We start from the raw sequence: 57,671 nt of genomic DNA, 5'->3' as shown, positions 1-57,671 counted from the left end.
GAGGTAAAAAGCATCAATACATTACAAACTAAACCACGGAAACATGAATACAATTAAGATAAGTGTAGATATCAAACAGACAGAATCAATCCTGTTATTTACGATAACCGTACATAATTTTTCTGAAAAAATTATCTACTCCAATATCTCTGATGATTCGGGAGGCTTCACAAGAAGAACTGTTAATTTGTATGATGAGCATCAAAATAAAGTACATAGAGGAGTCAATTATATATCACCCACTACATACACTGAGAATGTAATTGCCATTGAAACCGGGGCAACTGCTCAATTTGTGATACCAGCTAAGCTGGAAGAAATGTATGATGAATTATTTCTCAATTTTAGAGGAGCTAACTTCAATGTTACCAAAAACAAAACCTATTATTTTCAAATGGAATACTTTGGCTCAACATCCGATATGATTCCTTTCAAAATTAACTAGAAAACATAATCATCATCATTAAAATGAATATAATATATGAGTCTAAAAATCTGATATTAGAAGTAGAATTGTGCCACAATAACTCTTTTAATAACCTATTTGGTACATTAAAATTGATTATTAACGGAAGGGATATCGCCAATAAGGATGAAAATAATCTAAGCTATTTTTATGTTGACTGTGAAAGTCTTAAAGCAATATTAGAGGCAAATACAACCATTAAAAATGATTTATTTTACATATCAGATGCACTCATCTTACAGTATTGGAAAGAATGGGAAGATTTTATGGACCTTATTACAGAAGATCCCGAAATAGAAGGTACCGAAAATGTCATTTTTTTTGATCGGAATTATTTTAAAACAGGTAATATACTGACGAGCTTTTTCTTTGATGAGATCATGATTTTTTATACTCTTGAAAATAATATCATAAAGTTTAAGTATTGGTATAAACAGAATGGTACTGAAATTTATGAAATCCAGATACACAAAGATACACTGATCGCCTGTACTTCTTCTTTCCTAGCGTTTTTTAACGATATTAATCGGGCTTTATTCAATTCTGTTTCTAAAAGCTGATAGAGTTGGTTAATATTAATACATTTATCTTAATGTAAGGAGTAAGACCTTTTACCCAAGAGCCGGACACCATTAAAAGGTCCTATGAAAAATACACCATTGATCCTAATCCTGTGCTAAAAGAAAAAAATGAATAGAGAAAAGTTTATTTCCAAAATTCAATCACACAAATCGTGTTATTACATTTACAATGAAAACGAACAAAACGAAAATACTGGCTTAATAAAGGTTTGGTTATATAATGATCAGATTATTTTAACCTGGGAAGAATGTCCTACGGGATTCGTAGATGATGAATCTACTTATACAAAGGATGAATTACATAATTTTAACAGTTTTGAGGAACTTGAAGTTTTTTTTAATGATAATAATCTCTTTTATTCTAATTTCAAATCCTAAGAAATTGATAATTTTACAATTAAAGAATTAAGTCAGTATCTCTTCGGAGCCGATGAGCATAGCTATAAAATTGCACAAAAAAAAATAGTTGATGTTGATACAGCAGATTTACTGTCATGTTAAAAAATATTGTTTAAATAATGTTCTATCAGAGTTTCCGAACGTGTGCCCCACTATTACAGTTTGAAAATATTTGTAATCCATAAATTCAAGAACTTTATTGTAAATAGAAAATAATTTTATATTTTTCTATATCTGAAAGGTCTTAGTCTCTCAAAAATATAACAAAAGCCACCTAGAAAAGGTGGCTTAATTAATTGTCTTATAATCAGAATATTCTGAAAAAGTTAGTTAGAAATTTCTTGTGACAGGAACACATCCGCAAGCACAGTCCCAAATGTCCTGCTCTGGAATACATTCATAAATAGAAGCACACATATAGATATATCCCACTCTGCAATAAGTTGGACCTGCTCCTTTGATAGACTTCATACTGTCTCTTGTGATTTTCTTAAGATTTTTCATAGTTGTTTATTAGTTTGTTAGTTTTTAGAACATATCGTTCTCATTTCCAAATATAACTAAATAAAACTAATTTCAAAATATTAATATATTTCATTTCCAATAAAGTTGGCTTGTGTATTATTGAGTACCTATTGTTTTTTGTGGTAGCGCATTTCTGTCTTTAAATCTCTAAAAAAACTTTATTCTGGACACGAACAAGCTGCTCGCATGAGGGTTTTAATTTTTCTTTCCAATACTTTCAGCTAATAAAAGAATCTCTTTATTTATTGCATCAGCATTTTCTTTTTTTGTAATGATGGTACCATGACTGGCGTTCATAATCATTTGTTTTCCATTGGAAGAGAGTTCTTTTAGTTCTTTTTGCATGTCAAACCATAATTGAACTTGCTTTTCAGGGTCAATTCCTGATTTTCTGTATTTTTCTTTTTGGGATTCTTTATACTGTTCTGTCGCAGTAAAAACCAACACAGGTAGTGAATCTAAAGCCTTTGCTTTACCAGCACGCTTCAGCACATCATTAGTAAGTTCATTCTCTCTTAAAAACATACGATACACATCACCAGAATAATTAGTAAGCAATTGTTAACGGCCATACAATTCTTTAGGTAAACCATCACCTTGATACGGTGCTTTACCCATTGTTTTGTTATAAATACCCAAAATACCTAAATCGGTAAGGATAGATCCTATTTTCAATAATTTTGCCTGCCCTTCAGGAACCAATTCTTTTTGAGCTAAGCGCTTCCATTGTTCAGGATGACTTGAATCTATGAAAACAATTCCTTCAACTTCGTTTGGATAAAGATCTCTAAATATTCTACTATAAGGACCTCCCATAGAATGACCAACCAAAATATAAGGTGGTTTTTCACCAACTTTCTCTAATAATTTATGAAGCTGGTGTGCATACAACTCAGGAGATATTTGATCACTATTACTCGATTCGCTAAACCATTTTCCATCTCTGTCATACCGGATAACTCTTGTTTTGTCTTTCAAACCTTCTGCTATCCAGTGCAGCATATCTGTATTGCTGTGTGCCCCAGCTTCCATAATAATAGTAGGCAATGATGTTTTTTCACCTTCTACCCGCACATGAATATTAGTACCATTAACATTAACTAATTTACCTGGCGGGACTGGTTTTGAACTCAATAACCGGTAACACATCCCAGAGAGAAATAATAATATTAGAATTCCTACTATAAGCTTACCAGTAAACTTCAGTATTTTCAGCGTTAATTTCATAGTTATTTTTAAATTTCATATTGACTAGTGGCGGAAATGCCGAGAGAGAATCTTTCAACTACAATAAGCCTAAGGAGTCTTTGGAATAGGCATCGTTATTAATTTTCCGCAAATATAACAAAAAAGCCCTCTGAAAAGAAGGCTTGTGTAGATTGTGGAACTGCTATTTTTCCCAGTGAGGTATTTCTCTTTCTATTTCCTCTTGCATTTTATCATTAGGTTTGCTAATGGCATAAGCATCAACTATTGCCGTTTTCCATCCCTTTATAATCTCTGCGGTTGCACGGTCGGCACGGTCAAAGAAGAAATGCTGCTTAATGTCGAAGCCGCAATACGTATAGACACCTGTATCTGAGGTGAGCTTTAAGGCATTATCCATTCCTATTTCCTGATATTCCGCTTTTGCTTTTCCATGCGAATTGATAATATAAGCGGCCTTGCCAGCCAGCAGTCCTTTTTGTACACCACTGTCATAACGATAGGCAAATCCATAGCTAAATACCCTATCGATGTACCCTTTCATTATGCCCGGCATACCTGTCCACCATATCGGATAAATAAACGTTACCACTTCCGCCCAGGCAATGTATTCCTGCTCAGTTCTGATGGCTTCATTAACAATGCCTCTGCGTTGTCCGTCCATATCTTCAAGGGATAGCACCGGATCAAAATTAAGCTGGTACAAATCCCTGACTACAACCTCATGTTTTTGTTGCAGTAATGTTTCTTCAACCGTTTGTTTAAATAGATGATTTAAACTGGCCTTATTAGGATGGGCATAAATAATAAGATGTTTCATTTTGTTTGTTTTTAAGTAATTGAACAAAACAAAAGTAGGATGCTCACAAACGGAAAAATTGTAAGAAAACGAAAAGGCTATTCAGCTGAAGCCTGGCAAATATCTTGCTGGAACCTTACAAAATGTTTAGGAGAAAGATTGATGAAATGCTTAAAATCGTGGATAAGCTGGCTTTGATCATAATATCCGCATTGATCTACAACTTCAAACCAATCCACATTCTTCGATGACAAAAGAACTTGTTCTATTTGTCTGATTGCTTTTACAAAACGTTTGTATCTGCTGACTTCTTTGGCACTATATCCAAAATGCTTTTTGTGCATCAATTGTACATTCCTTTCCGTCTGTCCGGTTTCTTCTGCAATAGATTTGATAGGATTTAGGGTGTCGTCTTTAAAATTAGCCAGCAAAGCAGAAGTAGAGTCCTGCAATTTTAGATAGGGTCTGCAAAAATCAAGAATACAATCTACTTTATCTGAGATGTTTGGGATGTCATTTAATTGATGCCACAAATAGGTAAAACAATTTTCTTCCATTGCTTCATCAGGATGTATTGGCAGATGGTCAGAAAGAAATGCTTGGCCAAAAAAGCGATAAAAGGCATCATCTTTGAAATTAGCAACTAAAATTTGCGCTCCGGGGGTAAGGGTATATTCAAAAGCAGACTTTATGGGCCCAAGTACGATACATTTATCTACTTCAATTTCGCTTTGCGCGCTGGAAACCAACCGGGCTTTAGTACCGAAATTGAACACCATAATAGTCTGAAAGGATGGCAGCAGGGTTTTGGTTATCGGACCTGTTGAATTGTTCTCTGCAAAATAAAAATGAGAAAACACCGTCTCAAATTCTTTTGGAACGGGCAGTCTATAATGATGATAGGTTTGGTTGTCTGATTTCATTATTTATAGTCCAGTAATTTAGGCAATATTAATGAATGTACTTAATAAAAAAGACTGTTTAAATAACATTTAAAGTAATGCTTAAAGTATATTGATATCGGGAGGATTTTCCGGAGTATACAAACAAAAAAAGCTCCTTAAAAAGGAGCTAAAAGTGACTTCGGAGGGGTTCGAACCCCCAACCCTCGGAGCCGAAATCCGATATTCTATCCAGTTGAACTACGAAGCCATTTTTTATGAATAATAAGTAATTAATAATGAAGTATACAAATATAGTTTATTATTAATTACTTACTTATCATTAGAACGTAATCTTCACACCACCCAGAATCTGTGGACCTAAGACTTTATAAGCCTTGTAGGTTTGGTATTTTGAGCTTAGAAGATTATTTCCGAGTGCGAAAATACTGAAATTTTTGTGAATTTTATACTCTGCAGAAAGATTTAAATCGGCATAACCACCAACTTTATCGTTCGTATTTTCTAATGAACGGTAAATCATCCCATTAGGAGCTGAAGCATCTGCAATTCCTTCAATGGAAAAAGAGTTAGTTGTTCTGTCGCTTGCGAAAATTCCTTTGAAACCTAGCAATAATTTCTTGTCAAGCATAGTATATTTAGCACCAATACTTGCGTTCACTAATGGAACGTTGTAGATATTATCGTAATTCTTCAAGTTATATTTTGTAAACCTTACTTCCCCGTCAATCATTAAGTTTTCTAAAGGAAAATACTGTACACTACCTTTAATATCACTTACATTTCCATCATCATAGATCGCTGAGAATGTATTGGCATAGTCGTAAGCAGCACGGTTCAGTGTGTAGTTATTATCAAAAAGGCTGTTTGCTCTGAAGAACATGATGTCTTTCATCTTTCCGAAACCGGCAGAGATGTCATATTTCAGTGTTTCGTCAATATCACCTCTCAATCCTACATAAAAATGATATTTTGTTTCTGTAGGCTTTAAATACTGGTCAGAAAGCACGTAAGGATTCTCCTGAAGAAGATCTCCGTAAGTATTAAGCTTAAGACCACCATCTACCCCACCGTAGAATTTAAATTCTTTGGCAGCAGCCACCTGGAACTCAGCCTGTGGGAACCAATAGGTTTTATTGTTCTTCACCTGATCCATCAGTCTGTTAGAATTTTTAGCATTCAGGAAAGAAAAACCTGATCCTAACATTAAATAAGACTCTCCTTTTCTGAAAGTTACTTTTGGAGTTAAATTAGTATTAAAGAAATTGGAAGAATTCTTGTCTACCATTTCAAAATCTGTTTTCACGGCTTCTAACCCTACCCCTAAATCAGCATTCAGATTGATCCCTGATTTTCCTAACTCAACAGCATGCTTAGAGAAGTTAGCTAAAATAGAAACCTGATTTTCCTGAGCGTCAAAATGATCTTTCAGGAAGGATGATTTCACTCTTACATCATTCAGAATTTCATTGGAATAAAAATCATAGTATCCATTTACTTTGAACTGATTGACTTTTTGCTTTAAATCAACATCTGCTGATGGTGCTAAAGCGTAAATTCCGTAATAGTTATAGTTATTCAATCCATATTCAGCATTGATATTGAATTTCCCTTTATCTCCATAAGAGTTAAGGAAGGCACCTATCGTTGCGGATGTTTGTTTTGATTTCCAGTCGTAATCATTTTTAAGACCACTTGTAGACAGCAAATGTACATCTGCTCCTACTTCGAACTTATTTTGAAGGGTTTTGGATACATTTCCATCCAACAGAATCTTCCCATAATTTCCCATTCCAAACTGGACATAGTTATTCTGAGCTGTTCCGTCAAATTTCGGAGCTACATCCTCTCCCTGAATGGTAGAAGTTTTGAAATCAGAAACTGCAGGAACGTCTGTAATGGTGTACCTTACAGGAGTCTGGGATTTCTCTTCCGGCGGATAGTTTTTAATAGTTTCCACGGAAGTCTTCTTTTTCTCGATCTTCTTCACTTCCGGTTCTCTCTTTTTGTTAAGAACCAGTTTTTCCTCTTTGATCTGGGAAAACGCGAACTGCGAAACCCCTAAAAATATTATGGATAATAATTGAATTTTCTTGTTCATATTTTCTTTATTTGAAAAAAATATATATTGGATTTTATTTATTAGAAGCTATATAACTTCCTAATAAAGCTTTCCCTGACTGTTTTGAAAAGGTCTTACCCAGCCTGAATATATTAAATAACCAAAGGCTTTGATAAACCTGTAATTGATATTGATATTTTTTTGTTGTACTATTTTCAGCTACATCATAACTATAAGAAATATCATAAGGAAATCCCGAAGGCAATAGACCTACAGTAATCATACTTCCAATCATAGGATTCCCGCAGGGAGGAGTATGTGTTTTCATAGGATACAAAGTTATTCTGGCTGCATCTGTACTATCTTCCACAATTTCATAGATATCAGAATGCTTTAAAATATTAAATTCTGTCTTAAGTTCTTTATTCACTACAAAAGCCTTTTTCTTTGTAAAGTTCACCTTTGCCTGATTATATTCTTTAGAAGAGGCACTATACGCAGGAATACAGCTGGATAATGAAACAGAAATTAAAAAAGAATATGTTACTAATTTAAACATCATGTTTTATTTCTTAATCTGCTTCTTAACTTCTTTTGCTTCTGCTACGATATCCGGGAAGCTCTTATAATTGGCAATAATCTGGTCACAAGTATAACTTGCCTGGTAATTATCTTTTAAGCCAATATAGTTTTTAGCCATCATTACCAATGCTTTTGCACCCCAATATTCTTCAGAGGCATAATTATTCGCAAGCTTAAAGATCGTTTCATTAGAAGATTTGAAAGCTTTTCCTTTATTCTGATAATAAGCTTTTGCATACAGAGCTTCAGCAGCTACCGAAGTATTAGATGATTTTTCAAGAGATGTATAAGCTGTTTGGGCATCTTTATCTTTTCCTGAATTCATCAGACTTCTTGCTTTTATTACTTTTGCGGTTTCTATTACTGCTGCTGAGTTTTTGGAGTTTGCAATGACTGCATTGGCCAGTTTTTCTGCTTCAGAGAAATTCTTTTCACCTGCATACAGCTTCATCAGCTCAACATTCGCATAATTTTTAATGCTGATATTGGAAGAATTTTTAATTCCTTCAAGATATTTTTTAGCTTCAGCAGTATTCCCCTGTGTAATAAAGATCTGTGCTAAACGGGTTTGAGCATCATCCTGATAATCATTCTGAACTCCGGCTACTTCCTGTAAAACAAGTAAAGCTTTCGTTGAGTTATTGGTTTGATAATAACTTTCTCCCAATTCATATTTAGCCTGATAAAGACCTTCTCCCGTTGGATTCTGCGTCAGATATTTCTCATAATAAGAAATGGCGTTTTTGTAGTCTTTCTTCGCGAACAACTGTTTTCCGGTAGACAGGTTGATCTCATCAATTTCAGAAGCATCAACATTTACTCCAATAGTTCTTGCAAAATTTTCATAGCCTGCAACATCACCGTTTTTCGTGAAAACTGGTTTTGCAGCCTGAACGATCTTTTGAGCATACGCTGTATTTTTATACTGCTCTCCCAACGATTTCAGTTCAGAAAGAGCTTTATCATTCTGGTTCTGATCAATATAATTTTGTGCTCTGTAGATAGAAGCATTAGCGATCAGGTCTTTGTCTGAAGATGTTTTAATAACTTTTCCAAAATAATCATTGGAATTCGCAAAGTCATCCTGAGCCGCATAAGCCGTTCCTATTTCATACTGTGCATCATCATAATATTCCGAATCCGGATATTTGGATAAAAGATTTTTCAGGTTGGTAATTTTAGCCTGAGTATCTCCTTTAAATCCTAAAGCCATTGCTTTCTGATATACAGTATAATCTGTAGCGTCAGCATTTTTATCATAGATTGCAATTGCTTCATTCAGGTCATTATTCGCATAGTGAATATCTGCCAGACGAAGTTCTGCATCATTTTTAAATTCAGGTTTAGGATTGGCCAGGTATTGCTTGAAATAAGTAGCAGCCTGATCGAATTTTTTGGATTTAAAATAAGCATATCCTAAATCATAAGGCAACTGCTGTTTTTCAGGGAAGTTTTCATTAAGAAGCTTTTCGTAACGAACAATAGCAGATGGATAATTTCCTTTCTGGTAATACACTTGAGCTAACCAATATAAAGCTCTGCTGTTGAATTCTTTATTGATATTAAAACCTAAACTTCTTAAGAAATATTTCTCCGCTTCATCATAATTTCCTTTATTGAACTCTTCTGTTCCCAATAAGTAAGAAACTTCCTGATCTACTTTATTGATATCAGGTGTTGAACCCTGTAATCTATCAATAGCATTCAATGTTTCCTTATAGTTTCCTGAATACAGATATGACTTCACCAATAGAGACCTCATTTCTGAAGCATTGGAAGCATTCTGGTTATCATTGATGTAGCTTTGAAGAACAGTAGAAGGATTCTCAAATGGGTTTCCAATATCGTAACCCAGTTTAGCATATTGCTCATGAGCCAGTTTCTTCACCTTTGCATCATAATCCATCTGGTAAGAAGAACGGAAGGCAGAAAGAGCCTCCTGTTTTTTATCAACCGCTAAATAAGCATTCCCCAATTGGTAATAAGCATTCTGTGCCAATGCTGAGTTACTGTTAACAAGCTGGTTATAATAAGAAACCGCTTCATCATACTTTTTCAGCTGAGCAGCAACAAATCCCATTTCGTAAAGATCATTTTCAGAAGGGCTCTGCTGTACATTCAGATAATCTTTCAAATGCGGATAGGCTGAACTGTAATCCCCTTTCATGAAGTAACTTTCCCCAATGATCTTGTGTACTTCTGCTTTATAAGATTCTGAAATATTTTCGTTCAATAAAGCATTTCCTTCAGATATAGCCTTATCATAGTTTTTATCATTGTAATACATCTGTACATAATACGGACGTACCAGTTTCGAGAACTTATCCTGATCTTTTATGGAATCAAAATACTGGAAAGCCTTATCATTTTGTCTGTTGCTGTAATACAGGTGACCAAGCATATAAGCAATTTCTCCTTTCTGAGACTGATCTGCTGTTGTATAAGCTTCTTCCAGAGCATCAGTGGCCCCTTTAGAATCACCCATCATAAACTTGGCATAGCCCAATTTCAAAATATACTGGGTATTCTCCTCTTTTGATAACTGATATTGGTTTACCTTTTTCAAAGTTTCCAATGCTTTGTCAAAATCTTTTTTAGCCAGATAATAGTCAGCTAAAGGAAGATTAGCCTGTGCAAAATAAGCAGAATTAGGATATTCTTTCATGAAAGCTGTCAATCCTTCTTCAGCATGATTTTTCTGAAGAATTACGCCAATCACATTATCAAAAAACTGAGCCGCCTCCTTCTTTGAACGGGACAAATTCTGATTGTAGAAATATTGTCTTGCGTATTCGTATTGGGAGGCGTTGTATATTTTAGTCTGATAAAGATTTTCAGCTAGATTGAATCTATAATTTTCTTTCTGGGTAAAATATTGGGACTGTTGAGCATCGGAGATTCCGAAGTAAATGACCGCAGCCGCTAAAAGTATTTTTTTTGATTTCATTCTTCTCGATATAAGAAAATTAGTCTAAATAAGTTAACGAAAATATTAAAAACTTATTGTTTAAGCAAGTTTTAACAGATTTAATGCCATAAAGCAAAGAATTCACAACAGTAAAAAACATTTCACTATCGCATGATAAAAATTCTTAATTTCGTCTGATAAAATGTAAACAATTTCAGTAAACAGTTATCAAAAATACATTTTCGACCTGATACTTTTTCAACAGCAGCTAAAAACATACCATAAATGCACTACAATATGAAATTTAAGATACTTTTAGCATTAATTTTTGTCAACCTGATACAGGCTCAAAAATTTTATTTTCCGCAAACCGCTGTAACCGACTCTGTTGTTTTCGAAAAACATATACCCGGTCTTGCTCTGCAAGTAATTTCACAACTTCAGACAACGAAGAACAAACCTAAGAACAATGTAGACCTTTTAGACGACCTTTCCCGCCTGCAGGTTGTTGCTAAAGACTACAAAGGCTCCATTATTACTTTAGCAGAGCACCGAAAGGAATTTGCGGAAAACAATATGGCGGGTTACAAATCTCTGGCCTACGAAGTCTACAGTATGGCCAAGCTGAATGAATTGAAAAACAAAATGCCATTTCCAAAAGCATTCCAAGCTGCTTTCAATAAAAAATACGAAAGTATGGACGAAAAAATAATCCCAAGAGTCAGCATTGTTCTCAAAGGAGATGTAAGGAACTTCAGAAAACTACTGAAAACAATAATGGATAAACAAAAAGGGAAAGACAGTATTGGATATGGCTCTGCCCTTGCCTTATGCAAAACTTATCTGAACTATAAAGTATTTTCAAGTATTCAGCCGTACGTTTCACAGGCGATCGCTGCAAAAGACAAGGAGAACTTCATCATTGAAACCCAGGATCTAAAAACAAAGGCCGGAAGTACTCTGACCATTACTATTGTCAGAAAAAAGGAAAATAAATTACCACTTCCTGTTATCCTCGCCAACAACATCTATGCAGGTCCATTTGACGACTATTTTGGAAAGAGAGCGGCTATCTATAATTATGTAGGCGCCGTAGTCAATACCCGGGGTAAGAGAAACAGCAATGACATCAACAACCCTTTTGAGCATGAATCACAGGATATCTATGAGGTAATAGACTGGATAAGCAAGCAACCATGGAGCAATGGTAAGGTAGGTATGATCGGTGGAAGTTATCTGGGTTTCAGTCAATGGGCTGCCGTAAAGAAACTGCATCCGGCATTGAAAACGATTGTCCCACAGGTTGCTGTAGGAATCGGGATAGATTATCCGGCACAGAATAATGTATTCATGAGCTATATGCTGCAATGGATACAATATGTTACAAACAATAAATATACTGATGAAGCAGACTTCGGTAATGCTGCAAAATGGGATTCCATCAATACTGCATGGTATAAAAGCGGAAGATCATTCAGATCTCTGGACACTATCAGTGGAAAGCCCAACAAGATATTCCAAAGATGGCTGGATCATCCGGGATATGACCAATACTGGCAAAAAATGGTTCCTTATAAAGAGGATTTTGCCAGGGTCAATATTCCTGTATTAACGACTACAGGATATTATGACGATGATCAGATTGGTGCTCTTTATTATTTCAAACAACATTACCAGTACAATAAAGATGCTGATCACTATCTGGTAATAGGCCCTTATGATCATAGAGCAGCACAAAGTTTCGGGACAACCTATGTGAATGGTAATCCTATTGATCCCGTTGCCAGAATAAGCATTGATGAGCTTGCCTTCTCATGGTTTGACTATATTCTTAAAGATGGAAAAAAGCCAGAGCTCTTAAAAGACAGAGTTAATTTCCAGGTGATGAATACTAATACATGGAAACATGTTCCTACTCTTGACAGAATGCATACCTCTACTCTTAAATTCTATCTGAAAGACCATAAGAACAGCGAATCTGTTTTTACAAAACCCGAAAGTCCTGACTTTACCAAACAAATTGTTGATTTCAAAAGCAGAAATGATAAAGATCTTTATTACAAGATAAGTAAAACAGACAGTGCAAAGGTTAATAATCTCATTCATTTTGAGAGTGAACCTCTTGATAAGGATATTATCATCAGCGGAAACCTGTCAGGATTGCTTAATGTATCCATCAATAAAAAGGATATGGATACCGATATCTATCTGTATCAGGTACAGCCAAACGGAAAACTTTCTTTACTGTCTACCCATAAGACAAGAGCCAGTTATTCAAAAAACAATGAGGTCCGTCAGCTTCTTGAACCGAATAAGATGGAGCAAATCCCTATCAGACAATCGATGTTTACCAGTAAAAAGGTTGAAAAAGGAAGTAAACTGCTTTTATTTGTAGGCATTGGCAAAAGTCCGAACTGGCAGATCAACTATGGAACGGGTAAAGATGTAAGTGAAGAAACCATACAGGATTCCGGGGAACCGCTGGAAATAAAATGGTATAATGACAGCTATGTGGAAATACCTGTTTATAAAGACTAAAGGCTTTTCGTTAAGTATTTTTACTTAAATGTTCTTAACGACTGTTAACATCAAAATAAAAAATCATTACATTTGTTTTTTTCAAATCAAATATAGTTTATTGAATGAGTCAACTTTTTAGAAGGAAAGTCTATTCGGATACAGATACTTCAACAGGACTTTTAAGGGTATTAGGTGTATGGGACATCGTATTTTTTGGTATTGCGGCAATTATAGGAGCTGGAAGTTTCAGCAGTTTGGGAGAAGCCGTTTTCAGAGGGGGTCCCGGTGTTATACTTCTATATTTGATATGTGGCTTTGCCTGTGGTTTTACCGCTTTATGCTATGCTGAGTTTGCCAGCAGGATTCCTACAGCAGGATCTGCCTATACGTATGCTTATGCCAGTTTTGGGGAATTGATTGCCTGGATTATCGGCTGGGCACTGATTATGGAGTATTCCTTTGGAAATATTTACGTAGCTTTTTCATGGTCTGATTATTTCACCAGCTTTTTAGGGCGTATCGGAATGCATATTCCTGATTATCTGACCTGCAGTTATACAGAAGCTAAAAAAGCTTTTTTGAATGGCTCTGAGAATAAAGAACTATTAAATGCATGGAAATCCGCACCGCTTATTGGGAATCTGAAATTCATCGTTGACGTTCCTGCATTGGTCATCAATGGCTTAATTACATGGCTCTGTTATGTTGGAGTAAAGGAAAGTAAAAACTTCAACAACTCCCTGGTTATCTTAAAACTGGGAGTAATTATATTAGTTATTTTAGTAGGTTTCGCTTATATCAATACAGACAACTGGACACCAATAAGTCCTACAACAGGTACTCCATCCTTTATGCCTAATGGATTTACAGGAGTTATGAGTGCTGTTTCAGGAGTTTTCTTTGCTTATATTGGTTTTGATGCCTTAAGTGTTCTTTCTGAAGAAACAAAAGACCCTCAAAAGACCTTACCAAAAGGAATGATCATCTCTCTTGTATTATGTACAGTGATCTATATTGCTCTTACTTTGGTATTAACAGGGATGGTAGATTACAAAAAGTTTGACGGTGTGGGAGACCCGCTTTCATTCATTTTTGAAAAAACCAATGCCAATGTAGCCTGGATGGAACTTGTGGTTTCTTTTGTAGCGATTGTTGCCATCACCACGGTATTATTGGTTTTCCAGATGGGACAGCCAAGAATCTGGTATGCGATGAGCCGTGACGGATTGATGCCTCAGAAGTTCCTTAAGATTCACCCAAAATACAAAACGCCATCTTTTGCAACTATTGTTACAGGGATTGTGGTGGGAATTCCTATCTTATTTACAGATAAAACTTTCATCCTTGATTTTACAAGTATTGGAACTATATTCGCATTTGTTTTGGTTTGTGCCGGAGTTTTAACTCTTCCTGCTAAAGAAAAAATAAAAGGCAGATTCCACCTTCCTTATGTCAACGGTAAAATTATTTTCCCGGTTATTTTCATTGGTGGACTGATTGCTTTCTACTATTGGCAACCTGAGTTTTTCCAAACATTGATGAATTGGAGTGATCCTAAAGACGGTGAGTTCAGAGCCTCTATTTTCTTCTTTATTATTATTAACCTAATCTTATGTGTGGTTACTTTTATAAAGAACCTTTCTCTTATTCCATTAATAGGATTAAGCTCTTGTTTATACCTTCTTACCGGAATGAGCCATGAAAACTGGTTCTGGTTTGGAATGTGGTTCCTGATTGGAATGTTTATTTACTTCTTCTACGGTTATAAAAACAGTAAACTTGGAAAGGAGCTAAAGAATAGCTAAGACAATACATACAACATTAAAAAAGGCAAAATAGCACAATGAGCTATTTTGCCTTTTTCTTTTTTATTGCTTATTTAAAAATCGGCAGAATTATTGCTACAAATTCAACAGAAACAATAAACTAATGCCGCTATGTCTGAAAGAATCAAAACATACAGGGAATTTTATCAGTTTTATCTCACGGAACACAGTAAAACAGGAACCCGAATTTTCCATTTTATTGGTACATTGCTCATATTTGTTGTCATAGGATATGTGATCAGTTCAGGAAAAGAAAGATTTCTATGGTACATTCCGATTGTTGGATATGGGTTTGCCTGGTTTAGCCATGCCGTGATTGAAAGAAATAAGCCTGCCACTTTTAAATATCCGTTGTGGTCACTGATCTCGGATTTCAAGCTTTTCTTTGAATTATTAATCGGCAGACAAAAATTTACAGGAACTGATAATCAAGTACAGAATCCGTAACGATACCCCATTCTATTTTTGCTTCCAACATCATGTTTTTTTTAATTATTAAAAGGAATTAAAACGGGAAGAATACTAATATTATAGCTTCCCTTTAAAGATAGTATGCCATTCTGAATGAATAGAGTGAAATAAAGAATCTCAATTATGAATGAGATTCCTTCTTTGTCGGAAATCGAAGATTCGACGTAGTCAATGACAAATACCTTGTCACTCAAAAACACTTAACATTCAGGTTAAATTTCTTCAGATGAAGTTGAATTTTTCGGTGCAATCATTTTCCCTATCCAATAGCCTAAAGACGGTAGAATAAAAGACAATACGAGTGGCAATACAAGGGAAAAACCGGTTCTTTCCAGTTTTACAATCAGCGGAAATAAATAACCGTTATAGGCTATTAAAGCTAAGGTAAAAATAAAATTATCATTCCCCATTGACAAAAGATTAAAATTATTTCCAAACTGATCAAACAACCCGGACATTGCAAAGAAAACAACATTTACAAAAAACATCCACAAGACAGATCTGTACTTCATCTTTTGCTTCGCATTAACATATCCGGCAATCATTAAAAAAAGAGACATTATTGCAGAAATCGAATAATCTACAATGGTAATAACCTCTTCACTACTCCCCTTTCCAAAGAAATAAATGGCATATAACAATAAGTTGACCAGATAGATTACTGTAACAAAATTCATAGGATTTCAATTAAATTTTTAGATTCAATACTGTTTTTCAAGAATATCATAATGAATGGTATTCGTCACTTTTTCCGCTAATGCATCTCCGTCAAGCTTAACAAAAACCGGTTTATAGTCCGAAAATGTCATGGTTTTATCTTTATTGAAAGTCACAACAACTTCTTCAAGAATATTTTTATCATCTACATAAAACTGGACCCTGTTGTCCACAATCTTCCAAAAAGAAAGCCTTGGTTCTGATGGGGTACAATCTCCTACTTTTCCTCCTATATAATTATACACAGCAAAACCATCTTCTCTTATAGCATAGTTACGCATCAGTCTGCAGTTATCAAACTCTTTCACCACCTTCTTCTTCCCTTCATAAAACCCAGCTTCTTTCAGCTTCCAAAAGCCTACAACATCTTCCTTCTTAAGTTTCTGTGCGCTTACCAAAGCGCTAAGAACCAAAGCAGATGAAAACAACAGTTTCTTCTTCATCATTTTTTCTTTTTCCTTTTAACATTAGGGGTCTTGGGAGCTTTATCCATTTCTTCTCCCACTTCAATAAGTCCCATAGATAACATAGAAGCCGGATCACCATGTTTCTCTCCTTCCTTCCAGGTTTCAAAAGCTTTTTCCCGAAGTCCTAAGAGGTGATAATAAGCTCCAAGAACATTATATCCTTCCGGTTCTCCAAGGTCTGTTATTTTTTTGGAAAGCTCTATCAGCTCCGGATGGGGCTTGAGCTTTTTATCTTTGATTTTTTCAAGGTCACCAAAGAATCCGGGAGTATATTCCATCATCTTTAATCCAAAGGCATTGAGGCATGCTTTGGCTAACCCCTGATTACAAAAGTCTTCACTAATCCTGGTATAATCGTTAGCATTGGAGAACAACGCATCCAATCCAGACATATTCTTCGTCTTATCATAATACCCTGCCAATAAAACTGCTCTTTTCTGAGATTTTGCAGGATTCACTCTGTTATTAACCTCAGTACTGTCTTTTTTACGAACCCAGACTCCGTTTTTAACCCAGTCTGAAATACCGATTAGTTTATCTTTTTTGATTTTAAAAACAAATACATCTTTATCCGGAATCACAATTAAGCTATCATTTCTTGTAAAATAATAACTGCTTTTAAACCCATCCACTATTTTACCGTTCCCGTCAAAATTAAAACTTTTATAAAAAGTCTCGTTTCCCTGTTCTTCAAAATATCCCTGCAATGCATTATCTACCTTTTGGGCATATGCATTACCAGTTATAAAAACAGCGGAAATTAATACTAGTAATTTTCTCATCAATTCAAATTCTTTCTTACACTCTAAATACCTCAATTATATCTTTAAGTTTATCATAAAACAAGATTCAATTCAGGAGCTTTTTCCTGTCTATAATTTACTGGCATCCAATATCTCGTACCTGAATTTCATTATATTTAACATAACATTCTTCCTTTCTTCACTTATTAGAGTCCTCAAATTAAATGATTAAAAAATGAAAAAACAATCCCGGAAATCCGCTAATTCAAGGAATTTTCGGCATGGTAATTGTGAGGTAAGGTTTTAAAATCAAGTTTATGAAAAGTATAGCAACAATTCTAAAAGGGGCAGCACCCGCATTAGCATTATTCGCAATGACGCAGTGTACAACAACAGCTGGAGTTTCTGCCGGAGATGAAAAAACGTTCATCGTAGGACCACAGACAGCAGACTGTACAGGAGTAGCTCCAATGAAATGTCTGCAGGTAAAAGAAAAGGCTTCAGAAGACTGGACTAATTTTTACACAAACATCGAAGGATTTACTTATGAACCAGGGTATGAATATGTTTTAAAGGTAAAAACAGAAAAAATTGCAAACCCGCCAGCTGACGCTTCTTCAATAAAATATACATTGATAAAGCAGGTTTCTAAAACTAAGAAAGATGCTGCAGCAGCAGGTGAAAAAACACTTATTGTAGGAGCACAAACCGTAGACTGTTCTGCAGGAGCAGGTCGTATGAAATGCCTGCAGGTAAAAGAAAACGCTTCTGAAAACTGGAGTAATTTCTACAGCAACATTGAAGGATTCACTTATGAACCGGGTTACGAATATGTTTTAAAAGTGAAAACAGAAAAAATAGATAATCCACCGGCAGATGCTTCTTCAATAAAATACACATTGGTAGAGCAGGTTTCTAAAACTAAGAAATAAAATAAAAACGCTTCAGAAATTTCTGAAGCGTTTTTTGTTTTATTGTATGAAAGCCTGAAGCTGGGGCTGGAAGTTACCATCAGCCGGTGAACATATTTTTATCGTATTGTATAGATATTACCCTGAAAGTAGTTTAAAATAACCCTTCATCCCTACTTTCGACAATCACAACTTCCCTCTTCCAGCTTCCATCATCCTTTCCTTATTAATATCCCCCTTCTTTTCGTGGTGGTTCAGGGTATTTTCCCTTGCTCGCTTCTCCCACTGTATTGGCTGTTGTCATGGCTACAACAAGATCATTCAGCATACTGCTTGCTGCTGTTGGTGAATTGGGAAGAAGAACAAGATTACTTCTGTTACTTGCTCCTACAGAATGTAGAGTGTCATAATGCTGTGTCACCACGATAAGAGCTGATGCTTCATGTGAATTGATTTCTACATTATTCAGCATTCTTACAGATTCTTCAAGTCCTTTTGCAATTTCCCTTCTTTGGTCTGCGATTCCCTGTCCTTGTAGTTTTTTCGATTCGGCTTCAGCTTTTGCAACGGCTACGATTCTGATTCTTTGAGCCTCAGATTCATATTCTGCAGCAGTTTTTTCCCTTTCTGCAGCATTGATTCTGTTCATGGCATGTTTTACCTGTTCATCAGGGTCAATATCTGTCACCAATGCTTTGATAATATCATATCCGTAACTGTTCATCGCTTCCTGAAGCTCACTTTTTACGGCAATCGCCACATCATCTTTTCTTACAAAAACATCATCAAGTTTCAGCTTTGGAACTTCTGCTCTCACCACATCGAACACAAATGAAGTAATTTGATTTTCAGGATTTTCCAGTCGATAATAAGCATCTCCTACCTGGCTTCTGATGACCTGGTACTGAACAGAGATTTTCATCTTGATAAATACATTGTCCAGTGTTTTAGTATCAATCATCACGTCCAGCTGCTGAATTCTGAGATTTAATCTTTTTGCAATCTGATCTATGATGGGAAGCTTAAGATGAAGCCCTGAATGTTTTACTCCCTGGAATTTTCCAAAACGTTCAATGATTGCTGCCGTCTCCTGTTTAACCACAAAAAACGATGCAAATAAAATAATTAACCCGAAAATAATAACGGGAGCCAGAAAAATACCCATAGTTTAGTTTTTATATTGATTCTTATAAAGATAGAAATAATATTTAAACCGTGGATATTTAAGGCGGGAAGTTTGAGGCGGGAAGCGGGAGTAATTGAGGTGTGAAATAGTAACATCCAGCATCCTTCCTTCCCGCTTCCAGTCTTTAATCTAATAGGTTTATACCGTCATTCCGATATCAATTCCTTTGATTTTTCTGTAAAGGTCGGTAGCGTAATTATCTGTCATTCCGGAAACGAAATCTATAATTCCCAATACCTTCTGGTAATCGGTTCCGTTTTCATACACAAACTGTCTTGGAAGAAGCTTTAATGCCTTTTGATCGTAAGATTTTCTCTCATCATCCGGTTTCAGGATGGAAGGAATGAAATGATCCAGCAATTCATACATTACATTGTATCCTGCATTTTCAATCTCCACAACGGCTTTATGGTTGTAAATTTTTTCAATAGAGAATGATTCTATATCCTGTAAAGCATTGTTTTCAGATTTATAGACATCCAGAAGCCCTTTGTCAAGATTTCCTTCCAGAATGGTTTCAAAATTCTGCTTATAAATCTCAAGTGATTTGTTAATCAAGGCATTGATCGCTTTTGCTCTTAAATAAGAGATTTTTTCATTTTCATTGGAAATGGAAGACAGCTTATTTTTAACCTTATCAATATCGTTACTTTCTGATTTTACCAGTTCAAAGAAAAGGTTTTCACAGTCAGAAGTGGATACGATTCCCAATCTGTGGGCATCTTCCATATCGATAATATTATAGCAGATATCATCAGCAGCTTCTACCAGCCATACAAAAGGATGCCTTTTGAAAATATGTGGTTCTTCACATTCGGAAATCAGCTGGGTTCCTTTTGCAATTTCAAGGAATATATCTTTTTCATTCTGGAAAAAACCGAATTTCTTACGGTGAATAATTCCTTTTTTCTTGGCTACTGCCTCACACGGATATTTTGCAATACTCGCCAGAGTAGAAAATGTAAGCTGGATTCCGCCGGCATCTTTCCCTTGTTGTTGCTGAGCCAAAACCCTGATAGCATTGGCATTTCCTTCAAAATTAACCAGATCTGCCCATTCTTTTTCATTGAACTTGAATTTCAGGTCTTTTTCATTTCTTTCAAAATAACTTGCAATAGCATCTTCTCCTGAATGTCCGAAAGCCGGGTTTCCAACGTCATGACAAAGGCATGCCGCCGCAATTACATTTCCTAAATTATATAGATAAAAATTCTTTGAATCTTCAGTAAGTTCATTTTTATAGTCCTCAGCAATGAATTCACCAATAATACTTCCTAAACTCCTTCCTACAGATGATACTTCCAGAGAGTGCGTCAGCCTGTTGTGCACAAAAACACTTCCGGGAAGAGGGAAAACCTGGGTTTTATTCTGCAGTCTTCTGAATGCAGAAGAGAAGATAATTCTGTCGAAATCCCTTTGAAAATCAGTTCTTGAAGCTTTAGTATTTGGATTATTTCCTGTACGTTGATTGGTGAAAATCTGGTTTAAATTCATCATTTTTCAAAATTACTCCAAATTTTAATTTTACGGAATAGTATTTAGATATTTATTAAGCAGACATTATCATTCAAAAAATCTATTAGCATCAGAGTTTTTTCCGTTGATTAATACAGATGAAAAGATCTTACATTTGATAGAAATTAAACTATTAAAAATGAAAGACAGCACATGGCTTGACAAATGGAATGAAAGGTATACCCACGAGGAATTTGTATATGGAACAGCTCCCAATATCTATCTGGAAGAACAGCTCAGCAAATTAAATCCCGGCACTATTCTTTTTCCTGCCGATGGTGAAGGAAGAAATTCTGTTTATGCAGCATTAGAGGGCTGGAAAACATCATCTTTTGACATCAGTGAGCAAGGCAGATCTAAAGCTTTGCAACTTGCAGAGCAGAATGATGTAACTATAGATTATCAGATTGGCGAGCTTCAAACCTTAAATTATCATGAACAGCAATTTGATGTAATTGCCCTTATCTATGCTCATTTTCCGGGGGATATTAAATCATCCATCCACCAAATACTTGATCAGTATCTTCGTAAAGGTGGATTTATCATTTTCGAAGCCTTCAGTAAAAAGCATCTTGATTACGTCACAAAAAATGAAAAAGTAGGTGGACCTAGGGATATAAAGGATTTATTTTCCATAGAAGAAATTAAGGCCGATTTCCCAAATTACTCCATTATAGAACTTGAGGAAACAGAAATTGAACTTAAGGAAGGGTTATTTCACAACGGAACGGGTTCTGTGATTCGTTTTGTGGGACAAAAGCAATAAATATAAACGCTTATTTCTTATTCTGTAGGAAATCTGATTTTGGATTTTGAAAATACTTTATTAAGATTCCTACGGAATGACAAGTGGATGATGAATTCATTATTTTAAGTTCCTGATACACCCGGATGGATTAATCTGAGTTCTACATTTTAGTTTAACGGAACAGTATTTGAACTTTTATTGAAAAGTAACATCATGCCTGAAGGTCCATCCATTATTTTAATGAAAGAAAGCCTGCAGCAGTTTGTTGGCCATAAGGTAACAGACGCATCAGGTAATGCAAAATTCGATAAAGAAACATTCATTGGCAAAACACTTCATGAGATCCGTACTTTTGGGAAGCAAACCTATCTGGTCTTTGATAAATCAGCCATCCGTATTCATTTACTGATGTTTGGTTCTTATAGTATTAATGAACAGACAAAGCCGGACAAAAGCTTAAGATTAGCGCTACTATTCTCAAATGAAGGAATGTACTTTTATACCTGCTCTGTAAAATCTGTAGAATTAGAATTCCTTTCTACGATCGACTGGGAAGCAGATGTCATGAGTAATCTCTGGAACCCGGAAAAAGCAGAAAAGAAACTGAAAACCAATCCAAATATGATGGTATGTGACGCTTTAATGGATCAGAATCTATTTTCAGGAGTCGGAAATATCATCAAAAATGAAGTTCTTTTCAAAATTGGTGTACAACCGGAAAGTTTAACAGGAAATCTACCCACTAAAAAGCGTAAGGAACTTATTGCAGAAGCCAGAAATTACAGTTTCCAGTTTCTGGCTTGGAAAAGAGAATTTACCTTGAAAAAGCACTGGCTGGTTCATACAAAATCTACCTGTTCGATCTGTGGCCAAAAACTTATTAAGAAAAAAACAGGAATCGGAAAACGAAGAAGTTTTTATTGTGAAAATGACCAGAAACTTTATTAAGGAATCGAAATCCATTTATCATTTTATGAACGGCACAGATCATTCAGATTATCACTTGCTAATTTCTTACAAAGATCTACGAGCAGTTTAAAAAGCACCATATATTTTTCAACAAATCAATTCCACCAAGTGACCTACGGGATTATTCGGTAGGCAATTATCTGCAGCTCTCTCTTATTTTCTGTGCTGTTTATTTTTCTATATTAATTTCTCTTAACAATTTTCTAATATCATTTTAATCTCCTTAATGGTATTTTAATTCCATTCCAAAGAAATTCTAATTTGGTCACTTTAGTTTTGTACCAGGCAGAAAAAATTTTTAAAAAAACACAACAATAAAAACACAGCTATAACAACTTCAATAATAGCGAATTAATTTTTTAAAGAAAGTAAAGCTTTAAATGCAACATTTAGAACATAAGCTTTAACCATTTTTTACAAAAAATCAAAACACCAACAAAACTATTCCATTAAAACCATCATTCTCTTTAGCGAAAATTTATCAAAACATGAATCCCATTGATAAAAAGCAATTTCATGCTTAATTAATAATGATGATAAAAAAAGAATATGGCTATACCCAAACAAATATTTCAGACTTTTAAAACAAAAAAGCTGCCTTTACTTACAAAATTTCACATTTGGAATATGAGAAGGAAGAATCCTGAATATCAGTATTTTTTCTATGATGATCATGATATCGTAAAATTTTTGTCTGAAGAATTTCCACCACAATATATTGAATGTTATAACAGGCTCACCATTGGTGCAGCAAAAGCAGATTTTTTCAGATATGCCATTTTATACAAAAAAGGAGGAATATATCTGGATATAGACAGTACAATCACCAAACCTTTCAGGCGGCTTATAAAAGATGAAGATGAAGCAGTGATCTGTAAAGAAAGACATGAAAATCTATATGTTCAATGGGCACTTATTTTTAGAAAAGACCATCCTTTTTTAAAGAAAACATTGGAACTAATGCTTTACAATATAGAAAACCACTGCTATCCTAATAATGTACATGCTACAACAGGTCCTACTGTATTCAGCGAAGGGATAAAACAGTCTTTAGAAGAAAATCAGCATATTTCCTACACTTTATTTAATGGAATTGAATTCCGTGGTTATTTACAGTTTAAATATAAGCTGGGAAAATTTTTTCTGTATAAAAATAGATCACAGCACTGGAAACAGCTTCAAACCACACAGGATATTATTATTTAATGAGTTCCCATCTTTGAAAACACATTGATTACGATTACCCCCAAAATAATCAATGCTATTCCGATCATGGCAGGTAAATCCGGAACCTGCTTAAATGCAACAACCCCGATTATTGTAATAAAAACTATACCTACCCCAGACCAGATCGCATAAGTAATCCCAACCGGAATCTGACGAAGGCTCAGACTTAAAAAATAGAAGGCGCAGGCATATCCTATTACCGTAACAACGGATGGCCACAGCTTAGAAAACTCTTCTGATTTTTTCAGAAAGGTTGTAGCTATGATTTCAAATACGATGGCCAAAGCCAGAAAAAGATAACTGCGTTCCATAAAGTATTATTTATGCAAAAATAACAAAACCTCTCCCCTGTTCCCAAAAAGAAGTCTTCAACTTCTATATTTCGTTTTCTTAATTTACATTTAAATCCCAACAAGCTGACAAATGAGAGAGACATTTCAGGTTCTGGCACAAAAAGGATGTCATAGAATCTGACAGGCAATAAAAAAATTCAACGCAAAAAACACTGATAAAAATAAATTTTCTTAACATAGAAATCTGTTTTACGCTGAAATTTTACACATAAAATTCTCATTTCACATCAATACTATGCGTTACATTACTTATTGTTTGTTTTATCAAGTCTAATATAGAAGTCTACAAACGCTTAACATTTTCATATTTTTTTAAAGACAGAACAATAAATATATTAATAAATTCGCAATAATACATTAACAAAATGTAAACAAAAAATCTCTTAAAAATTAAATAAAACACCCATAACACACTGATATACATCATAGTGATTTGCTTTGGCACGTGATTTGAAAGCTGTAATATTGCAATTGAAAGATTGATAAAAAAAAGTCAAATAATTAAAAATAATACAAAATGGTAACTTATATCGGTATCGCAACATGTTTAGTAGTATTCTCATCATATTTCATGACAGCAAGAAGAGAAAGAAACTAATCACTCAAATAAATAAGCCTATAGCAAAACTATACTAATTATATTGTTTTATGTTTTTACTCTGAGAAATCAGATTGCTCTTTTACCTATGAGGTAAAAGGGCCCAAAAACATAAACAAAAAGATCTTAGTTTCATAACAAATTTTTATATCCAAATGATGAATCCGAACATTAGTTCGGATTTATTTTTTATAGTAATTAAGCTTAATATTTAAATTATCTGCTAAAACCACCTCATTACTTATTACTCATCATTAATCACCCATACTCATTCCTGGCCTACCCGCTTATTCTCAATCAGGATGTTTACGTCATTTAATAAAGCCTTATCTTTGTTAGAATCTAGAACCATTAATTGCTACCATGAATCTGTACAATCTCATTATTCAAGATAAAGAACAGGTAAACCTTAACGATGTATTTCTCAGTAAGAACAACAGGGAACAGCTTGTACAGCTTATTAAGGAACATACCTACAGCAAGGAACTGCAGGAATACGGTCTTCCGGTGAATCATAAGATTCTTCTTCAGGGAAGCTCAGGATGTGGGAAAACAATGACTGCCAAAGCAATTGCAAGTGCTCTGGGGAAAAATATTATCATTTTAAATTTAAGTAATATTGTTTCATCCCGAATAGGTGAAACTTCTCAGAATATCAAAATGATATTTGATAAAGCCGGAAGGGAAAGATCTGTTCTATTTCTTGATGAGCTGGATCAGATCGGAAAAGCAAGAGGCAGTGATGATAAAGATGTGGGTGAAATGAGACGATTAGTCAATACTTTGCTTCAGCTTATTGATTATTATCCTGAAAACGCACTTTTACTATGTGCCACCAATCATCCTGAGATTATTGATACAGCTCTACTGAGACGTTTTCAGCTGAAAATCAATTATGAAATGCCTTCTCCAGAATTTCTGGATACTTTTTATGACACTCTCCTCAATCGATTCCCTGAAGATATGAGATCCATTGAAAGGAAATACTCCATTTCTTTTGCAGAGGCTAAGGATTATGCTTTAACGGCTGTGAAAACAGCTCTTATTCAAAAGCTGGAAACTAAAGAAACCATCCGATCATGAAAGAAGACATCCTTCACAACCTGAAAGTCATCGATACCCGGATTCAGAATGCCTGTAAAAAAGCAGGAAGAAATCCTGATGAAGTTAAACTACTATTAGCAACCAAAACAGTTTCCGCAGAACGTATTAAAATTGCTTTGGAAAACGGACAGACTCTCATTGCAGAAAATAAAGTTCAGGAGCTGAAGGAGAAATATGAAGAGCTAAAAAAAACGCCTCACATCAATCATTTTATCGGACACCTTCAGACCAATAAAATTAAAGATATCCTGAAATACGACATAACCTGTATACAGTCGCTTGACCGCCTGGATCTGGCAGAAAAACTGCATCAAAGGCTTTTAGCTGAGAACAGAACAATTGAAGTTTTGATTCAGGTCAATACTTCGAATGAGGAAAGCAAGTTTGGAATAGATCCCAGCCAGACCATTGAATTAACCCGAAAGGTTTCAGAATTCTCTACATTAAAAGTAAAAGGATTGATGACTATCGGCTTATTCAGCGCAGAAAGTGAAAAAGTAAGACAGTGTTTTAAAATTCTTAAAAACCTGCAACAACAAATCATCCGTGAATATATTCCCAACATCGAAATGAAGGAATTGTCAATGGGAATGAGTGGTGACCTTGAAGCCGCCATAGAAGAAGGAGCTACTATTATACGTGTTGGAACGGCTGTATTTGGAGCAAGAATCTATCCGGACAGTTATTATTGGGATGAAGGAAACAATGATAAGAGTAAAAAATGACGAAATATGTTCTATACATTTAAAATAAAAATAAAAGAGGGAACAACTGCAAAAAATGTCACTGATGCTGCACGCGATTCATTTATGGAAAGAGAAGTAAATGATATACAAATTCATGACAATATAATTACAGGAAAAGACAGTCTTTTTAAACTCGATTTTTCAAAAAGATCTCCCCTGATATTATCACCCGGCAAAGAATATTTTATTTACAATGAAAGTGCAAAAACTCTAACGTATAAGGTTGAAGCCTTTTATCCCATCCTATTTAATCTGCTGTATGCAGGTATTCTTTTCCTAATTTTATATTTCTTCGTTCAACATTTGATCATAGAACTTGTGATTCCCGGCTTATTTTTTATTATTCTTACCACTGTTGATTATTTCCAACATCAGGCGGTGATTGCTAAAGTCTCCCGGAAAATAAACGAAAACTAAATATAGCAGTTCCTAAAAACCGCTTTACATATAGTCCACAAAATCGGTATACTTTTTGATGATAAAACATTAATAACCAAACAAATGCAATTATGATCAGAAAATTACTATCGAGCTGTCTTTTATTGACAGTATTATTCTTTTATTCATGTGAAAAAGAAAACACACAGATGAAAAGTGGAATCTCCATTGAAACGATTTCAATGATAACTGTTCTTACTATGGGAGTAGCCATTCTGGTGGCTTACAGCTATAAGAGAAGATAATAGCATTAATATATTAAAAAACACCTCTCAAAAATGAGAGGTGTTCCTATTTATTGATACCGGATTTTATTTCTTTACAACTTTAGCTTTAGTCACCTCTTTATTCTTTGAGGTAATATTCAGCATATAAATTCCTGTCGGAAGCTCCGTAATATCGATTTTGTTTACATCCTGAAATTCTTTCAGCTTTTGTCCTGCCATATTATACACTTCCACCTTTTCAGAAATAGCCTGGGTATTGATTGTAATAATTCCAGTAGTTGGGTTAGGATAAATCCTTAAACTATTTTTCAATTGCTCCTGAGTTCCTAATGTCTGATTAATAATCTTAGTTGAGACCACATTAGTAGCAATTGCCGGATTATAATCAAAATAGATATCAGCAGTATCATTAATGATATCATTTACCTGAACATTTGCTTTAGGCTTCACTTTATAAGTAACAAACCCATGTGAATTTGGTTCATCATTAGACCCTGGAAGATAGATCCCATTGAAATTAAACTCTATATCATGTCCATCAGTAATTTTTACCTCGTTTGCATGGCTATAAGACTCCAAAACTAAAGTAGAGCTATCGAGTTTGGAATCTAAAAGATTATGAATCTTTACTTTTTCTGCAAAATGGTTTCCTGTATTCTGAAAACGGATGATATAATGCAGATATTTATCAACATCCTGTAAAAGCACTTGCGGACCTTCAATAACTGTTATATCATTTGGATCATAAGATCCCACAATAGTTTGCAGTAAATTAAATTCGTTATCAGATGGATTTATATCACCAATGACATTGGCTGCTCCATGCACACCCAGCTGTTCGCCAATATTGTTTGCCGGCATTGGAAGAACATTAAATTTCAGCTCAATAGTTTTTGTTTGAAACGGTGCCAGATCCTGATAATTAAAGATTATATTCCCATTATTTTGTGATGTAGGTATGGCAGAAGCCTGAAGGAAACTGATCTTTGCATTATTATAGCTGAAGGAAATATCTCCACTCACTTTCTGGGTTCCTTTATTTATGATTATCATTTTGTATTTTGTATCAAATCCTGGTCTGGCTGTTAAAATCGGATAGATACTCATTTCTATGTCTTTATATACCTGATTGGGAGCAATACAAAAATCAGCAGTACGTGTCGTTCCGGTTGCTGCAAAATTATAGGAATCATTTTGGGGGTTTATACTATAATCAGGAAGAACCTTATCCACAAACGTGTTATACTGCCCCTGTTTTGCTACGAGTGAATATTCACCGTTCCCATTGGTAAAAGTGGAATACTTATGAGCAGAATCCTGTGTGGAGACCATCATCATAGTCGCTGAAATATCATTCACATCACAACCGTTATTATCAATATCATACCGTACTTTTCCTTTTATTTTATTTTGGAAAGCAGCTCCCGTTTCAAACCATGAGATCATGTATTCTTTATCATTAGCCAAGTATTTTGATCCTACCACTAATTCCTTATTTCCGTCTCCATTTAAATCGGTACTCAGCAAAGATGCTGCAATTCCCATATTATTATTGGTAATTAATTTCGGAACGTTATCATAAATTCCATTGCCGTTATTTTTATACCATCTTAGTTTTGGTTCCGTTTTAGAGTTAGTGACAATATCCTTAAGTCCATCACCATCAATATCAATTGTAGTGAGTGCGAATGGCCCTATTGCAGTTCCGGCTCCTACAATTTTCCCCTGTCCGAAATTCCCTGCTCCATCAGTATTTTCAAACCAGCTTATTTTATTTCCATTATCATTTACGTAAGAAATATCATTATCTCCATCACCATCCAAATCCGCTATATGAAGTTTGATATATCCAAACAAAGAGCTGGCGACAACATGTTTTACCGTAAAACTTCCCTGCCCGTTTACATTTTCATACCAGATAATGCTACCATCTAAAAGAGCGATAACAAGATCCAGATCTCCATCTCCATCCATATCAGCATTTTTAAATGAAGTAACATAACTTGTTATGCTATCCAAAAATTCTGTAGGAGCACCAAAATTCCCATTACCTGTATTCATTAATACAGTCAGTTTAGTGGCATTTCCTATATAAGCAAAATCTTTCTTACCATCGCCATTAAAATCACCTACTGTATTAAGATGGCCCAGGCTATTTCCTATCGTATGTTCTGTATTAAAATCTCCTGTTCCATTATTCTCAAGCCATACATATTTGTATGTTGTAGGATTGGTATCCAATTCTTTATTAAAAATAATATCAGTATCCCCGTCATTATCAATATCAGCCAACGACATATCAGAAACATACTTCATATTATTTTTTATTATTTTCTGCTGATCTGAAAAGCCACCATGTCCATCTGTATTTTTAAACCATGAAATTTTACTTGAAGACATTGCTACAATATCTGCGTCCCCATCCCCATCAATATCTCCTGTTTCTACTGATGAAAGCCCGTAAACATCTGTTGTAAGAATTTTCTCAGAAGAAAAATTGCCTGTCCCGGTAATTCCTTCGTACCATGCAACTTTACTGTCTCCTGCAGAAACGGATACTAAATCAATTTTTGAATCATTGTTATAATCCGCAGCATCAAACTGGGAAATTCTTATTGCATTTTGAGAAACAATCTGTTCAGCTCCGAAAATACCGTTCCCCAGGTTCTTTTTCCATGATAATTTATTATCCCATAATACACAGAATACAAGATCCTCCATACCATCTGCATCAAGATCAAACATTTTCACTCCAAACCTTTTTACATTTTGCACAGTATACGGTTTATAAGGAACATTGGATATTAAGATAGAGGGAGAGAAAGTACCTGCCCCATTTGTATTTTTATATCATTTAAACTGTTTAACATTCCCATTTTCAAATAGGTGAATGATATCCAAATCTCCATCACCATCCACATCACCAAGGTCAAAAAACTCACCTAATGCAAAATCATCAATCTCCTGTTTGAAGGTAAAGCTCCCATTCCCATTATTTTTGTACCACCTTAATATCCTTGTCGCATTAAATCTAACCAGAAGATCCGGTTTGTTATCATTATCCAGATCTTTCAGAATAACAGAATCCGGTTTTTGAAGAGAGGTAAAAATAAGTGCTCCCTGAGTAAATATTCCATTTCCGTTATTTATCAACCATGTTCCCGAGATAGGCTGATGAAAATAAATATCCTGATCTCCATCCCCATCGATATCACCAACCCTGAAAAGAGAAATACTCTCATCTACCAATTTAACTGGCTGGCTGAAAGAAGCAGCAGCTCCAACTCCAGTTCCTTTCATGAGAAACAGGCCTTTTGCAGTACTAAAAATAATATCCGCTTTTCCATCCCCATCAAAATCTGCACTGTCAAAATCATTAATATATTCAACAGGAGATTCATAAATAAGTTCCGGATGTTCAAATCCATTGCCTTTATTCTTTATCCAGAAAAGATTGCGGTAATAGGTTTTAACCAGAATGTCTTTTTTGTTATCGTTATTAAGATCCCGTGAGAGCATATCTTCAGGATCAGGGATCCCAAAAGTTCCGTCAATAATTAAATTCTGAGGTAACCCCGTTTGAGAAAATCCCATTAAAGATGCCAGGGAAAAAGCTAAGATGATTATTTTTTTCATCCAAAAGTTATTTGGTTATTAATTTTAATTTTCAGCAAAAATAGAAAAAATAGTAAGTATTCATTAAAAATATACATAACTATCATTAATACTATAAAAAATCACTAAAATTAAATGACCCCCCATAGAATGTACTTACTCATTATTCAAAAACAAAGCTTCTACTGAATTACAAAAGTAGCCTCACGCTTCCATATATTTTTTTATCTTTACTATCCGAACCATCAATTAAGCTTAAAAACCACCAATGGAACAAAAAATACATCAGGGAAGAAACGTAAAAAGATTCAGAGAAATGCTGGGCATCAAACAGGAATCTTTAGCATTGGATTTGGGTGATGACTGGAATCAAAAGAAAGTCTCATTATTGGAACAGAAAGAAACTATTGAAGACCCTCTTCTTCAAAAAATTTCTGAAGTTTTGAAAATTCCTGTGGAAGCATTCCAGAATTTTGATGAGGAACAAGCTATAAATATTATTGCAAACACCTTTCAAGATGATGCCGTGGCCTATGCTGAGCAATACAAATGTAATATCAATCCATTGGACAAAATTATCCAACTTCATGAGGAAAAAATTGCTCTTTACGAAAGAATGCTGACGGAAAAGGATGATATGATGTCTAGATTAGAGGCATTAATTAAAGGCAAATAAATAAGATTATAATACATAACACTTTACAAAGTCAGGAGACTTTGCAGAATTACAAAAAATACAAATCCCTCTCATTACTGAAAGGGATTTGTTATATCTAGAAAAAATTCTAATTACATATAAGCTTCAATCGGCTCACAAGTACATACTAAGTTTCTGTCTCCGTAAGCTTCATCTACTCTTGATACAGAAGCGAAGAATTTGTGGTCTCTTACCCACTCTAATGGATAAGCTGCCTTTTCTCTGCTGTATGGTTTATCCCAAGAATCAGAGATCACCAATTGTTCTGTGTGAGGAGCGTTTTTCAATACGTTATTGGCCTGATCAGCCTGTCCGTTAGCAATCTCATCAATTTCATGCTTGATAGAGATTAAAGCTTCTGCAAAACGATCGATTTCAGACTTGCTTTCAGATTCTGTAGGCTCAATCATTAATGTTCCTGCCACAGGGAAAGAAACTGTAGGAGCATGGAAGCCATAATCCATTAATCTCTTCGCCACATCAGCCACTTCAATTCCTAAAGATTTGAACTGACGGAAATCTACGATACATTCGTGAGCCACTCTTCCGTTTTCGTTTGAATATAAAATTGGGAAATGCTCAGCTAAAATTACCTTAAGGTAGTTAGCATTCATAATTGCATGTCCGGTAGCTTTTTTCAGGCCTTCAGTTCCTAACATCTTGATGTAAGAATAAGAAATATTCAGGATTAATCCTGAACCGTAAGGTGCTGCAGAAATACCATCGATTGCTTCTTTAGTTCCGATTTTGATATTTGCATTGGAAGGAAGGAACGGCACCAGGTGCTTCGCAACACAGATTGGACCTACTCCAGGACCTCCACCTCCGTGAGGAATTGCAAAAGTCTTGTGAAGATTTAAGTGACAAACGTCTGCTCCAATGTTTCCCGGACTTGTAAATCCTACCTGAGCATTCATGTTAGCACCATCCATATACACCTGTCCTCCGTGCTCGTGGATCAGGTTAGTAATTTCCTTGATGTTAGCATCAAAGAATCCGTAAGTAGACGGATATGTAATCATTACAGCTGATAAGTTCGCTGAATGTAATTCTGTTTTAGCTTTAAGATCTTCGAAGTCGATTTCCCCGTTTTCAAGGTTTTTCACAACTACGATTTTCATTCCTGCCATTGCAGCAGAAGCCGGGTTGGTTCCGTGTGCAGACTGAGGAATCAATACTACATTTCTGTGGTGATCTCCTCTTGAAATATGGTATTCTCTGATGACCATTAATCCTGCATATTCTCCCTGAGCTCCGGAATTTGGCTGTAATGAAGTTCCTGCGAAACCAGTGATTGTTGCCAGATCTTTTTCAAGTTCTGCAATCATCTGCTGATATCCTCCAGCCTGATCTACCGGTACAAATGGGTGTACACTTCCCCAATCTGCCCATGAAAGTGGCAACATTTGAGTCGCAGCGTTCAGTTTCATCGTACAAGATCCTAAAGAAATCATTGAGTGTGTCAACGATAAATCTTTTCTCTCAAGACGCTTGATGTAACGCATCAATTCTGTTTCCGTATGGTATCTGTTGAATACTTCTTCTGTAAGAATCTGATCTTTTCTCAGGTTTTCTTCAGGAATGCTGTATCCTTCTTTGATTTCTAATTTGAAAGTCTGCTTGTCTTTGAACTGAGCGAAAGAAGCCATCAGATAGTTTAATTTCTCTAATGTAGTACTTTCGTTGATCGCAATACTTACCACCCCTTCTGTGAAATAGTTAAGGTTAAGTCTGTGATCCTGCATCATTCTCATCAGCCTTCCTTTTTCTTCTTCAGGCATCGTGATTTTCACTGTATCAAAGATAGGCTCTTCTACTACCTGATATCCTAATGCTGCAAGCCCTCCTTTCAAAGCATTTGCTTTAAAATGGATTTGATCAGCGATATAATTTAATCCTTTTGGACCGTGGTAAACAGCATACATTCCCGCCATTACCGCTAAAAGAACCTGAGCAGTACAGATGTTTGAAGTTGCCTTCTCTCTCTTAATATGTTGTTCTCTTGTCTGTAATGCCATTCTTAATGCACGTCTTCCGTACATATCCTGAGAAACCCCAATAATTCTTCCAGGGATATCTCTTTTATATTCTTCTCTACAAGCAAAGAATGCCGCGTGAGGACCTCCGTACCCTAATGGAATACCAAATCTCTGAGAAGTTCCTACTGCACAGTCAGCACCCATTTCAGCCGGTGATTTCAATTTCACCAATGCCATAGGATCACATGCAACGGCTACCTGAAGGTCTATTTTTTTATATTCAACAATGTTTTCTGTATAATCCAGAACAATTCCGTTTTTACCAGGATATTGTAATAGAACACCATAGTAAGAAGCATCAAATGCATGCGTCTTGTGGTCACCCACAACCACTTCAATTCCTAACCCTTCAGCTTTAGTTCTCAATACGGAGATTGTCTGAGGTAATACAAGGTCAGAAATAAAGAACTTATTAGCTTCTCCTTTCTTCTGGTCTTTCGTTCTGTTGTTAAAGAACATGTGCATTGCTTCAGCAGCTGCAGTAGATTCATCCAACAAAGAGGCGTTAGCAAGACCGAATCCTGTAAGATCACACACTACAGTCTGGAAATTAAGAAGAGCTTCCAGTCTTCCCTGTGCAATTTCTGCCTGATATGGTGTATATGCAGTATACCAACTAGGATTTTCAAAGATATTTCTCTGAATAGCTGATGGTAAAAGGGTATTGTGGTATCCGAAACCGATATAACTTGTATAATCAGTGTTCTTTGATGCCAACTCTTTAGAGTGATTCAGCATTTCGTACTCCGAAAGCGGTTCTGAGATCTCAAGATCTTTTTCTAAACGGATGGAAGAAGGAATGGTCTGAGAAATTAACTCTTCAATACTAGAAACGCCAAGTTTTTCCAACATCGCCTGTTTATCGGCTTCATTTAAGGAAATGTGACGGCTCACAAACTGTTCTGTATTCATTTTTATTTATTAGATTTTGTTTGTAAAAAGATGGGTAAAATTACAATTTTTTACACGATTGTACAACAGCATATCTGCAATGATAATTCACTAAATAGTTTAGTTACGACAACCTTATCAGCTTTTGATAGCTATTAAATATAGTTTAGTTTATTTTAAACAACTATTATCTCAATATTACAAATAGTATTCAAAAATACAGGCAGTTTATTATTAATAAAACAATGAGTTATTCCTTGAAAATTGGAAAAAATTTTAAAATAGGATTGAAAATATTTTTATTTATAACAGGTAAAAAGTATATGTTTTGGTATGAAAATGTGAAAATTTAAATTCAAAATACAGTCCGATTTTAAAGTAATCTGAGATTGTAAAAAGGAGCTCAGTCTGCTATTCATCAGGTTTTAAGAATTTTATGAAATTTTATTAATTATATTTATTCTAAATTAATATATTTGCAACATGAATATGATTGTCCCGTTTAAAGTTCCACCTTTGGCTCCAGTATACTCATTCAGCAATGAAGAGATGTTTTGCGAAAAGAAATCGTGCTGCAAAAAATTCAAGAAAGGGAAAAGATGTAAAAAGTGCCCCGGAAGAAAGAAAATGGCTTAAAAAACTTCTTTTATCAGGAAATATAAAGCAACTGCCAGTACAATAACACCCCAAAACAGTATAACAATTTTGGGCTGGCCGGATTTGTTCATCACCGTTCTAGGCTGTGGCTTAAACATTTCATCCACTGTATTTTTGAATTTGTCAGTATCATTTTCAAAAACTTCAGTAATGGTAATTCCCTGAACTACGGTTTTATGCAATAGTGAATTGGTTGCATGAAGCAGTAACTGGAATTTTCCGTCTTTAAATTCTGTAATCTTAAAAACTCTTTCACCATAAGGTTTTTCAAGCCCGAAAGGCAGAACCTTTACCACATCCGCATTGCTGGTCTGCCAGCTGATAATAATTTCCTCCCCTTTTTTCACATGAATCTTATTGGCTGTAAAAGTTTTAATGACAGGTGGAATATTATATCTGAAACTTCGTTGATGACTTTCTAAATTCTGATCATAACTACGTCTGCTTACAGGATCATTCAATGTTTCATAGGCTTCCTGAATTTCACGAAACCGGTCTGCAAAAAAATCGTCATTCTCATTTTTATCGGGATGATATTTCAGAGAGAGCTTGCGATAAGCCTTTTTGATGTCTTCTTCTGAAGCATCCTGCGATATACCGAGAAAATAGTAGTAATCTTTCATTGAGCAATACAAAAATAAGGATTTATTTTTCTTTTTACTTTGTATTCAACGTAAATAATAAGCTGTTGTTCCTAACAAATATCAATATATTATAATGCTTAACTCTATCCGTTTTTACAATTGCGAGCAAGCAATCTTAATGTTACATATGACATCAGTGTTGGAAAGCACAAAATCGTAAGATTATTGATAAGCATTGTGTTTTATTTTATCTGCAATAAAATTGAATACTACATGTTTGATGGCCACTAATGCACAAATGAGTTTATTTGCATAATACCTATGTTCCTATGTGGTTTAAAAAATTACCACATAGGAACATAGAAAAGACTTTTTTTAATTGATATTTAAAGTATTTTTTTTTCGCGCATTCGTGGCAAAAAATCTGTGCTTTTATGCTTCTCAACAAACCATACGAAGTTAATTACCTGTATTCTCCATAGTTATTTACGATTGATCCATTCTTTTGTTGGAATAATCCAGGCATCAAGAGCTTTAAACAAAAATCCGTGGTTCAATCCTGTATTAAGCTCAATCTCTTTAAAATCTTTGATATCTGATCTGATAAATCGCTGCTCCTGCGATAGAGGAACATGTCCGTCATCCGATTTTTCTGTAATGGAAAGTATTCTTCCATACAATCTGAAATTTTCATCTTTCTCTAAAGAATCATCTTTAAAACTAGCACCAATAAAAACAAATTTCAGCTCCGGATTTTTTTCATACCAGGAAATATATTGTGCAATATAACCGCCTTGAGAGGTTCCTACAACTGTAATATTTTCAGCTTTAACTCCCTTTTTAATAAGACGATCAATCTGTTTCTTTATTTTCAGAGCATATACTGCCGGATCAGTATTAGGTTTTCTTTTCTCAAAAAGAATAACATTACTGCTGTCTTTCAACTGATGAAGGACTTTTTCATACTCTACAATACCATATTTAGGATGCGCTTCATCTGCTGAATGGTCCTCCAGAAATTTGTTGTGCAAAAAGAAAATATATTGCTTATTCTTCAATTCAGATTTCTGTCCATATACAACAATAGAAAAAAAAGCAAGTATGATGATGAAAATATTCTTCGGTATCATGATTGTGAAATGAAAGAAGAACAAATTTAGTCTTTAATCAATACATTCACTGCCAAAACATTCTTAAATTCTGCAGAATGGCCTGGTTGGCTTAAAATAAAAAAATTCGGGCTCGGGAAGCAAAGCTTCCCGAGCCCGAATTAAACAATTTCAATTTAGTTATTTACTTTTTATGCTTCGCAGGTATTATCCTTTCTGCAGCATCTTGAACTGAATTCTTTTTTGAATTTTCCTTTCAGTTCCTGATATTGATCATCATTCATTTCTCTGATTTTATCGGCTAATCCGAAAGGGGATTTTTCTTTGATTCCGTATTCATCAAAAATACCTCTGATAAATCTTTTTCTTTGTACTGCTTTTTTAGCGATTAAGGCTACACCCACAACGGCTAGTGCTCCAAGAGCTCCTTTTAATGCTGAATTTTTCATTTTTTCAAAATTTTAAATTTTACTACTTCTTGTTTTTTATAAAGACGAATGAATTTTAATTTTACTTTACTACTTCTTTAAAATTTTCAAATTATTCGTTATTTCTGTTGAAGAATCCTCCGGAGCATCTGTTTCTCCAGGCTTCTTTAAATTTCTCTTTTTCTTCGGGCGATAATCCTTCCATTTTCTCTCTCATTTTTCGTTCTTTGAAATCTCTCATCCCTTTTCCGAAATGAAAACCTCCGAAAAGAATCTTACTTAAGATCAGGATTCCCATCGCCTGCCAGTATGTAATGGATTTTACCCCTAAAATTTCAGGAAGAAGGCAATTCCACAGCGACATTACGATCCAGGTAACGGCTAGGAGAATTAATGGTGGACATAACAATAAAAAAATCCAGCCCTTTTTGTGTTTATAATTCATAATTTCTTTTTCTAACTTTTTAAATCTTCGTATAATCTTCTCAATCTGTTTCTCAGATGCTTCACAGCATAGTTTTTTCTACTGATGATGGTTTTGATGTTTTCTCCCTGTTCATCAGCAATCTCCTGGAGGGTTTTGTCGTTCAGTTCATTTTCTACGTAGACCAGCCTTTGTTTTTCGGGAAGTTCATCAAGCGCTTCAAACAGTTTTTTCCAGATCTCATCCTGAAACATTTTCACTTCAGGCCCGGCACTTTCATCCATCAATAAAATATCTTTGATAGAAAAGCTTCCGTCTTCATCTTCATAGACGAAATCTTCCAGATTTTCTGTTTTCTTTTTACGGTAACGGTCTGTAATCTTATTCGCCGTTACCCTGTACAACCAGCCCCCAACATTCACAATCTCGGAAAGATTGGTAATACTGCTGAACTGATACCACACTTCCTGCAGAATATCTTCCGCATCCTCCGTATTTTTCACTTTGGGACGAATATAGGACATCAGCTTCCCTCCGTAGTTCGAAACGGTTTGTGAGATGATACTGTCTTTATCCTTCTGTGGCATTGTTATTTTTTCGACAACCTCCATACTGATATGACGGCTATCCTTTTTATTTTACTTTAATAAATTTAAAATATTTTTCTGGAATTTCTGTTTTTCTTTTATTCATCAGGCTTTTATTTCATCTGTTTATATATTCAGCCACTCATTATTTATTACTATTCATTTTTTTCAGGAGCTATTTCCTGCTATCCGCTCATACTCCTCGCGCCGTACTTACGCCAATATACGCTGTGAGGTAACCGCTTCTATGACTAATTGTGGAGAAAAGACGAACCTTGACAGGTTTTGAAAACCTGTCAAGGTTTGGGGGAACCATTCCTTAATAAACTATAAAACCTTTGTAAGATCATTATTGAGATTCTTCATTACGTTTTGCTTCATTCACAATGATAAAGAAGCGGTTGATTTTTTTATTTATCTCGCGGATTTAGCAGATCTAACAGATGATTGAGGCTTAAAAATTATATGAAATATTTGAGAGATTATTTACACTTCGTTTCGCTCTGAATAACAAAAGTCGTTATTCTATCTATTAATCTATAGAAGAACAACTTTTACCATAATATAAAACTCGCTAAACAATAGATTACGAATTAAGAATCTGCATTATCTGTGAAATCCGTGAGAAAATATAGGCATCATTCAATTTTATCGCAGATAAAATCCTTGCGCCTTAAAAACATAAAGCAATTCAATAAATTTGCTTCCTTGCGTTGTCCAACCTCAGCATCCAATTCTATAAAGATTGCTTCGCTACGCTCGCAATGACAAAAAAGAAACGGAAGACATTACATCCTCCGTTTCAAAAATTATAAAAATTGCCTGTTTATTTTTTATTGAAATTCTCAGCAAAGAATCCCAGCATTGATTTATACAGTTCGATTCTGTTAGGCTCTTTTCCAAATCCGTGTCCTTCATCATATTTTACCATGTAAGGAACTTCGAAACCTTTGGCACGCATTGCTTTTACAATCTGATCAGACTCATTGATATTTACCCTAGGGTCATTGGCTCCCTGTACTACAAATAATGGTTTCTTGATTTTATCAATCTGAAACACCGGTGATACTTCTTTAGCAATTTTAGCTTCTTCAGGATTATCCAGGTCATACCAGATCTGTTTTACCATTTCTTTATAGGGCTTCCAATATTCAGGGAAAGAAGCAAAGAAGGTAAAAATATTAGATACTCCTACGTAATCTACTCCACACGCATATAGATCCGGAGTTTTAATTAAGCCCATTAAAGTAGCATATCCACCATGGCTTCCTCCATAAATTGCTATTTTATCTTTGTCTATCCAACCTTGGCTAATAGCATATTTTACTCCGTCTTCCACATCATCCATAGCTTTTCTTCCGATTTGCTTATATCCAGCTTTCTGGAACTCTTTTCCATAGCCCCCTGAAATTCTGAAGTTCACCTGAAGCGTCGCATATCCTCTGCTTGCAAACAACTGCGTCTCCGGGTTGAAGCCCCAATGATCTCTTATTCCCTGAGGACCACCATGAGGATTGACAATCAGAGGAACTTTTTTCCCTTCCAATGCTGCTTTAGGCAGTGTAATATATCCACGAATGGTTAATCCGTCTCTGCTTTTGAATTCGATAGGTCTCATTTCAGCCATATCTTCTTCTTTCAGCTGTGGCATAAGATTGTAAAGAAGTTTTGTCTGCTTGGTTTGGGTATCATACTCGTAATAGGTTCCGTATAATTTATCACTTCCCACCACTACCAAAAGCTTCTCATTATTATCATCAGAGGAAACAATACCAAATTCTTTATCTTTAAACTGCGCTTTTAATTGATCATCAATTTCTTTATAAAACTTACTTACAGGAACTGTTTCTCCTTTTAATCCTTCATAGCTGACATAATCCAGTTCGTAATTTCTGTTCTTACCCGCAACACTTATTGAACTTACGTCATATACAGGGTTAGCATATACTTCTTTGATCACAGCATTTTTTTTCAGATCGTACAAAACAATTCTTGCTTTATCACCATCTAAATTGGTCACTACATAAGCTTCATCCTTATTTTTAGAATGATCATTAAACCTGATAATACTGAAGGTATCTGACCAGTCTGCAGATTTCAGAAGATTAAATTTTCCAGTCTGTAAATCTTTGTAATACGTTTTCGTAGTCAATCCGTTTTCAAGAACGCTGTATCCTCTTAAATTTCCGTCTTTATCAAAAATATACCCGTCAATAGGACTGTTGACATCTTTATTTTCATACAGCTGAGTCGTTTCTCCTGTTACAAAATTGATTTTAAATGGCTCGAAGATCTGCTTATTGTTCTTATTCATCGTAACCACAACGAAGTCGGAATCTTTTATAGGAATAATTTCTCCTAAGGTGATTCCGTCAAATGGTGTTAAATCTTTAAGATTCGTTCCATCTACATCCGCAGCGTATAAGTGGATATTTTCATTTCCACCTCTATCCTGAGTGTAAAACAGACGGCTTTTATTCAGCCAGCCATAGGCTTTTATCAGATCATCTTTTTCAACAATAGCTTTAGTAATCTTCCCCGTGTTCAGTTCTTTAACGTATACGTGGTTTTTGCTGTCCTTATCTTTTTCTTTGTAAGAAAGGTATTTTCCATCAGGAGAAATTTTAAATGCTGAAGCTTTGGGCCTTGCAAAATAATCTTCTACTTTATATTTGAAGGTTCCTTTATCGTAGGACACCAGTTTTTCAAGATTAGCTTTGGTAGACGGAAGCGTAGGATCTCCCGGAAGTTTACTTGCAGAATTTTGTGCGTTAATCATAATAGCAGAAAGTACAATATAAGCTGTACCGAAAATTTTGGAATTTAGATTCATAACTTACGTTTTTAAAGTTAAAAACAGAGTCTTCAATTCAATATTTCATCAATAAAAAATCAGATTCTTTACAGATAAGACAGTCAAAAAGCATAAAACGTTACAATATTTAACATTTCTTTTGAATATTTCGAAATAAAAAAGCAGTCCCGAAGACTGCCTGCATGTTCATTATAAATACATTCCGAAGTACCAGGTCCAGGCTATTAAAATAATCTGCATGGGAATTCTTTGAGTATAAAGGTATTGCATTCCCGGCCCTGTGTAATCTGCTTTAAAAATATTAATATTCTTTTGGGATGAATTGATATTGGCGATAAAAACCAATATATAAAAGATAATCAATAAAACTGCAGTTGTTTCACGAATAGCAGGAATCATCAGCCCTATTCCGGCGGCGATTTCCAGAAAGCCTGTAAAATACACCCAAAAGATTTTAGCAGGAATAAAACCGGGAATCATCATTGCCATTCCCTTCTGGAATTTAAAATGGGAAAATCCTGTAAATACAATAAAGACTGCCATCCCGAGATTTCCCGAAAATAAAAGATCCGGCTTTCCCTGAAATACCATTGTTCCCAGTAAAGCTAATATAAATGTACCGAAAAGAATTACTAATAATTTCATATTTTTCTGAATTGATAGATGAGAGTTAACACAAGAGACATCAATTACAAAGCCTACAACTTTGAATATCGAGCTCTACACTGAACTAAGATTAACTCCTTCTGCCAGACTCTTCACCACCATCAATCCTTTTGTAAAACCTGTATCCATGTGATCCCGCCATTCTTTATCTACCTGAACTTCTGTATGAAGCTTTGTCTTTCCATCAAAATCAGTCAGAAAATATTTCTCAAAGCAACCGCTCCACTCCATAACCTCTTTGCTTTGTGTATCTTCTACTCCATTTTCGGTCATTCCTAAATGCTTAAAAACAATTTGACGGGGTTCGTCCATGCTGTCTATGGTAGAAACCATTCCATCACCTTTTTCATTAAGGAAATAGGTCTTTCCACCAACCTGCCAGTCGGATTTCATAACAGAAGATCCGGCACCAAAGTATTTTGTCCACTCACTGTATGTTTTAGGACCCCAGAGAATATCCCATACTTTTTGGAGAGGAGCATCTATTATTGTTTCGTACGATAGAGTTTCCATATTGTAAATTTTTGTGGTTGATTTGAATTATTTTTCATCACTACAGCTTTAAAGCTGATTTTCAGAAAGATGTTTAATAATATTAAGAGCTTTGGGGAATTTTTCTTCAAAAAATGTTTTAAACTCAGCTGGAGTTTTAATAACTGTTTTCAACAATGTTCCTTCGTCATTTTCTTCCAGGATGTAAGACTCCGTTGCATCCCCCCATTCTTTAGCAACTTCAATTCCTTCATAGATCTCCCCTAAATGCAGAAATTTTATTTCCTGATTGGGAATCATTTTTTCAACCCGGCTGTACATTCCATTATGTTTGGGGTCAAGGAATTTTATGATATTATTTTCTTCCAATACTCCTTCATAAAAAGACCCTTCTGTAAAAGCAGTCGTCCATTGTCTGTAGGTAATACCTCCCCAAAGGACGCTCCATACTTTTTCTGGTTCTGCATTAATTTCTATTTCATATGATAATTGTTCCATAATTTTTTTAATGTATTAAGTGGTATAAATTTGAGGATTTGAAAGTATAAATATGATAAAATACTGAACTAGCCTCCGACAAAATCTCCACCGTTGATATGAATCACCTCACCTGTGATATAATCAGCATCTTTAGAGGCAAGGAAAACATATGCTGGAGCAACTTCTGATGGCTGACCGGCCCGTTTCAGTGGAGTATCTTTCCCAAAGGTTGAAAGGTCGTCAAAGGCTTCTTTTACGAGCGGTGTCCAAATAGGACCTGGCGCAATGCCATTAACTAAAATCTTCTTTTCTGCAAGATTATCAGCCAATGAACGGATAAAAGACAGTACAGCTCCTTTTGTTGCTGCATAATCAATCAGATGATTGCTTCCACGATAGGCTGTAACAGATGTTGTACAGATGATTCTGCCTCCTTTTCCCATCAGCGATAGAAAATTCCTAGTAAAAGAGATCATAGAAATGATATTGGTATCAAAGGTCTTTTGAATCTGTTCGTCAGAAATTTTTTCCAAACTGTTTTTTGAAGTGTGAATACCTGCATTATTGACTAAAATATCAATATTCTTCCAAGCTTCTTTAACCTTATCAAGACACTTATTTCTGAATGCTTTCCTGGTAAGATCTCCTTTGATCAAAAGACATTTTCTGCCCTCTTTTTCTACTAATTTTTGGGTTTCTTTAGCATCATCGTCACTTTCTTTATAAACAATAACAACATCAGCTCCTTCTCTTGCAAAATGAACAGCCACCGCCTGTCCTATTCCACTGTCTCCTCCTGAAATAACAGCTTTTTTATTCAATAGCTTTCGGCTTCCCTGATAGTCATTCCTGATAATTTCCGGGAATAGCCCATCTTTAGGGACTTTAGACTTAGATTGTGATTTGTTCTGTGTTTTCATAAGCAAACCTTTTATCTAAACAGCATCAAACAACAAGCCGAAATATCTTTAAGAACTATAAGCGTCTTCTAAATCCTGAATAATAATTTTCTGCATTTTCATCATAGCCTGCACCACTTTATATGCTTTTTCCTGGTCAGAATCGTTCATTAGCTGAATGAGTCTCTTAGGAACGATCTGCCAACTGAAGCCATATTTATCTTTTAGCCAACCACACATACTTTCCCTGCCTCCGTTTGCAGTAAGGGCGTTCCAATACATATCCGTTTGTTGCTGATCATCTGTCATAACCACCATTGAGATTCCTTCATTAAAATCAAACTGATGATCATAAGAATTATCCATACAGAATAATGAATATCTGTCAATTACAAAATTGGCATGCTGAACATTTTCTGCCGGCTCCGGTATAGGATGCCCTTCACTTCCCTCTCCATATTTCAGGATGTTTCCAATGCTTGAATTGGGAAAAGTTTGAGTATAAAGCTCCATTGCTTCTTTTGCTTTACCGTTATTTTCATGAATAAACATCAAAGTAGGAACTATTTTCTGTTCCTGTGCTTTTTCTCCTAAAAACAGTTGCCATGTCACTCCATATTTATCCTGCACCCAACCATATTTTTTACTCCATGAATAAGAACCAAGCTCCATCAGGGCCATCCCTCCATCTACTAACTGATCCCAATATTTCTGCACCTCATCTTCTCTATCACAGATGACCATAAATGAGACCGAAGGGTTCTTTTTAAATTGAGGTCCTCCATTAAGAAGCATTAATCTTTGTCCGAACAAATCAATATTCATTACTACCGGAGTATCTGCTGTAATCTCACCATCAAAAACCTTACAGTAGAATTCTGCGGATTGTTTGGCATCTCCGTCATACCAGAGACATGGGAAAATATCGTTATTCATAAGTTTAAATTTTATAGTTGATTTTGTATTGTTTATAATTTTCAGAAAATGTTCTGGCTATATTGAAATTCATTATTACACTTTGTTTTATTCAGAATAGCAAAGACACTTATTAATTTCATGGTAAAAAAAATCATAAGTATAAAAAACATGAAGCAAAAGAAATCTTATGTCCTTGCATTCAAAGAAAATTACATTCATCTATCTGCAACGACACGATAAAAAATCCAGGTGTTTTTTACTTTTATGCTTCTTTAAAACACATTTGATGCTCCTTCATATGATCTCTCAGCTTCATCATCGCATTTTTTCCGAAACCATGTAACTGTAGAATTTCCTTCTCAGAATAATCTGACAGCTTTTCCAAAGAATTTATTTTTTCCTTTTTCAAGGCCTTTCTGGCGGGTACTGCAATTACTCCCAGAAGAAAATCGTCTTCCGGATCATAGCTGACCGTATAGATGGAATTCAAACTCTTTGACATGATAACTAAATTGATCATGGCTACAAAAAATATTTTTAGTGATTCTCAACATACTTATGGAAATTGTTGAGAATAGCATACCAGCCTTCTCTCTGCATTTCCACAGAATTTTGTTTCTCCGGATCGAAGATTTCAGTGACCTTTGTGGTATTCTCATCGATCTTATCAAAGATCACTTCTACATTACGGCCATCTTCCATGTGATATTTTATAAGTTCATGCGGGTTTACTTCATCATACACCCCTTCAAAATCAAATGCAAAGCTTTTATCTTTTGCTTCCATTTTATTCTTAAATTTCCCTCCTACTTTCAGATCATTTTCAGAACTGGGACAATGCCAGCTTTCATGAGCAAAATTCCATTTTGTGATATGCTTGGGTTCATTGAAGTAATTCCATACTTTTTCTACCGGCGCTAAAATGGTAATGTCTATTTTAATTGGATCCATAATTTATTTTTTTAATTGAACAAAAGAGCTGCCCGAAAACGGGCACCCCTTGTTATAATTAGTTAAATATAAGATTATTTCCCGTATTCTTCATTATAATTTACCATCCAATGAACACCATATTTGTCCTGAAAACTACCAAAATAATCTCCCCAAAACTGGTCTTCAATAGGCATTTCTATGTTTCCGCCTTCAGAAAGGCCTTTAAAAATTCTGTCCGCCTCGTCTCTTGAATCCGGGAAAATAGAAACATAGTTATTATTCCCTACATTTAACTTCTGTCCGAAGCTTGGAACAATGTCAGAAGCCATTAACAGATCATTCCCGATTGGAAGTGCAATATGCATTACTCTGTTCTTTTCTTCCTCAGAAAGGTTTTCAGTTCCCGGAGCATTTCCCATTTTATGAACTTCTCCTACGAATTCACCTCCAAAAACAGATTTGTAAAAACTGAAAGCTTCTTCAGCTTTTCCATCGAAATTCAGGTACGGATTTAATTTTGCCATGATTTTTAATTTTAAAATGTTATTTATTGTTTTATTTAAACGCAATGACACAAATAATTTTACAAATAGCACCAATGTCCTGGTGTAAAAGAAATGAGTGTAATTAATGATTATGGTGATTTAAAAATATTTCTACTTCTTTGGTTGTAAAGTCGATTAAATTCTCGTTGAGGCTGCCATCAAAATCAGCCATCATATACGTTCCATGGGTTGCAGGAAGAATCATCAGCTGTGAGTTTTCTACCAGACGCCACATTGCTACGGTATGTTCCGGTTTCATTACATCTTTATCTCCACTGATGAATAAGGTTGGTGATTGTATAGAACTCACTACCTCATCACCCCAGTCTACAAAGGTTTGCATTCTCTTACTATCCTTCTCAAAAAGGTTTTCCAACTTAGAAAAGTCAGGATTCAGGTTCAGAAAGTTAATTTTGAAGGGCTCCGGCATTGAGTCAAAGGTTGCTTCATCCATCATTTCAAAAAAGCCATCCATCATTCCGTTTCTTTTATAAAATGCTGAAGCCACTACCAGTTTTTTTACGATTTTGGGATGGCGATTCCCAATCTGCATCACGGTATTCCCTCCATTACTGAATCCCCAGAATGAGGCTTTCTCAATATTAAGGGCTGCCAAAAGCCCTGCTACATCATCAGCATCCTGTTCAAATGTTTCAGGAATATCGCGGTGCTCACTTCGTCCATGATTCTGGAGATCAATACCAATAAGCTGGAATCTACTTTCCAGTCTTGTAATAACCTCTTTAAAGTCATACAGAATGGAAGAACCTCCTCCGTGAATTAAAACCAAAGGTTGACCGGATCCATAAATTTCATAATACAACTGAATTCCGTTAACCTGCTTATATCCTTTTTCTACCGGATTCATAGATTAGTATTTAATGTTTTCATCCACACCATACTTCATTCCCGGATAGTCTAAAATTCTACGCATAAGACCAATCTGTCCACAGAGATAATCTTCACGCCCAATACACATTCCAGCAAAGTTGAGTTTGGTTTCTTTAACAAAAGGAATATTCATTCCGATTTCGAAAATTTCATCCAGCTCTTCGTTTGTAACTTCCAATAACTTTTGATATACTTTTGAAGAAATATCATGAAAGTTTTTCTTCAGATCAGCTAACGTTGGATATTTAAAACTTTCGTCCAAGGCCTTTCCCTGAAAGAACAAGTCATTATTAGGATCCTGTTCCTGAAGACCAAGTACTCCGCCTAAGCCGTAGCGCATATTCACAAAGTTTCCTGCCATCCAGACAATATGGTTGGTTTTGTTTTCAATTCTTTTCAAAGCATCTTCTTCCGAAATGCCATCCAAAACATTGATAAAGCCTTGGGTGTGCATTCTGTAGGCCGGAATAATGACTTCTATTTTTTTTGATTTTGGCGTGTCCATTATTTTATTTTTTGAGATTAAAGGTTGGAAAGGCGCAAGATTATTGATAAGCGTTGTGTTGTAAGGTGCAAGGATTTTGCCTGTGATAAAATTGAATGACGCATATATTTTTCTCGCAGATTTTACAGATTACGCAGATTTTTTGGAGTAACCATGTTATTTTTTAACTTTTGTGTCAATCTTTGAGCTGGCATGCTATTTTATGCCTCCGGATTTCCCTAAGAGTCTACGAATATAGCCCAGCTGCCCCGAGTGATAGTTCTCATGAAAACAGAGCGTTCCAATATCATTAATATTTTCAGGATTAAATTTTTCGAGGGTATTTAATTTCGTTTCCAATTTTTCCTGAGATTCTTTCAGATAGGATTTTAATTCTTCAAAATCTATAAATTCATCTTTCTTTTCTAAAGCAGTAACTCCTCTTTTGTAAGCTGAAAATGGATCTCCATTCCATAGTGATTCTTCTCCCAGAATATTTAACAATCCATTTCTTACATCAATCAGGTGCCCTAATACCCAATTCATACAATTAGCTTCACCATTAGGGAAAATCATTGATTCCTCATGGGTAATTCCCTCAATATTAATAAGAATCACTTTATAGGTCACTCCTACCTGATGCTTCACCAATTCTATTTCATTTGATTTTGTTTCCATTTCTCATATGATATTTTGGATTAATAGACTATTCGGAAGGGATTTGAGAGGCATCTGCATACATTACTTCCCATTGATGTCCATTTAAATCAGCAAAAGCATTTTGATACATCCATCCATGATCCATAGGCTCGCTGTATTTGGAACCTCCATTTTCAAGAGCAGCTTTTACCATCTGATCTACTTCCTCTCTGCTTTCTACACCAATAGCAAGAAGCACCTGAGTGGTATCCCCTTTGGCAAAAGGTCTGTTGGTAAAGGTTTGAAAAAATTCTTCTTTCAGAAACATGGTGTAAATATGATCTTCTTTCATCACTACACACACTGCTTTATCATCTGAAAACTGTTCGTTAATAGAAAACCCAAGCGTTGTCCAGAATGCTCTGGTTTTCTGTACGTCTTTTACGGGTAAATTGACATAGATCTGATTGATTTTCATTTTGTATAAATTTGGTGTTAAACTTTTAACCAAAATTACCAAGGTATGATGAAAATCTACTTGTCATAGGGCAAGATTTAAATTTTCTTGGGATGAGAGACCAATTCCTTACGGATTCTACTTAGGGAAGTATCTGTTACTCCAAGGTAAGATGCAATCTGTTTTAATGGAGCAAACTGTATGACTTTAGATTTCTGCTCCAAGAGATTCAGATATCTTCTTGTAGCTGAGAGAGTGAACATTTCCACGGATCTTTGTTTGTAATCAAAAAGCTCTTTAGACATCCATGCTCTTCCCCATTCTCTAAGGTTGGGAATCTTGTGAAATAGTTCCTCAAAAGTCTCATAATCCAGCTTCCAGCATTCACAATCTGTGATACATACAATATTTTCCTGTGTGGGTATTCTTTGAAACATGGATAAAACTTCAATAATCACCTCATTTTCAACAAAAAAGTGGGTTGTGACTTCATTTCCGTTAAAATCATTTACAAATGAACGGGCCAGCCCTTTATCCAGAATATAATACTCATTGGCCATTTTGCCTTCCTCAAGAATAAAATCACCTTTTTGGAAGGATGTTTTTTCGTGAGCCTGAAATATTTCATCAAGTTCTTCCTGAAGAAAAAACGGAAAATCGTAGCATATTTCAAGGGATTTGTGAGTCATTTGGTCAATTTTTTTAAGACTTTAAAAATAAAATTTTTAATTGGATTAAGGGTAATTATTATTAAACAAAATATTTTTTAAATAACATACAATATTGAATTTAAAATGATTTTATAAACATAAATAATTAAACAAATGTTTTAAATATTTATGAAAAGGAAATGATCGGGAGAGAGAACCACCCCGTCAAATCACAGATCTGCCCCCCCTCCACTGGAGGGAAATGGTTATACCAATATTTGTTGTTATGGTGAAAGAAGGTTAGATTTTGGATAAAAACTAATAGATAGCTCTCTAAATTTTCGTATTAAAATAAAGAAAGCTGAATCGGTTTAGGAGGATTAGGCTTTTGGGCATCACCCATCACTGTTTTTCCACCAAAGCGCCATGAGTTCTGGCGTTCCTCTTCAATAACTTCCTGAATATCAAAATCCGGAGTGAAATCTTTTTCAGCTTTGGTTACTATCTGATGAAGCTTATTTAAAGTATTCAGCTTATCTGAATTACCCAATTTTGACTTTTCGATTCCTTTTCTGAGAATACTGATGCTTTCATCATATACATTAACCGGAACTGGGAATGGATGCCCATCTTTTCCTCCATGAGCAAAGGAAAATCTTGCAGGATCTATAAATCTTGACGGAGCTCCATGAATGACTTCGCTCACAAGAGCCAGAGACTGCATGGTTCTTGGCCCTACACCCTCCAACATCAGTAAATCTTCAAAATTCTGTGGCTGCTGTTCACGGGTAACATACAAAAGCGCTCCCAGACGTTTGAGATCAACATCGGAAGCCTGAACATCATGATGGGCAGGAAGTATTAGTCTTGAAAAATCTCTCATGACGTTTATAGAATCTGTGTGAGAAATATCAAGAATTCCCTTCCGGTTTTCTGCTGCCCCGGAATCGGTCAGGTTTAATATACTGCCTCTTGAAATTCCATTGATTCCAGTGTGAGGTTCTTCGACAAATGAGGTTATATTTTCAGAATGCCAATGATAACGTCTTGCCGTTCCGTCAGAATCGTGCATCCCCTGCTGAATGACGCTCCAGTTTCCATTGTCGGACAGGATAAAATTATGCAGATACAACTGATATCCATCCTGAATAGCGGTATTATCAACCTTAGCAGATAATTTACTGGCTCTTACCAGTTCGGTTCCGTTTAAGCCTGTTTTTTCTGCAATCTGAATGAGTTCTGATGGCGTTTCTCTTGAAAATTTTCCTTTTCCGCCACAGATATAAAGACCCAATGATTGGGAATTGGGATTAATGGAACGTTTTAAAGCTCCCATTACCGAAGTGGTTATTCCTGAAGAATGCCAGTCCATACCCATAACAGCACCAAAGCTTTGAAACCAAAACGGATCAGCTAATCTGCGAAGCACCTCATCTTTACCATAATCTTCAAGAATAGCTTCTACAATGGAAAGCCCAAGAACAGACATCCGTTCATACAGCCATGGCGGTACTTTGCCATAGTGAAGGGGTAAATCTGCGGTTCCTGAACGTTTCATCTATATTTTGAAAACGTAAAGGTAGTATTATTAATCTTAAATTTTAATGATTTGAATCAGTAGTAATCAAACCGTTAAAACGATCAGCTATCTGATGAATTTTGTAAATGAAAAGCCTGGATCACGCATCTCTATTTCATTTTGCTCTGACTGCATTTGTGCTTCTTTTGCATAGATGAACATTTTTTGTTCATAATCTGCAATAGCATCTTCTATGGTTTCAAATGTTCCCCCGGTTAAATTATCGGATAAGATTACCGCATCCATCAATCCTGTATTAACTCCCTGCCCTGCAAAGGGCGGCATTACATGTGCTGCATCTCCGATAAGCGTTACGGGTAAAATACGATCTTTTTTCCAGGGTTTGTCTAACGGAATTATTCTAGTGGGCAACCCAACAAAAAAGAAAGTTGAGCGAAACAGTTGTTGATAACGATTATCCCACTTCGAAAATCTCTCTAAAAGAAACTGAACCACCTGATCTTTATTTTGAAAATCAGGAATATTGCCGGAGGTCCATTCATCTGGCTTTTTAAATATTACTCCATAGGTAAGAGCTCCGTTATTATAGGGATTCACTACTAATAGATTGCCCTGATAAGCTGCCATGAGCCTTTTCCCATCACACCACTGATAAAATTCCGGGCACTTAATTTCAGGTTGGGGAATATCTCCCTGGATAATAAAGGTTCCGGTCTCTTCTATCTGGGTTTCTGTTACGTATTTTCTTACTTTCGACATTCCACCATTGGCTCCGATAACCAGATCTGCAATACCATTGGGCTGATTCTCAAAATACAACATCCATTGACCATTAACTTCTTGCATTTCAGTAAAATTCCTGTCCCAGATTACGGTATTGTCTTTCAGTATGTCCAATAATATTTCCCTCAAATGGTTCCGGTTGATTTCAGGATTGTCAAATTGATTTTCAGGGGTAACATTTTTAGTAAATAGTATATTCCCTTGTTCGTTGGCAATGTTTATTCCCATAGGAATAGAAGTAGCATAATATTTCTCAAGCAACCCTATACGTAACATTGCTTCTTGCCCAGAGTTCTTATGAAGATCCAGCGTACCACCCCAAACTCTGGCATCTGCATCTTTATCTCTTTCGTAAACGGTTACATCTGCTCCTTTCTGCTGGAGTAAAACAGCCATTGTTAGCCCAACAGGTCCAGCTCCGATGATTGCTATTTTTTTATCTTTCAGTATCATAATTTTGTAGTGTCTTGATTCTTCTACAAAATTCACTAATATCTATTGGCTATGCTTGTATAAATGCGACAAAATCGTTGTTTACAATTTGTAGCTTTTTTCTTGCTTCTCTGGCAAACGCCGCTGGAGTAACGCCTGTATATCGCTTAAATTCTCTACTTAAATGGGACTGATCTGTATAGCCCAATTCCAGAGCCAATCCTGCAATATTGGAGTTTGGATAATGCCAGAGATGATTTCTTACCTGTTCAAAACGCATAAGCCCTGATACACCTTTCACGGTATGTCCGGAAGATTGTTTAAATTTTCTTTCCAATGTACGAACGGTTGTATGAGCGGAAGCAGCAATTTGATTCACAGGAATACTTCCATTTGCTTTTTTCAGAGCCTCTCCTGCCTTAAATAACATACTGTCTACAGGTACATGCGACCGTATTTCCATAAAACATTCTTTTACCATCATTATTGCATCGTCTATTCTGCCTGCTGCAATATGTTCTTTTAAAATACTATGAAGCCCGGCAACAGGATGTTCAAGTAGATGAACACCATTTTCATTTTTACCTGGCAGCAGCCCCAACAGATCAAAAACAGCCCAGGGGAAACATCTAATTCCAATAATTTCCAGACAGTCTTGAGCATAAAAAACAGCGGGCTGATTGAGAAGTCCTACCATGAATGGAGATGGCAATTCTTTTATATTTCCTTGCTGAGAAATACAACACCCACTTCCAAAATGGAAAATAATTTCAGCATAGCCATCAGGTAATACTTCGAAGCCTGACAATGATTCGCCATAATACCGTCTGTTATACCAAAAGCACTTTATGCTGTCCTGAAGTTCCTCAGGAGATTCAAATTCCTGATGTATTGCTGATAACATGATATGAATACATTATATTAATCGAACAAGGTTATTCAATTACATCAAACTTTAAAGTTCCATGTTTTGTTTCAACAAACTTTTCATTGAAAATAATTTTATTTCCAAACGGATCGTTTACGGTGAAAGAAACGGCCTCATAGAAGGTTTTTTCAAGACCAGGGCGATTGTATTTGTAGTTTTTATCAATAAGTTCCTTATGATAATCTGCAACACCTTCTCCCCAAATAAAAACACTGCTTCCAGGACTTGCATCCCCATGATGTTCCGTCAGATGAAGAATAATATTTTCTTTTTTCACTTCTATATAAGCAGGCATATTTTCTTCAAAACGGTGTTCCCAGGCAATTTCAAAGCCCAGCCAATCAATATAAAATTCAAGAGCTTTCTGATAATCAAAGATTCTGAGTACAGGGATAATTTGGTCTGCTTTCATAATAATCAAGAGATTAAATAGACTTTTTTTAAGTTTTGGCTAAAGCCAGATGATTATTTTTCTTTTCATTAAAACGGACTAAAGTGCGTTCCTACTGAATGATATACTTTATTTTACTGATGGGAAAGAACATTGACTACTTTTCCAAACGGATCTTTTACAAAGAATCTTCTGACCCCCCAATCTTCATTGGTCATTTCGTATGTAATTTTAAAGCCTGCTGCCTTCATTTTATGATAAACCTCATCCACATTATCCACTTCAATGGAAAGATCAGGAACTTCTGTATTATTTCCCCCTTGTTCTGCAAAACTGATCTGAACCTTTGCTTCTTCATCTGTTCCAAGGGTCTTAATCCAGCCATGATCCATTAATACTTCAAGTTCTAAAATATCCTGATAAAAGAGGTTTCCTTTTGAAAGGTCATCGGTTTTTATATTGGCTACAATTCTTTTTACCATTTTGATCTTTATTAATAAAAAAAGCTCTGTGAAAATACTTAAAATTTCCCAGAGCTTTATCAATCTTGATTGTTAATTTATATTTTAAAGTGATGAAGCGGCTTCTAAAATCAATTGCGTAACTTCATCAGGATGAGAAGCTAAAGAAGCATGTCCCGCATCCAGTGTAATTATTTTTTTAGGCTGAAGGCGCTCTGCCATTTCTTTTTCTGTTTCAGCCGGAATCATACGGTCGTTGGATGAAATCTGGTACCAGCTTGGTTTTGTTTTCCATGCCGGTTCTCCTGCAACATCTCCAAAACACTGCCCATGGATAGCTTTTTGAGACAATGCCATTACCAAAGCTTTTTCTTCATCCAGATCCTGACAGAATGCAGATTGAAATTCATCATATTTAATCCATAAAAAGCCTTTATTATCTGGATAAATGCTCGCTCCACCCGGAGATTCTCTTCTTCCTAAAAGAGATCCTAAACTATCACCGGCATCCGGTGCAAAGGCAGCAATATAAACCAACCCAACCACTTTATCATGATTTCCGGCTCCTGAAATTACAGCTCCTCCATAAGAATGCCCTACTAAAAGAACTTTCCCTTCCTGAGCATCAATAAGATCTTTTGTTTTGTCAATATCGTTCTGTAATGAAGTAAGAGGGTTCTGAACACTTCTCACTTTATATCCTTCTTTTACCAGAGAAGGAATAATGTATTGCCAGTGAGATCCGTCTCCCCAAGCTCCGTGTACCAAAATAATGGTTAAATCTTTTTGTTCCATAATGATAAGTATTAAAATTTGATAATGATAAATCTACCAACTAAAATACCATCAGACGTTAACTTAAGTTAATTTACGATCCTGCTCCGGATTCTACTCAATGACTGCTCTGTTACTCCCAGATAACTGGCAATATGCTTCTGCGCTATTTTCTGAAAAAGAAGAGGTTGTTTTTTTAAAAGGTTCAAATACCTGTTTTCCGGGGAAAGGCATAACAAGTCATCAATCCTTTTTTTGGCATCCAGATAAATTTTCTCACTCATTACCCTTCCAAATTTCTGCCAATACGCTTCTTTCTGATAGAGTGCCTGCAGATGTTCTTTACTTAATAATAAGATCTCACAATTTTCCAGTGCCTGAATATTCATATTGGATACGGTATCACAAAGTATGCTTTCGTAATCGGTAAAAAATTCATTTTCAAAATAGAATCCAAAGTTAATTTCCCTTCCCTGATCATTAATATAAAAGCATCTGATTGTTCCTTTTTTGATAAACCCCAGATACCTGCATTTGTCACCCTGCTTCAAAAAGAAATCGGATTTTAAAAGCTGCGTATCATTAAGAAGGGCATAAAATTCCTCAAAATGCGCCTCATCTACCTGAAAGAGTTCACCGTATTTTTCATAAATTTTTGTCATCATATACTGTGTATTTTGGATTAAAAAAAGCCTTGCAAATCAATTTCACAAGGCTTTTTTACAAAAATTATTTCTACTAATTGTTTAATGCTGCAAGGGCTGCACCGTAATTAGGTTCGTCAGCAATTTCTGAAACCTGCTCAGTGTAAATCACTTTATTGTTTTCATCTGTAACAATTACAGCACGGCTTAGCAGGCCTTTCAATGGAGAATCTGTAATGGTTACTTCATAATCGTCTCCAAAGCTGCTTCTGAAATCTGAAAGGGTTTCAACATTATTCAATCCTTCTGCTGCACAGAATCTTCCTAATGCAAAAGGAAGGTCTTTAGAAACGTTGATCACAACAGTGTTTTCAAGTTTTGAAGCTTCTTCATTAAATTTTCTGCTTGAAGCAGCACAAGTAGGAGTATCAATACTTGGGAAAATATTAAATACTTTCTTCTTTCCTTCAAAAGTTTCAAGAGTTTTTACATTTAACCCGGAATCAACCAGTGCAAAATCTTTAACTGATGCTCCTACTGATGGTAATGTTCCTATTGTGTGTACTTCGTTTCCTTTTAAAGTGATTGTCGTTGACATAATATTTATTTTTTTAGTTTTTCAAATTTAATCAAAAAAGAATTTTTCTTTGTGCAATCTAAGGTTAAATTAATCTTAAAGTGAAAATAAAAATACTTTAGTCTGTCCATCAGTTTTTTAAACAATTTCCAACCTGACATGAACTCCAAAAAACTTTAAAATTGAGTTTAATGTCAATTTTAACGAACTTGAGAATATACAATTGTTCAGATATAAAAAATGAAAAGAAGCTTTTTGCTTCTTTTTTTATTTAAAATCCCCTAAAAAAACAATCATATTTAGTAAATTTGTGGGACTTTAATTTCAAATAATAAATAACAGTATAATGTCAGAAAAATCAAAAATTTACTACACCTTAACGGATGAAGCACCAATGCTGGCTACTCACTCGTTTTTACCTATTGTAAAAGCTTTCACTAAATCAGCAAATATAGAGATTGCTGTTCCGGATATTTCCCTGGCAGGCAGAATCTTAGCTAACTTTCCTGAATTTTTAAAGGATGACCAGAAAATTGGTGATGCTTTGGCGGAATTAGGAGAATTAGCTACTCAACCGGATGCAAACATTATCAAATTACCTAATATTTCTGCTTCTGTTCCTCAATTAGATTCAGCTATTGCTGAATTACAAGGAAAAGGTTTCGCAGTACCAAACTATCCTGCAGAGCCTAAAAATGATGATGAAAAAGCAATTAAAGCTAAATATGCAAAGGTTTTAGGAAGTGCTGTAAACCCTGTATTAAGAGAAGGAAACTCTGACAGACGTGCTCCAAAAGCTGTTAAAAACTATGCAAAAGCTAATCCTCACAGAATGGGTGACTGGGCTTCTGACAGCAAAACTGACGTAGTTCACATGAACAATGGTGATTTCTACGGAACAGAAAATTCTACAACCTTAGAAAACGCTACAAAATATAGAATCGTATTCAAAGGAAATGAAGGGGAAACAGTATTGAAAGACTTCGCAGGTCTTCAGGCTGGTGAAGTAATCGATTCTTCTGTAATGAACCTTAATGCTTTGAGATCATTCGTTCAGGAAGCTATTGAAGAGGCTAAGAAAAGAAATGTACTTCTTTCAGCTCACCTTAAGGCTACAATGATGAAAATCTCTGATCCAATTATCTTCGGAGCTATCGTAGAAACTTTCTTTAAGGATGTGTTTACTAAATATGCTGAGACTTTCAAGTCTTTAGATATTAACCCAAATAATGGTCTTGCTGATCTTTTTGAAAAAATCAAAGGAAATGCTCAGGAAGCTGATATCAGAGCTGACATTGAAAAAGCTTTGGCTGAAGGACCAAGAGTGGCAATGGTAAATTCTGATAAAGGAATTACGAACTTCCACGTACCTTCTGATATTATTGTTGATGCATCTATGGCTGCTCTTGTAAGAGGCGGAGGTAAAATGTGGAACAAAGAAGGAAACGAAGAAGATACTGTTTGTATCATTCCGGACCGTTCTTATGCAGGTTTTTATCAGTCTGTAATTGATGATATGAAAGCGCATGGAAAATTAGACCCTACAACGATGGGATCTGTTCCAAATGTTGGTTTAATGGCTCAGAAAGCTGAAGAATATGGTTCTCACGATAAAACTTTCCAATTGTCTTCTGACGGAACTGTAGAAGTTCAGGATGAGGCTGGAAATGTTCTTCTTTCTCAGAAGGTAGAAAATGGTGATATCTTCAGAATGTGCCAGACTAAAGATGCTCCTATCCAGGACTGGGTAAAACTAGCTGTAAACAGAGCAAGACTTTCTGATACTCCAGCTATTTTCTGGTTAGACAAAGGAAGAGCTCACGACAGAGAGATCATCAAAAAAGTAGAAAAATATCTTGCTGATCACGATACAACAGGGCTTGACATCAGAATTCTTGATGTAAAAGATGCCATGACTGAAACGCTTAAGAGAGCCAGAGAAGGAAAAGATACTATTTCTGTTTCAGGAAACGTATTAAGAGATTACTTAACTGACCTTTTCCCAATTCTTGAACTGGGTACTTCTGCAAAAATGCTTTCTATTG

General features: G+C 35.4%; 60 protein-coding genes and 1 tRNA gene (1 of these 61 only partly in view). 16 read left to right on the top strand and 45 right to left on the bottom strand.

The annotated features are described in order from the left end of the window. The first annotated feature begins 43 nt into the window (after window positions 1-43). The 3 genes from DRF65_RS18455 (at window position 44) to DRF65_RS18445 (ending at window position 1,425) form a co-directional block, all read left to right on the top strand. Entirely contained in the window at window positions 44-445 is a 402-nt protein-coding gene (locus DRF65_RS18455; protein ID WP_115972215.1) for a hypothetical protein, read from the top strand. Window positions 446-468: 23 nt separating this feature from the next. Next, on the top strand, window positions 469-1,026 hold the full coding sequence (locus DRF65_RS18450) for a hypothetical protein (RefSeq protein WP_115972214.1): 558 nt from the start codon (window positions 469-471) through the stop codon (window positions 1,024-1,026). A gap of 129 nt (window positions 1,027-1,155) precedes the next feature. Further along, a complete protein-coding gene (locus DRF65_RS18445) occupies window positions 1,156-1,425 on the top strand; it encodes a hypothetical protein (RefSeq protein ID WP_115972213.1) in 270 nt (89 codons plus the stop codon). A gap of 351 nt (window positions 1,426-1,776) precedes the next feature. On the opposite strand, the gene DRF65_RS28565 is transcribed toward DRF65_RS18445, so the two are convergent. The 9 genes from DRF65_RS28565 to DRF65_RS18405 form a co-directional block, all read right to left on the bottom strand. Next, window positions 1,777-1,950 (bottom strand): bacteriocin-like protein, encoded by a 174-nt coding sequence (locus DRF65_RS28565; RefSeq protein ID WP_165852267.1) that lies wholly within the window; start codon window positions 1,948-1,950, stop codon window positions 1,777-1,779. A 216-nt stretch (window positions 1,951-2,166) separates the two neighbouring features. Next, window positions 2,167-2,529, bottom strand: coding sequence for a hypothetical protein (locus tag DRF65_RS18440; protein ID WP_123947382.1), 363 nt, complete (start codon window positions 2,527-2,529; stop codon window positions 2,167-2,169). A 3-nt stretch (window positions 2,530-2,532) separates the two neighbouring features. Next, on the bottom strand, window positions 2,533-3,198 hold the full coding sequence (locus tag DRF65_RS18435) for an alpha/beta fold hydrolase (RefSeq protein WP_115972211.1): 666 nt from the start codon (window positions 3,196-3,198) through the stop codon (window positions 2,533-2,535). A gap of 163 nt (window positions 3,199-3,361) precedes the next feature. After that, entirely contained in the window at window positions 3,362-4,024 is a 663-nt protein-coding gene (locus tag DRF65_RS18430) for an NAD(P)H-dependent oxidoreductase (RefSeq protein ID WP_228438787.1), read from the bottom strand. Between the two features lie 50 nt (window positions 4,025-4,074). Beyond that, window positions 4,075-4,899 (bottom strand): helix-turn-helix domain-containing protein, encoded by an 825-nt coding sequence (locus tag DRF65_RS18425; protein WP_115972209.1) that lies wholly within the window; start codon window positions 4,897-4,899, stop codon window positions 4,075-4,077. A 155-nt stretch (window positions 4,900-5,054) separates the two neighbouring features. Beyond that, a tRNA-Arg gene (locus DRF65_RS18420) sits at window positions 5,055-5,128 on the bottom strand. Window positions 5,129-5,200: 72 nt separating this feature from the next. Continuing rightward, window positions 5,201-6,979: a TonB-dependent receptor gene (locus DRF65_RS18415; protein WP_115972208.1), complete on the bottom strand. Its 1,779-nt coding sequence runs from the start codon at window positions 6,977-6,979 to the stop codon at window positions 5,201-5,203. A gap of 34 nt (window positions 6,980-7,013) precedes the next feature. Next, window positions 7,014-7,502, bottom strand: a complete 489-nt coding sequence (locus DRF65_RS18410) for a hypothetical protein (protein ID WP_123947381.1) — start codon at window positions 7,500-7,502, stop codon at window positions 7,014-7,016. Window positions 7,503-7,505: 3 nt separating this feature from the next. Further along, window positions 7,506-10,469 carry a tetratricopeptide repeat protein gene (locus DRF65_RS18405; RefSeq protein ID WP_115972206.1) on the bottom strand — a complete coding sequence of 988 codons (2,964 nt, stop codon included), beginning with the start codon at window positions 10,467-10,469 and terminating at the stop codon, window positions 7,506-7,508. A 258-nt stretch (window positions 10,470-10,727) separates the two neighbouring features. Between DRF65_RS18405 and DRF65_RS18400 the strand changes: the two genes are divergently transcribed. The 3 genes from DRF65_RS18400 to DRF65_RS18390 all read left to right on the top strand — a co-directional run bounded on the left by DRF65_RS18400 (window position 10,728) and on the right by DRF65_RS18390 (window position 15,223). Beyond that, window positions 10,728-12,968, top strand: a complete 2,241-nt coding sequence (locus DRF65_RS18400) for a CocE/NonD family hydrolase (protein ID WP_115972227.1) — start codon at window positions 10,728-10,730, stop codon at window positions 12,966-12,968. 104 nt (window positions 12,969-13,072) lie between these two features. Continuing rightward, window positions 13,073-14,755, top strand: coding sequence for an APC family permease (locus DRF65_RS18395; protein ID WP_115972205.1), 1,683 nt, complete (start codon window positions 13,073-13,075; stop codon window positions 14,753-14,755). Between the two features lie 132 nt (window positions 14,756-14,887). Then, window positions 14,888-15,223 carry a DUF962 domain-containing protein gene (locus tag DRF65_RS18390; protein WP_115972204.1) on the top strand — a complete coding sequence of 112 codons (336 nt, stop codon included), beginning with the start codon at window positions 14,888-14,890 and terminating at the stop codon, window positions 15,221-15,223. Window positions 15,224-15,459: 236 nt separating this feature from the next. On the opposite strand, the gene DRF65_RS18385 is transcribed toward DRF65_RS18390, so the two are convergent. Genes DRF65_RS18385 through DRF65_RS18375 form a run of 3 tightly spaced genes read right to left on the bottom strand, consistent with a single transcriptional unit; the run spans window position 15,460 to window position 17,213 of the window. Continuing rightward, window positions 15,460-15,924 (bottom strand): hypothetical protein, encoded by a 465-nt coding sequence (locus DRF65_RS18385; RefSeq protein ID WP_115972203.1) that lies wholly within the window; start codon window positions 15,922-15,924, stop codon window positions 15,460-15,462. Between the two features lie 24 nt (window positions 15,925-15,948). Continuing rightward, window positions 15,949-16,410, bottom strand: a complete 462-nt coding sequence (locus DRF65_RS18380; protein WP_115972202.1) for a lipocalin-like domain-containing protein — start codon at window positions 16,408-16,410, stop codon at window positions 15,949-15,951. Further along, the gene (locus tag DRF65_RS18375; protein WP_115972201.1) at window positions 16,407-17,213 is read right to left on the bottom strand and encodes a hypothetical protein; all 807 of its coding nucleotides are present in this window, start codon (window positions 17,211-17,213) and stop codon (window positions 16,407-16,409) included. Before DRF65_RS18375 ends, DRF65_RS18380 begins: the two co-directional genes overlap by 4 nt. A 278-nt stretch (window positions 17,214-17,491) precedes the next feature. On the opposite strand from DRF65_RS18375, the gene DRF65_RS28915 reads away from it, so the two are divergent. Continuing rightward, entirely contained in the window at window positions 17,492-18,106 is a 615-nt protein-coding gene (locus DRF65_RS28915; RefSeq protein WP_228438785.1) for a DUF4377 domain-containing protein, read from the top strand. A 205-nt stretch (window positions 18,107-18,311) separates the two neighbouring features. Here the strand turns inward: DRF65_RS28915 and DRF65_RS18360 are convergent, their stop codons facing one another. After that, window positions 18,312-19,250 carry an SPFH domain-containing protein gene (locus tag DRF65_RS18360; RefSeq protein ID WP_115972200.1) on the bottom strand — a complete coding sequence of 313 codons (939 nt, stop codon included), beginning with the start codon at window positions 19,248-19,250 and terminating at the stop codon, window positions 18,312-18,314. 159 nt (window positions 19,251-19,409) lie between these two features. Further along, window positions 19,410-20,765, bottom strand: coding sequence for a deoxyguanosinetriphosphate triphosphohydrolase (locus tag DRF65_RS18355; protein WP_115972225.1), 1,356 nt, complete (start codon window positions 20,763-20,765; stop codon window positions 19,410-19,412). A 160-nt stretch (window positions 20,766-20,925) separates the two neighbouring features. Here DRF65_RS18355 and DRF65_RS18350 point away from each other — a divergent pair, with 160 nt between their 5' ends. The 3 genes from DRF65_RS18350 (at window position 20,926) to DRF65_RS18340 (ending at window position 23,709) form a co-directional block, all read left to right on the top strand. After that, window positions 20,926-21,552, top strand: coding sequence for a class I SAM-dependent methyltransferase (locus DRF65_RS18350; protein ID WP_115972199.1), 627 nt, complete (start codon window positions 20,926-20,928; stop codon window positions 21,550-21,552). A gap of 195 nt (window positions 21,553-21,747) precedes the next feature. Next, window positions 21,748-22,482, top strand: a complete 735-nt coding sequence (locus DRF65_RS18345) for a DNA-formamidopyrimidine glycosylase family protein (RefSeq protein ID WP_115972198.1) — start codon at window positions 21,748-21,750, stop codon at window positions 22,480-22,482. Window positions 22,483-23,052: 570 nt separating this feature from the next. Beyond that, the gene (locus tag DRF65_RS18340) at window positions 23,053-23,709 is read left to right on the top strand and encodes a glycosyltransferase family 32 protein (RefSeq protein WP_115972197.1); all 657 of its coding nucleotides are present in this window, start codon (window positions 23,053-23,055) and stop codon (window positions 23,707-23,709) included. Here DRF65_RS18340 and DRF65_RS18335 read toward each other — a convergent pair. Beyond that, complete coding sequence (locus DRF65_RS18335) at window positions 23,706-24,041, bottom strand: DMT family transporter (RefSeq protein ID WP_115972196.1); 336 nt, start codon at window positions 24,039-24,041, stop codon at window positions 23,706-23,708. The two genes, DRF65_RS18340 and DRF65_RS18335, sit on opposite strands and share 4 nt — an antisense overlap. Window positions 24,042-25,044: 1,003 nt before the next feature. Here DRF65_RS18335 and DRF65_RS18330 point away from each other — a divergent pair. From DRF65_RS18330 to DRF65_RS28560, 4 genes are all read left to right on the top strand, one after another. Then, entirely contained in the window at window positions 25,045-25,764 is a 720-nt protein-coding gene (locus DRF65_RS18330; protein WP_115972195.1) for an AAA family ATPase, read from the top strand. Next, window positions 25,761-26,510, top strand: a complete 750-nt coding sequence (locus DRF65_RS18325) for a YggS family pyridoxal phosphate-dependent enzyme (protein ID WP_115972194.1) — start codon at window positions 25,761-25,763, stop codon at window positions 26,508-26,510. The genes DRF65_RS18330 and DRF65_RS18325 overlap by 4 nt, the downstream gene beginning before the upstream one ends. A gap of 6 nt (window positions 26,511-26,516) precedes the next feature. Next, on the top strand, window positions 26,517-26,948 hold the full coding sequence (locus tag DRF65_RS18320; protein WP_115972193.1) for a hypothetical protein: 432 nt from the start codon (window positions 26,517-26,519) through the stop codon (window positions 26,946-26,948). Window positions 26,949-27,040: 92 nt separating this feature from the next. After that, window positions 27,041-27,214, top strand: coding sequence for a hypothetical protein (locus tag DRF65_RS28560; protein WP_165852266.1), 174 nt, complete (start codon window positions 27,041-27,043; stop codon window positions 27,212-27,214). A gap of 66 nt (window positions 27,215-27,280) precedes the next feature. Here the strand turns inward: DRF65_RS28560 and DRF65_RS18315 are convergent, their stop codons facing one another. Next, window positions 27,281-29,971 carry a T9SS type A sorting domain-containing protein gene (locus DRF65_RS18315; protein WP_123947380.1) on the bottom strand — a complete coding sequence of 897 codons (2,691 nt, stop codon included), beginning with the start codon at window positions 29,969-29,971 and terminating at the stop codon, window positions 27,281-27,283. Window positions 29,972-30,046: 75 nt separating this feature from the next. After that, window positions 30,047-30,832: an FG-GAP repeat domain-containing protein gene (locus tag DRF65_RS18310; protein WP_115972191.1), complete on the bottom strand. Its 786-nt coding sequence runs from the start codon at window positions 30,830-30,832 to the stop codon at window positions 30,047-30,049. A gap of 247 nt (window positions 30,833-31,079) precedes the next feature. Between DRF65_RS18310 and DRF65_RS18305 the strand changes: the two genes are divergently transcribed. Further along, a complete protein-coding gene (locus DRF65_RS18305) occupies window positions 31,080-31,487 on the top strand; it encodes a helix-turn-helix domain-containing protein (protein ID WP_115972190.1) in 408 nt (135 codons plus the stop codon). A 113-nt stretch (window positions 31,488-31,600) separates the two neighbouring features. Here DRF65_RS18305 and gcvP read toward each other — a convergent pair whose 3' ends face one another. The 28 genes from gcvP to tpx all read right to left on the bottom strand — a co-directional run bounded on the left by gcvP (window position 31,601) and on the right by tpx (window position 55,647). Continuing rightward, a complete protein-coding gene (gcvP, locus tag DRF65_RS18300; RefSeq protein WP_115972189.1) occupies window positions 31,601-34,459 on the bottom strand; it encodes an aminomethyl-transferring glycine dehydrogenase in 2,859 nt (952 codons plus the stop codon). A 611-nt stretch (window positions 34,460-35,070) separates the two neighbouring features. Further along, window positions 35,071-35,718, bottom strand: a complete 648-nt coding sequence (locus DRF65_RS18295) for a J domain-containing protein (protein ID WP_115972188.1) — start codon at window positions 35,716-35,718, stop codon at window positions 35,071-35,073. A 443-nt stretch (window positions 35,719-36,161) separates the two neighbouring features. Further along, window positions 36,162-36,809, bottom strand: a complete 648-nt coding sequence (locus tag DRF65_RS18290; RefSeq protein WP_115972187.1) for an alpha/beta hydrolase — start codon at window positions 36,807-36,809, stop codon at window positions 36,162-36,164. Window positions 36,810-36,979: 170 nt separating this feature from the next. Next, complete coding sequence (locus DRF65_RS18285) at window positions 36,980-37,237, bottom strand: hypothetical protein (protein ID WP_115972186.1); 258 nt, start codon at window positions 37,235-37,237, stop codon at window positions 36,980-36,982. A 91-nt stretch (window positions 37,238-37,328) separates the two neighbouring features. After that, window positions 37,329-37,661 (bottom strand): hypothetical protein, encoded by a 333-nt coding sequence (locus DRF65_RS18280; protein WP_115972185.1) that lies wholly within the window; start codon window positions 37,659-37,661, stop codon window positions 37,329-37,331. Window positions 37,662-37,672: 11 nt separating this feature from the next. Next, window positions 37,673-38,227: an RNA polymerase sigma factor gene (locus DRF65_RS18275; RefSeq protein ID WP_185148472.1), complete on the bottom strand. Its 555-nt coding sequence runs from the start codon at window positions 38,225-38,227 to the stop codon at window positions 37,673-37,675. A gap of 826 nt (window positions 38,228-39,053) precedes the next feature. Further along, complete coding sequence (locus DRF65_RS18270) at window positions 39,054-41,060, bottom strand: S9 family peptidase (protein WP_115972183.1); 2,007 nt, start codon at window positions 41,058-41,060, stop codon at window positions 39,054-39,056. Window positions 41,061-41,231: 171 nt separating this feature from the next. Continuing rightward, window positions 41,232-41,687 carry a DoxX family protein gene (locus DRF65_RS18265; protein ID WP_115972182.1) on the bottom strand — a complete coding sequence of 152 codons (456 nt, stop codon included), beginning with the start codon at window positions 41,685-41,687 and terminating at the stop codon, window positions 41,232-41,234. 75 nt (window positions 41,688-41,762) lie between these two features. After that, window positions 41,763-42,221, bottom strand: coding sequence for an SRPBCC family protein (locus tag DRF65_RS18260; protein ID WP_115972181.1), 459 nt, complete (start codon window positions 42,219-42,221; stop codon window positions 41,763-41,765). Between the two features lie 48 nt (window positions 42,222-42,269). Then, window positions 42,270-42,698, bottom strand: a complete 429-nt coding sequence (locus DRF65_RS18255; RefSeq protein WP_115972180.1) for an SRPBCC family protein — start codon at window positions 42,696-42,698, stop codon at window positions 42,270-42,272. 68 nt (window positions 42,699-42,766) lie between these two features. Then, a complete protein-coding gene (locus DRF65_RS18250; RefSeq protein ID WP_115972179.1) occupies window positions 42,767-43,600 on the bottom strand; it encodes an SDR family oxidoreductase in 834 nt (277 codons plus the stop codon). Between the two features lie 48 nt (window positions 43,601-43,648). Beyond that, window positions 43,649-44,515 carry a VOC family protein gene (locus DRF65_RS18245; RefSeq protein WP_115972178.1) on the bottom strand — a complete coding sequence of 289 codons (867 nt, stop codon included), beginning with the start codon at window positions 44,513-44,515 and terminating at the stop codon, window positions 43,649-43,651. Between the two features lie 244 nt (window positions 44,516-44,759). Beyond that, window positions 44,760-44,999 (bottom strand): helix-hairpin-helix domain-containing protein, encoded by a 240-nt coding sequence (locus DRF65_RS18240; protein ID WP_228438783.1) that lies wholly within the window; start codon window positions 44,997-44,999, stop codon window positions 44,760-44,762. Window positions 45,000-45,034: 35 nt separating this feature from the next. Next, complete coding sequence (locus tag DRF65_RS18235; RefSeq protein ID WP_115972177.1) at window positions 45,035-45,448, bottom strand: SRPBCC family protein; 414 nt, start codon at window positions 45,446-45,448, stop codon at window positions 45,035-45,037. Window positions 45,449-45,522: 74 nt separating this feature from the next. Further along, window positions 45,523-45,954 carry a VOC family protein gene (locus tag DRF65_RS18230; protein WP_115972176.1) on the bottom strand — a complete coding sequence of 144 codons (432 nt, stop codon included), beginning with the start codon at window positions 45,952-45,954 and terminating at the stop codon, window positions 45,523-45,525. A 103-nt stretch (window positions 45,955-46,057) separates the two neighbouring features. After that, a complete protein-coding gene (locus DRF65_RS18225) occupies window positions 46,058-46,843 on the bottom strand; it encodes an alpha/beta fold hydrolase (RefSeq protein WP_115972175.1) in 786 nt (261 codons plus the stop codon). A 3-nt stretch (window positions 46,844-46,846) separates the two neighbouring features. Then, on the bottom strand, window positions 46,847-47,371 hold the full coding sequence (locus tag DRF65_RS18220) for a DinB family protein (RefSeq protein WP_115972174.1): 525 nt from the start codon (window positions 47,369-47,371) through the stop codon (window positions 46,847-46,849). Window positions 47,372-47,566: 195 nt separating this feature from the next. Further along, entirely contained in the window at window positions 47,567-48,028 is a 462-nt protein-coding gene (locus DRF65_RS18215; RefSeq protein WP_115972173.1) for a hypothetical protein, read from the bottom strand. A 28-nt stretch (window positions 48,029-48,056) separates the two neighbouring features. Next, window positions 48,057-48,467: a VOC family protein gene (locus DRF65_RS18210; RefSeq protein ID WP_115972172.1), complete on the bottom strand. Its 411-nt coding sequence runs from the start codon at window positions 48,465-48,467 to the stop codon at window positions 48,057-48,059. Between the two features lie 77 nt (window positions 48,468-48,544). After that, entirely contained in the window at window positions 48,545-49,135 is a 591-nt protein-coding gene (locus DRF65_RS18205; RefSeq protein ID WP_115972171.1) for a Crp/Fnr family transcriptional regulator, read from the bottom strand. Between the two features lie 307 nt (window positions 49,136-49,442). Next, the gene (locus DRF65_RS18200) at window positions 49,443-50,654 is read right to left on the bottom strand and encodes a DUF763 domain-containing protein (RefSeq protein ID WP_115972170.1); all 1,212 of its coding nucleotides are present in this window, start codon (window positions 50,652-50,654) and stop codon (window positions 49,443-49,445) included. 87 nt (window positions 50,655-50,741) lie between these two features. Continuing rightward, a complete protein-coding gene (locus tag DRF65_RS18195; RefSeq protein ID WP_115972169.1) occupies window positions 50,742-51,872 on the bottom strand; it encodes an FAD-dependent oxidoreductase in 1,131 nt (376 codons plus the stop codon). 49 nt (window positions 51,873-51,921) lie between these two features. After that, a complete protein-coding gene (locus DRF65_RS18190; RefSeq protein WP_115972168.1) occupies window positions 51,922-52,755 on the bottom strand; it encodes a helix-turn-helix domain-containing protein in 834 nt (277 codons plus the stop codon). Window positions 52,756-52,786: 31 nt separating this feature from the next. Then, complete coding sequence (locus DRF65_RS18185; protein ID WP_115972167.1) at window positions 52,787-53,191, bottom strand: glyoxalase superfamily protein; 405 nt, start codon at window positions 53,189-53,191, stop codon at window positions 52,787-52,789. Window positions 53,192-53,304: 113 nt separating this feature from the next. Further along, window positions 53,305-53,652 (bottom strand): VOC family protein, encoded by a 348-nt coding sequence (locus tag DRF65_RS18180; protein WP_115972166.1) that lies wholly within the window; start codon window positions 53,650-53,652, stop codon window positions 53,305-53,307. Between the two features lie 84 nt (window positions 53,653-53,736). Beyond that, entirely contained in the window at window positions 53,737-54,426 is a 690-nt protein-coding gene (locus tag DRF65_RS18175) for an alpha/beta hydrolase (protein ID WP_115972165.1), read from the bottom strand. Window positions 54,427-54,494: 68 nt separating this feature from the next. After that, on the bottom strand, window positions 54,495-55,070 hold the full coding sequence (locus DRF65_RS18170) for a Crp/Fnr family transcriptional regulator (protein ID WP_228438781.1): 576 nt from the start codon (window positions 55,068-55,070) through the stop codon (window positions 54,495-54,497). Between the two features lie 73 nt (window positions 55,071-55,143). Further along, a complete protein-coding gene (gene tpx / locus DRF65_RS18165) occupies window positions 55,144-55,647 on the bottom strand; it encodes a thiol peroxidase (protein ID WP_115972163.1) in 504 nt (167 codons plus the stop codon). Window positions 55,648-55,972: 325 nt separating this feature from the next. On the opposite strand from tpx, the gene DRF65_RS18160 reads away from it, so the two are divergent. Next, window positions 55,973-57,671, top strand: the 5' portion of a protein-coding gene (locus DRF65_RS18160; RefSeq protein WP_115972162.1) for an NADP-dependent isocitrate dehydrogenase. The gene runs 518 nt beyond the window's last position; 1,699 of the gene's 2,217 nt are visible here — the first part of the coding sequence; it begins with the start codon at window positions 55,973-55,975; the stop codon falls past the right edge of the window.

This window comes from Chryseobacterium pennae (assembly GCF_003385515.1).
In the GTDB taxonomy this organism is placed as follows: Bacteria; Bacteroidota; Bacteroidia; order Flavobacteriales; family Weeksellaceae; genus Chryseobacterium; species Chryseobacterium pennae.
Note: the sequence above shows the minus strand (reverse complement) of the source record. Positions and strands in the feature narration are given on the sequence as shown.

Excerpts from the sequence above, each read along its gene's own strand:
- DRF65_RS18375 (WP_115972201.1), bottom strand. The coding sequence starts at position 17,213 with ATGAGAAAATTACTAGTATTAATTTCCGCTGTTTTTATAACTGGTAAT.
- DRF65_RS18190 (WP_115972168.1), bottom strand. The coding sequence starts at position 52,755 with ATGTTATCAGCAATACATCAGGAATTTGAATCTCCTGAGGAACTTCAG.
- DRF65_RS18410 (WP_123947381.1), bottom strand. The coding sequence starts at position 7,502 with ATGATGTTTAAATTAGTAACATATTCTTTTTTAATTTCTGTTTCATTA.
- DRF65_RS18340 (WP_115972197.1), top strand. The coding sequence starts at position 23,053 with ATGGCTATACCCAAACAAATATTTCAGACTTTTAAAACAAAAAAGCTG.
- DRF65_RS18395 (WP_115972205.1), top strand. The coding sequence starts at position 13,073 with ATGAGTCAACTTTTTAGAAGGAAAGTCTATTCGGATACAGATACTTCA.
- DRF65_RS18415 (WP_115972208.1), bottom strand. The coding sequence starts at position 6,979 with ATGAACAAGAAAATTCAATTATTATCCATAATATTTTTAGGGGTTTCG.
- DRF65_RS18205 (WP_115972171.1), bottom strand. The coding sequence starts at position 49,135 with ATGACTCACAAATCCCTTGAAATATGCTACGATTTTCCGTTTTTTCTT.
- DRF65_RS18270 (WP_115972183.1), bottom strand. The coding sequence starts at position 41,060 with ATGAATCTAAATTCCAAAATTTTCGGTACAGCTTATATTGTACTTTCT.
- DRF65_RS28915 (WP_228438785.1), top strand. The coding sequence starts at position 17,492 with ATGAAAAGTATAGCAACAATTCTAAAAGGGGCAGCACCCGCATTAGCA.
- DRF65_RS18170 (WP_228438781.1), bottom strand. The coding sequence starts at position 55,070 with ATGATGACAAAAATTTATGAAAAATACGGTGAACTCTTTCAGGTAGAT.
- DRF65_RS18180 (WP_115972166.1), bottom strand. The coding sequence starts at position 53,652 with ATGGTAAAAAGAATTGTAGCCAATATAAAAACCGATGACCTTTCAAAA.
- DRF65_RS18390 (WP_115972204.1), top strand. The coding sequence starts at position 14,888 with ATGTCTGAAAGAATCAAAACATACAGGGAATTTTATCAGTTTTATCTC.
- DRF65_RS18325 (WP_115972194.1), top strand. The coding sequence starts at position 25,761 with ATGAAAGAAGACATCCTTCACAACCTGAAAGTCATCGATACCCGGATT.
- DRF65_RS18240 (WP_228438783.1), bottom strand. The coding sequence starts at position 44,999 with ATGTCAAAGAGTTTGAATTCCATCTATACGGTCAGCTATGATCCGGAA.
- DRF65_RS18260 (WP_115972181.1), bottom strand. The coding sequence starts at position 42,221 with ATGGAAACTCTATCGTACGAAACAATAATAGATGCTCCTCTCCAAAAA.
- DRF65_RS18425 (WP_115972209.1), bottom strand. The coding sequence starts at position 4,899 with ATGAAATCAGACAACCAAACCTATCATCATTATAGACTGCCCGTTCCA.
- DRF65_RS18175 (WP_115972165.1), bottom strand. The coding sequence starts at position 54,426 with ATGGAACAAAAAGATTTAACCATTATTTTGGTACACGGAGCTTGGGGA.
- DRF65_RS18450 (WP_115972214.1), top strand. The coding sequence starts at position 469 with ATGAATATAATATATGAGTCTAAAAATCTGATATTAGAAGTAGAATTG.
- DRF65_RS18230 (WP_115972176.1), bottom strand. The coding sequence starts at position 45,954 with ATGGCAAAATTAAATCCGTACCTGAATTTCGATGGAAAAGCTGAAGAA.
- DRF65_RS18400 (WP_115972227.1), top strand. The coding sequence starts at position 10,728 with ATGAAATTTAAGATACTTTTAGCATTAATTTTTGTCAACCTGATACAG.
- DRF65_RS18305 (WP_115972190.1), top strand. The coding sequence starts at position 31,080 with ATGGAACAAAAAATACATCAGGGAAGAAACGTAAAAAGATTCAGAGAA.
- DRF65_RS18380 (WP_115972202.1), bottom strand. The coding sequence starts at position 16,410 with ATGATGAAGAAGAAACTGTTGTTTTCATCTGCTTTGGTTCTTAGCGCT.
- DRF65_RS18335 (WP_115972196.1), bottom strand. The coding sequence starts at position 24,041 with ATGGAACGCAGTTATCTTTTTCTGGCTTTGGCCATCGTATTTGAAATC.
- DRF65_RS18245 (WP_115972178.1), bottom strand. The coding sequence starts at position 44,515 with ATGAATAACGATATTTTCCCATGTCTCTGGTATGACGGAGATGCCAAA.
- DRF65_RS18385 (WP_115972203.1), bottom strand. The coding sequence starts at position 15,924 with ATGAATTTTGTTACAGTAATCTATCTGGTCAACTTATTGTTATATGCC.
- DRF65_RS18210 (WP_115972172.1), bottom strand. The coding sequence starts at position 48,467 with ATGAAAATCAATCAGATCTATGTCAATTTACCCGTAAAAGACGTACAG.
- DRF65_RS18445 (WP_115972213.1), top strand. The coding sequence starts at position 1,156 with ATGAATAGAGAAAAGTTTATTTCCAAAATTCAATCACACAAATCGTGT.
- DRF65_RS18320 (WP_115972193.1), top strand. The coding sequence starts at position 26,517 with ATGTTCTATACATTTAAAATAAAAATAAAAGAGGGAACAACTGCAAAA.
- DRF65_RS18405 (WP_115972206.1), bottom strand. The coding sequence starts at position 10,469 with ATGAAATCAAAAAAAATACTTTTAGCGGCTGCGGTCATTTACTTCGGA.
- DRF65_RS18435 (WP_115972211.1), bottom strand. The coding sequence starts at position 3,198 with ATGAAATTAACGCTGAAAATACTGAAGTTTACTGGTAAGCTTATAGTA.
- DRF65_RS18215 (WP_115972173.1), bottom strand. The coding sequence starts at position 48,028 with ATGGAAACAAAATCAAATGAAATAGAATTGGTGAAGCATCAGGTAGGA.
- DRF65_RS18250 (WP_115972179.1), bottom strand. The coding sequence starts at position 43,600 with ATGAAAACACAGAACAAATCACAATCTAAGTCTAAAGTCCCTAAAGAT.
- DRF65_RS18275 (WP_185148472.1), bottom strand. The coding sequence starts at position 38,227 with ATGCCACAGAAGGATAAAGACAGTATCATCTCACAAACCGTTTCGAAC.
- DRF65_RS18235 (WP_115972177.1), bottom strand. The coding sequence starts at position 45,448 with ATGGATCCAATTAAAATAGACATTACCATTTTAGCGCCGGTAGAAAAA.
- tpx (WP_115972163.1), bottom strand. The coding sequence starts at position 55,647 with ATGTCAACGACAATCACTTTAAAAGGAAACGAAGTACACACAATAGGA.
- DRF65_RS18350 (WP_115972199.1), top strand. The coding sequence starts at position 20,926 with ATGAAAGACAGCACATGGCTTGACAAATGGAATGAAAGGTATACCCAC.
- DRF65_RS18285 (WP_115972186.1), bottom strand. The coding sequence starts at position 37,237 with ATGAAAAATTCAGCATTAAAAGGAGCTCTTGGAGCACTAGCCGTTGTG.
- DRF65_RS18255 (WP_115972180.1), bottom strand. The coding sequence starts at position 42,698 with ATGGAACAATTATCATATGAAATAGAAATTAATGCAGAACCAGAAAAA.
- DRF65_RS18220 (WP_115972174.1), bottom strand. The coding sequence starts at position 47,371 with ATGGACACGCCAAAATCAAAAAAAATAGAAGTCATTATTCCGGCCTAC.
- DRF65_RS18355 (WP_115972225.1), bottom strand. The coding sequence starts at position 20,765 with ATGAATTTAAACCAGATTTTCACCAATCAACGTACAGGAAATAATCCA.
- DRF65_RS18290 (WP_115972187.1), bottom strand. The coding sequence starts at position 36,809 with ATGATACCGAAGAATATTTTCATCATCATACTTGCTTTTTTTTCTATT.
- DRF65_RS18345 (WP_115972198.1), top strand. The coding sequence starts at position 21,748 with ATGCCTGAAGGTCCATCCATTATTTTAATGAAAGAAAGCCTGCAGCAG.
- DRF65_RS18330 (WP_115972195.1), top strand. The coding sequence starts at position 25,045 with ATGAATCTGTACAATCTCATTATTCAAGATAAAGAACAGGTAAACCTT.
- DRF65_RS18310 (WP_115972191.1), bottom strand. The coding sequence starts at position 30,832 with ATGAAAAAAATAATCATCTTAGCTTTTTCCCTGGCATCTTTAATGGGA.
- DRF65_RS18265 (WP_115972182.1), bottom strand. The coding sequence starts at position 41,687 with ATGAAATTATTAGTAATTCTTTTCGGTACATTTATATTAGCTTTACTG.
- DRF65_RS18295 (WP_115972188.1), bottom strand. The coding sequence starts at position 35,718 with ATGAAAGATTACTACTATTTTCTCGGTATATCGCAGGATGCTTCAGAA.
- DRF65_RS18225 (WP_115972175.1), bottom strand. The coding sequence starts at position 46,843 with ATGAATCCGGTAGAAAAAGGATATAAGCAGGTTAACGGAATTCAGTTG.
- DRF65_RS18200 (WP_115972170.1), bottom strand. The coding sequence starts at position 50,654 with ATGAAACGTTCAGGAACCGCAGATTTACCCCTTCACTATGGCAAAGTA.
- DRF65_RS28560 (WP_165852266.1), top strand. The coding sequence starts at position 27,041 with ATGATCAGAAAATTACTATCGAGCTGTCTTTTATTGACAGTATTATTC.
- DRF65_RS18360 (WP_115972200.1), bottom strand. The coding sequence starts at position 19,250 with ATGGGTATTTTTCTGGCTCCCGTTATTATTTTCGGGTTAATTATTTTA.
- DRF65_RS18195 (WP_115972169.1), bottom strand. The coding sequence starts at position 51,872 with ATGATACTGAAAGATAAAAAAATAGCAATCATCGGAGCTGGACCTGTT.
- DRF65_RS18455 (WP_115972215.1), top strand. The coding sequence starts at position 44 with ATGAATACAATTAAGATAAGTGTAGATATCAAACAGACAGAATCAATC.
- DRF65_RS18280 (WP_115972185.1), bottom strand. The coding sequence starts at position 37,661 with ATGAATTATAAACACAAAAAGGGCTGGATTTTTTTATTGTTATGTCCA.
- gcvP (WP_115972189.1), bottom strand. The coding sequence starts at position 34,459 with ATGAATACAGAACAGTTTGTGAGCCGTCACATTTCCTTAAATGAAGCC.
- DRF65_RS28565 (WP_165852267.1), bottom strand. The coding sequence starts at position 1,950 with ATGAAAAATCTTAAGAAAATCACAAGAGACAGTATGAAGTCTATCAAA.
- DRF65_RS18185 (WP_115972167.1), bottom strand. The coding sequence starts at position 53,191 with ATGAAAGCAGACCAAATTATCCCTGTACTCAGAATCTTTGATTATCAG.